At 42.5% G+C, this 52,287-nt stretch carries 45 protein-coding genes, 1 tRNA gene, 1 rRNA gene and 1 riboswitch; of the genes, 17 read left to right on the forward strand and 30 right to left on the reverse strand.

Going from position 1 to position 52,287, the window contains the following annotated elements:
* Positions 1–52: 52 nt before the first annotated feature.
* Positions 53–1,589, reverse strand: a 16S ribosomal RNA gene (locus AC2SLM_RS09615).
* 614 nt (positions 1,590–2,203) lie between these two features.
* Between AC2SLM_RS09615 and AC2SLM_RS09620 the strand changes: the two genes are divergently transcribed.
* Positions 2,204–3,022 (forward strand): hypothetical protein, encoded by an 819-nt coding sequence (locus AC2SLM_RS09620; protein ID WP_486553509.1) that lies wholly within the window; start codon positions 2,204–2,206, stop codon positions 3,020–3,022.
* Between the two features lie 22 nt (positions 3,023–3,044).
* Here the strand turns inward: AC2SLM_RS09620 and AC2SLM_RS09625 are convergent, their stop codons facing one another.
* From AC2SLM_RS09625 to AC2SLM_RS09645, 5 genes are all read right to left on the reverse strand, one after another.
* Entirely contained in the window at positions 3,045–4,118 is a 1,074-nt protein-coding gene (locus AC2SLM_RS09625) for a glycosyltransferase family 2 protein (protein WP_486553511.1), read from the reverse strand.
* A 67-nt stretch (positions 4,119–4,185) separates the two neighbouring features.
* Entirely contained in the window at positions 4,186–5,355 is a 1,170-nt protein-coding gene (locus AC2SLM_RS09630) for a hypothetical protein (protein WP_486553512.1), read from the reverse strand.
* Complete coding sequence (locus tag AC2SLM_RS09635) at positions 5,352–6,563, reverse strand: glycosyltransferase (RefSeq protein ID WP_486553513.1); 1,212 nt, start codon at positions 6,561–6,563, stop codon at positions 5,352–5,354. The genes AC2SLM_RS09630 and AC2SLM_RS09635 overlap by 4 nt, the downstream gene beginning before the upstream one ends.
* A gap of 91 nt (positions 6,564–6,654) precedes the next feature.
* Positions 6,655–8,265, reverse strand: a complete 1,611-nt coding sequence (locus tag AC2SLM_RS09640) for a glycosyltransferase family 2 protein (protein ID WP_486553515.1) — start codon at positions 8,263–8,265, stop codon at positions 6,655–6,657.
* A gap of 471 nt (positions 8,266–8,736) precedes the next feature.
* Entirely contained in the window at positions 8,737–9,369 is a 633-nt protein-coding gene (locus tag AC2SLM_RS09645; protein ID WP_486553563.1) for a DNA glycosylase, read from the reverse strand.
* A 311-nt stretch (positions 9,370–9,680) separates the two neighbouring features.
* Here AC2SLM_RS09645 and upp point away from each other — a divergent pair, with 311 nt between their 5' ends.
* Positions 9,681–10,316, forward strand: a complete 636-nt coding sequence (gene upp / locus AC2SLM_RS09650; RefSeq protein ID WP_486543817.1) for a uracil phosphoribosyltransferase — start codon at positions 9,681–9,683, stop codon at positions 10,314–10,316.
* Positions 10,317–10,351: 35 nt separating this feature from the next.
* Here upp and AC2SLM_RS09655 read toward each other — a convergent pair whose 3' ends face one another.
* The 6 genes from AC2SLM_RS09655 to AC2SLM_RS09680 all read right to left on the reverse strand — a co-directional run bounded on the left by AC2SLM_RS09655 (position 10,352) and on the right by AC2SLM_RS09680 (position 15,657).
* On the reverse strand, positions 10,352–11,092 hold the full coding sequence (locus AC2SLM_RS09655; RefSeq protein WP_486543818.1) for a hypothetical protein: 741 nt from the start codon (positions 11,090–11,092) through the stop codon (positions 10,352–10,354).
* Entirely contained in the window at positions 11,092–11,574 is a 483-nt protein-coding gene (locus AC2SLM_RS09660) for an acyl-CoA thioesterase (RefSeq protein ID WP_486543819.1), read from the reverse strand. Before AC2SLM_RS09660 ends, AC2SLM_RS09655 begins: the two co-directional genes overlap by 1 nt.
* Before the next feature lie 20 nt (positions 11,575–11,594).
* The gene (locus tag AC2SLM_RS09665; protein WP_486553516.1) at positions 11,595–12,416 is read right to left on the reverse strand and encodes a uroporphyrinogen-III synthase; all 822 of its coding nucleotides are present in this window, start codon (positions 12,414–12,416) and stop codon (positions 11,595–11,597) included.
* Positions 12,417–12,480: 64 nt separating this feature from the next.
* On the reverse strand, positions 12,481–13,497 hold the full coding sequence (gene hemC, locus AC2SLM_RS09670) for a hydroxymethylbilane synthase (RefSeq protein ID WP_486543821.1): 1,017 nt from the start codon (positions 13,495–13,497) through the stop codon (positions 12,481–12,483).
* A 129-nt stretch (positions 13,498–13,626) separates the two neighbouring features.
* Positions 13,627–14,367 carry a LytR/AlgR family response regulator transcription factor gene (locus AC2SLM_RS09675; RefSeq protein ID WP_486553518.1) on the reverse strand — a complete coding sequence of 247 codons (741 nt, stop codon included), beginning with the start codon at positions 14,365–14,367 and terminating at the stop codon, positions 13,627–13,629.
* Positions 14,368–14,496: 129 nt separating this feature from the next.
* Positions 14,497–15,657, reverse strand: coding sequence for a sensor histidine kinase (locus AC2SLM_RS09680; RefSeq protein WP_486553519.1), 1,161 nt, complete (start codon positions 15,655–15,657; stop codon positions 14,497–14,499).
* Positions 15,658–15,752: 95 nt separating this feature from the next.
* On the opposite strand from AC2SLM_RS09680, the gene argH reads away from it, so the two are divergent.
* The gene (gene argH, locus AC2SLM_RS09685) at positions 15,753–17,138 is read left to right on the forward strand and encodes an argininosuccinate lyase (protein ID WP_486553565.1); all 1,386 of its coding nucleotides are present in this window, start codon (positions 15,753–15,755) and stop codon (positions 17,136–17,138) included.
* 26 nt (positions 17,139–17,164) lie between these two features.
* Entirely contained in the window at positions 17,165–17,464 is a 300-nt protein-coding gene (locus tag AC2SLM_RS09690) for an oxidative damage protection protein (RefSeq protein WP_486553520.1), read from the forward strand.
* 103 nt (positions 17,465–17,567) lie between these two features.
* Here AC2SLM_RS09690 and phoU read toward each other — a convergent pair whose 3' ends face one another.
* The 5 genes from phoU to pstS form a co-directional block, all read right to left on the reverse strand.
* On the reverse strand, positions 17,568–18,341 hold the full coding sequence (gene phoU / locus AC2SLM_RS09695; RefSeq protein WP_486553522.1) for a phosphate signaling complex protein PhoU: 774 nt from the start codon (positions 18,339–18,341) through the stop codon (positions 17,568–17,570).
* Positions 18,342–18,559: 218 nt separating this feature from the next.
* Positions 18,560–19,486, reverse strand: coding sequence for a phosphate ABC transporter ATP-binding protein PstB (gene pstB / locus AC2SLM_RS09700; RefSeq protein WP_486553567.1), 927 nt, complete (start codon positions 19,484–19,486; stop codon positions 18,560–18,562).
* A 49-nt stretch (positions 19,487–19,535) separates the two neighbouring features.
* The gene (gene pstA, locus AC2SLM_RS09705; RefSeq protein ID WP_486553568.1) at positions 19,536–20,429 is read right to left on the reverse strand and encodes a phosphate ABC transporter permease PstA; all 894 of its coding nucleotides are present in this window, start codon (positions 20,427–20,429) and stop codon (positions 19,536–19,538) included.
* Positions 20,430–20,500: 71 nt separating this feature from the next.
* The gene (gene pstC, locus AC2SLM_RS09710) at positions 20,501–21,451 is read right to left on the reverse strand and encodes a phosphate ABC transporter permease subunit PstC (RefSeq protein WP_486553524.1); all 951 of its coding nucleotides are present in this window, start codon (positions 21,449–21,451) and stop codon (positions 20,501–20,503) included.
* A gap of 138 nt (positions 21,452–21,589) precedes the next feature.
* On the reverse strand, positions 21,590–22,759 hold the full coding sequence (pstS, locus tag AC2SLM_RS09715) for a phosphate ABC transporter substrate-binding protein PstS (protein ID WP_486543828.1): 1,170 nt from the start codon (positions 22,757–22,759) through the stop codon (positions 21,590–21,592).
* A 465-nt stretch (positions 22,760–23,224) separates the two neighbouring features.
* Between pstS and AC2SLM_RS09720 the strand changes: the two genes are divergently transcribed.
* Positions 23,225–23,587 (forward strand): septal ring lytic transglycosylase RlpA family protein, encoded by a 363-nt coding sequence (locus AC2SLM_RS09720; protein ID WP_486543829.1) that lies wholly within the window; start codon positions 23,225–23,227, stop codon positions 23,585–23,587.
* Between the two features lie 148 nt (positions 23,588–23,735).
* A riboswitch (TPP riboswitch) is annotated at positions 23,736–23,869 on the forward strand.
* A 290-nt stretch (positions 23,870–24,159) separates the two neighbouring features.
* Positions 24,160–26,160 carry a phosphomethylpyrimidine synthase ThiC gene (gene thiC / locus AC2SLM_RS09725; protein WP_486553526.1) on the forward strand — a complete coding sequence of 667 codons (2,001 nt, stop codon included), beginning with the start codon at positions 24,160–24,162 and terminating at the stop codon, positions 26,158–26,160.
* Between the two features lie 147 nt (positions 26,161–26,307).
* Here the strand turns inward: thiC and AC2SLM_RS09730 are convergent, their stop codons facing one another.
* Positions 26,308–27,198 carry a fructose bisphosphate aldolase gene (locus AC2SLM_RS09730; protein WP_486553528.1) on the reverse strand — a complete coding sequence of 297 codons (891 nt, stop codon included), beginning with the start codon at positions 27,196–27,198 and terminating at the stop codon, positions 26,308–26,310.
* 435 nt (positions 27,199–27,633) lie between these two features.
* On the opposite strand from AC2SLM_RS09730, the gene AC2SLM_RS09735 reads away from it, so the two are divergent.
* The 5 genes from AC2SLM_RS09735 (at position 27,634) to AC2SLM_RS09755 (ending at position 32,353) form a co-directional block, all read left to right on the forward strand.
* Positions 27,634–28,152 (forward strand): META domain-containing protein, encoded by a 519-nt coding sequence (locus tag AC2SLM_RS09735; RefSeq protein WP_486553530.1) that lies wholly within the window; start codon positions 27,634–27,636, stop codon positions 28,150–28,152.
* Between the two features lie 495 nt (positions 28,153–28,647).
* Complete coding sequence (locus tag AC2SLM_RS09740; protein WP_486553532.1) at positions 28,648–29,643, forward strand: DUF1852 domain-containing protein; 996 nt, start codon at positions 28,648–28,650, stop codon at positions 29,641–29,643.
* Positions 29,644–29,748: 105 nt separating this feature from the next.
* Complete coding sequence (locus AC2SLM_RS09745; protein ID WP_486553534.1) at positions 29,749–30,777, forward strand: methionine synthase; 1,029 nt, start codon at positions 29,749–29,751, stop codon at positions 30,775–30,777.
* 79 nt (positions 30,778–30,856) lie between these two features.
* Positions 30,857–31,369, forward strand: coding sequence for a flavin reductase (locus AC2SLM_RS09750; RefSeq protein WP_486553536.1), 513 nt, complete (start codon positions 30,857–30,859; stop codon positions 31,367–31,369).
* A gap of 150 nt (positions 31,370–31,519) precedes the next feature.
* Positions 31,520–32,353 carry a sulfite exporter TauE/SafE family protein gene (locus tag AC2SLM_RS09755; RefSeq protein WP_486553538.1) on the forward strand — a complete coding sequence of 278 codons (834 nt, stop codon included), beginning with the start codon at positions 31,520–31,522 and terminating at the stop codon, positions 32,351–32,353.
* Positions 32,354–32,576: 223 nt separating this feature from the next.
* Here AC2SLM_RS09755 and glmS read toward each other — a convergent pair whose 3' ends face one another.
* The 8 genes from glmS to AC2SLM_RS09795 all read right to left on the reverse strand — a co-directional run bounded on the left by glmS (position 32,577) and on the right by AC2SLM_RS09795 (position 41,629).
* A complete protein-coding gene (glmS, locus tag AC2SLM_RS09760) occupies positions 32,577–34,424 on the reverse strand; it encodes a glutamine--fructose-6-phosphate transaminase (isomerizing) (RefSeq protein ID WP_486553540.1) in 1,848 nt (615 codons plus the stop codon).
* Positions 34,425–34,637: 213 nt separating this feature from the next.
* The gene (gene glmU, locus AC2SLM_RS09765) at positions 34,638–36,026 is read right to left on the reverse strand and encodes a bifunctional UDP-N-acetylglucosamine diphosphorylase/glucosamine-1-phosphate N-acetyltransferase GlmU (protein ID WP_486553542.1); all 1,389 of its coding nucleotides are present in this window, start codon (positions 36,024–36,026) and stop codon (positions 34,638–34,640) included.
* Between the two features lie 24 nt (positions 36,027–36,050).
* On the reverse strand, positions 36,051–36,653 hold the full coding sequence (locus AC2SLM_RS09770; protein WP_486553544.1) for a phosphatidylglycerophosphatase A family protein: 603 nt from the start codon (positions 36,651–36,653) through the stop codon (positions 36,051–36,053).
* A gap of 2 nt (positions 36,654–36,655) precedes the next feature.
* Complete coding sequence (gene thiL / locus AC2SLM_RS09775) at positions 36,656–37,678, reverse strand: thiamine-phosphate kinase (protein ID WP_486553546.1); 1,023 nt, start codon at positions 37,676–37,678, stop codon at positions 36,656–36,658.
* A gap of 56 nt (positions 37,679–37,734) precedes the next feature.
* Positions 37,735–38,493, reverse strand: a complete 759-nt coding sequence (nusB, locus tag AC2SLM_RS09780) for a transcription antitermination factor NusB (protein WP_486553548.1) — start codon at positions 38,491–38,493, stop codon at positions 37,735–37,737.
* 299 nt (positions 38,494–38,792) lie between these two features.
* Positions 38,793–39,305, reverse strand: coding sequence for a 6,7-dimethyl-8-ribityllumazine synthase (ribH, locus tag AC2SLM_RS09785; protein ID WP_486542487.1), 513 nt, complete (start codon positions 39,303–39,305; stop codon positions 38,793–38,795).
* 171 nt (positions 39,306–39,476) lie between these two features.
* Positions 39,477–40,247 (reverse strand): imidazole glycerol phosphate synthase subunit HisF, encoded by a 771-nt coding sequence (gene hisF / locus AC2SLM_RS09790; RefSeq protein ID WP_486553550.1) that lies wholly within the window; start codon positions 40,245–40,247, stop codon positions 39,477–39,479.
* An 83-nt stretch (positions 40,248–40,330) separates the two neighbouring features.
* Complete coding sequence (locus AC2SLM_RS09795) at positions 40,331–41,629, reverse strand: MFS transporter (protein WP_486542491.1); 1,299 nt, start codon at positions 41,627–41,629, stop codon at positions 40,331–40,333.
* Between the two features lie 398 nt (positions 41,630–42,027).
* On the opposite strand from AC2SLM_RS09795, the gene AC2SLM_RS09800 reads away from it, so the two are divergent.
* The 3 genes from AC2SLM_RS09800 to AC2SLM_RS09810 all read left to right on the forward strand — a co-directional run bounded on the left by AC2SLM_RS09800 (position 42,028) and on the right by AC2SLM_RS09810 (position 44,523).
* Complete coding sequence (locus AC2SLM_RS09800; protein WP_486553551.1) at positions 42,028–43,263, forward strand: homoserine kinase; 1,236 nt, start codon at positions 42,028–42,030, stop codon at positions 43,261–43,263.
* A gap of 99 nt (positions 43,264–43,362) precedes the next feature.
* Positions 43,363–43,602, forward strand: coding sequence for a hypothetical protein (locus AC2SLM_RS09805; protein ID WP_486553552.1), 240 nt, complete (start codon positions 43,363–43,365; stop codon positions 43,600–43,602).
* 15 nt (positions 43,603–43,617) lie between these two features.
* The gene (locus AC2SLM_RS09810; RefSeq protein ID WP_486553553.1) at positions 43,618–44,523 is read left to right on the forward strand and encodes a class II glutamine amidotransferase; all 906 of its coding nucleotides are present in this window, start codon (positions 43,618–43,620) and stop codon (positions 44,521–44,523) included.
* Positions 44,524–44,581: 58 nt separating this feature from the next.
* Here AC2SLM_RS09810 and AC2SLM_RS09815 read toward each other — a convergent pair whose 3' ends face one another.
* On the reverse strand, positions 44,582–45,130 hold the full coding sequence (locus AC2SLM_RS09815; protein ID WP_486553554.1) for a YchJ family protein: 549 nt from the start codon (positions 45,128–45,130) through the stop codon (positions 44,582–44,584).
* A 305-nt stretch (positions 45,131–45,435) separates the two neighbouring features.
* Between AC2SLM_RS09815 and AC2SLM_RS09820 the strand changes: the two genes are divergently transcribed.
* Complete coding sequence (locus AC2SLM_RS09820; RefSeq protein ID WP_486553556.1) at positions 45,436–47,688, forward strand: neutral/alkaline non-lysosomal ceramidase N-terminal domain-containing protein; 2,253 nt, start codon at positions 45,436–45,438, stop codon at positions 47,686–47,688.
* A 226-nt stretch (positions 47,689–47,914) separates the two neighbouring features.
* Here AC2SLM_RS09820 and AC2SLM_RS09825 read toward each other — a convergent pair whose 3' ends face one another.
* The 3 genes from AC2SLM_RS09825 to AC2SLM_RS09835 form a co-directional block, all read right to left on the reverse strand.
* Positions 47,915–48,298, reverse strand: a complete 384-nt coding sequence (locus AC2SLM_RS09825) for a DUF2147 domain-containing protein (RefSeq protein WP_486542505.1) — start codon at positions 48,296–48,298, stop codon at positions 47,915–47,917.
* Positions 48,299–48,601: 303 nt separating this feature from the next.
* A complete protein-coding gene (locus tag AC2SLM_RS09830; protein WP_486553558.1) occupies positions 48,602–48,916 on the reverse strand; it encodes a hypothetical protein in 315 nt (104 codons plus the stop codon).
* A 336-nt stretch (positions 48,917–49,252) separates the two neighbouring features.
* On the reverse strand, positions 49,253–50,251 hold the full coding sequence (locus AC2SLM_RS09835; RefSeq protein WP_486553560.1) for a DNA/RNA non-specific endonuclease: 999 nt from the start codon (positions 50,249–50,251) through the stop codon (positions 49,253–49,255).
* Positions 50,252–50,523: 272 nt separating this feature from the next.
* On the opposite strand from AC2SLM_RS09835, the gene AC2SLM_RS09840 reads away from it, so the two are divergent.
* A tRNA-Ser gene (locus AC2SLM_RS09840) sits at positions 50,524–50,614 on the forward strand.
* Positions 50,615–50,835: 221 nt separating this feature from the next.
* A complete protein-coding gene (locus AC2SLM_RS09845; RefSeq protein WP_486553562.1) occupies positions 50,836–52,140 on the forward strand; it encodes an iron-containing alcohol dehydrogenase in 1,305 nt (434 codons plus the stop codon).
* Positions 52,141–52,287: the final 147 nt, after the last annotated feature.

Raw genomic sequence — 52,287 nt, forward strand, 5'->3', positions numbered from 1 at the left:
ACTAAAACCAAAGAACAACTTGTTGTGAATTCTTGCTGACCGGATGCGTCAATAAGGAGGTGATCCAGCCGCAGGTTCCCCTACGGCTACCTTGTTACGACTTCACCCCAGTCATCAACCACACCGTGGTGAGCGCCATCCTAAAAGGTTAGGCTACCCACTTCTGGTGCAATCAACTCCCATGGTGTGACGGGCGGTGTGTACAAGGCCCGGGAACGTATTCACCGCGGCATTCTGATCCGCGATTACTAGCGATTCCGACTTCATGGAGTCGAGTTGCAGACTCCAATCTGGACTACGATAGGCTTTTTGAGATTCGCATCACATCGCTGTGTAGCAGCCCTCTGTACCTACCATTGTAGCACGTGTGTAGCCCTGGTCGTAAGGGCCATGATGACTTGACGTCGTCCCCGCCTTCCTCCAGTTTGTCACTGGCAGTATCCTTAGAGTCCCCGGCCGAACCGCTGGTAACTAAGGAAAAGGGTTGCGCTCGTTGCGGGACTTAACCCAACATCTCACGACACGAGCTGACGACAGCCATGCAGCACCTGTATTCTAATTCCCGAAGGCACTCCCGCATCTCTGCAGGATTCTAGATATGTCAAGACCAGGTAAGGTTCTTCGCGTTGCATCGAATTAAACCACATGCTCCACCGCTTGTGCGGGCCCCCGTCAATTCATTTGAGTTTTAACCTTGCGGCCGTACTCCCCAGGCGGTCTACTTATTGCGTTAGCTGCGTCACTAAGGGATCAAGTCCCCCAACGACTAGTAGACATCGTTTACGGCGTGGACTACCAGGGTATCTAATCCTGTTTGCTACCCACGCTTTCGAACCTCAGTGTCAGTATGATGCCAGGAGGCTGCCTTCGCCATCGGTATTCCTTCAGATCTCTACGCATTTCACCGCTACACCTGAAATTCTACCTCCCTCTCACCTACTCTAGCTCACCAGTATCAGATGCAGTTCCCAGGTTAAGCCCGGGGATTTCACATCTGACTTAATAAGCCACCTACGCTCGCTTTACGCCCAGTAATTCCGATTAACGCTTGCACCCTCTGTATTACCGCGGCTGCTGGCACAGAGTTAGCCGGTGCTTATTCTGCAGCTAATGTCATCGCTTATGGGTATTAACCATAAGGTCTTCTTCACTGCTTAAAGTGCTTTACAACCAAAAGGCCTTCTTCACACACGCGGCATGGCTGGATCAGGGTTGCCCCCATTGTCCAATATTCCCCACTGCTGCCTCCCGTAGGAGTCCGGACCGTGTCTCAGTTCCGGTGTGGCTGATCATCCTCTCAGACCAGCTACAGATCGTCGCCTTGGTAGGCCTTTACCCCACCAACTAGCTAATCCGACTTAGGCTCATCCAATAGCGAGAGCGCAAGCGCCCCCTTTTCCCCGTAGGGTGTATGCGGTATTAATACGAGTTTCCCCGTGCTATCCCCCACTACTGGGCAGATTCCTAAGTATTACTCACCCGTCCGCCGCTCGACGCCTGATAGCAAGCTATCATCGTTTCCGCTCGACTTGCATGTGTTAAGCCTGCCGCCAGCGTTCAATCTGAGCCATGATCAAACTCTTCAGTTTAATCTTGCTATGAAGTCCTTTAAAGAGACTTCTAAACTTGGCTCATCCTATTACTAGCAAATTTGCTTTCCGTATGTTCATATAATGAATTAACTTCGAGTTTCTTTACTAATTAAAGAATGATAATTTTTATAGTTAGTCACTACCCCGATAAGAGATAGCCCCAACTTTAATTTTTAGCATCCTAAATCAGCAAAAATCCACACAAGTTGTTCTTTGATTTTAGCTTTTAAATAGTTTCTTAGCTTGTCGTCCAAGCCTAAGTTAAATCTTTTGCTACACTCAGTTATTATTAATAACGTTGTTGCTTAGCAGGCTGACAATTATATAGATTTCGATATCGTTGTCAACACTTAATTTTAATTCTTTCTAAGTGAACTCGCTTCTAATCTCTCGATTAATTCGCTGTTGTCCGTCTTAGTGAGGGCGTATTATAGAGGGTTTAATTCTAGTGTCAACCCTTGATTTAAAAGTATTTATTTTTAGTGAAGATTAAAGTCTTTTTTGATTGATAACTGAATTCTTGTTTACATCAAACCTTATATTAGTTAATTACCTCTGCTCTACTAAACTTTATAATACAGACACCATATCACTATAAAAGTGCTTCGTTTATGACCTATAAGACAGAACTTAAATCAGAGTTACCTTCTAACTCTCAAATACTTAACCAGACTGACCTTTTTGAAAAGGATATCCTTCAAGAGGCTTATCTAACCCTACCCCGTTTTTTCATTGAACACTTATTAGATAGCCAAAGAGTCGTTCTTATCGCCAACAATCCTGCTATTAGCACAGAAATTTTGGATAGCACCTTACAACAAGACGATATTCTGGTGTTGTTCAATCATTTTATTCAAGCCGATTACTTCACGAGCAGCCCATTGGCTCAACCATTGCTTAAATTATTATTTTTTAGGCAAATAGGTGACAGTCTTCTACATTTCGGCTTACCACCACGTCGCAACAATCTACCCGCTATCGAGCAAATACTGAAAGATGGTAAAGTTGGTTTTCTTTTTGGCAATGAGGGCTATCACTTTCCTACTGTAGAAGATGACCCTAATCCTGATGACGATCCTATTGATGGCAGTGTGACGCTCGTAATTAGCAATTTGTTACGTCAGGCAATAAGCGATGACTACTACACTAGAATCTTAAACGATATGCACCCAGTGGTCGCTGATTATCCTGTTTATGAAAACATTCATTCATCAGCCCCCTCATCAGGTTTTTTAATGTATCGATTAATGCTCGCAGTGCAAGCTTATTTAAAAGACCTGTATCAACACCCACTAGAGATTGTGTTACTTGGCTTTAATCATAATAAGAGCACAGAATATTTTTGGCATGGACATAACTGGGATTTTGAAAGACAGGAAATGTCTAATCTACCTGATAACGTCACAAGAATTAAAACAACTGAGTCGTAACCTCATTGATATCATATTTAGTTTATACGAATGGCGCATCAGGACAGTGCGCCTTATCGACTTCTTGCGAAGTAGGTTGTCTTAATATTTCAATTGGCTTGGCTTGATTATTATCCCATTTAATCAGTCCCATATCTACAAACTCGGTTAGCCAACCTGACATCGGCCAATGTTGCCACTTATCAAAAAACTGATTGGCATTAATAACGATACTGTTTAAGTGGTTAAGCGGTGGCCGATATACCGAATGCTGTTGATGATAAACAACATCACTGGTGAGGTAGAAATCTATATCTAGCTTGCGAGCAGTAAAGGCAAAATCTGTATCCTCAGCACCGTAGCCTACATAGCTGGTATCAAATCCGCCTATATGCTCAAATTGTGATTTATAAATTGCGAAACACAAACTCCAAAACGAGCCATAATCATCAGTTTGCTCTATTTTAGTATCGTCTTTGTCTATCAGATATTTGTCTGTAGAACCACTCGATGTTTGAGCCTCAATTAATACCTTTGATACCAGATTATGTCGATAAGGATTTGGCACTGACAAAGAATCTAACCACTTTGTAGACAATATACTTTCTTTATTATTCTCATCTTCAGCTTCACTATAAAAACTTAATCGTTGAGTCTCTTCTTCCGTCAAAGAACGCGTTAAATAAAGAGGTTGTCCCATGATTAGGCTTTGTGGGTACTGCTTAATTTTGTTCGTTATTCCTGCAATAAAATCCGCTGAGGCGATACAATCAACATCTAAAAAAATAAGAATATCATAGCTTGCCCGCCTCGCACCTAAATTACGATTACGACCAATATCAAACCCTGCTGACAGTTTGTTTTCAGAGTCGTCTTCTATGGTCTGACTGGCTGTGGTAGGAACTTGAATGATATTTAAATCAAAAGTATTCAGTCTATTTTTATCCGCATCATCATTAACAATAATTACCTCAGCAGGCTGCATAGCCCCTGATTGCAAGCTTGCCAGCAAATTATATAAATGATTATTACGCCCATAGCAGGTCGTAATCACACTGACAGGTAAGATATTGTCTGAATTGTTATCTGCAGATCGAGCGTGGGAGACAAGAGGCATGACTGTGGATATTCCTTGATTTTGATGGTGCTGCTTAGAGATTAGACTTGGCTTTTAAAGTCCAAACTCAATTCTGACGCTTGGGCTGGATACTAAGTTGCGGCAGTAACCACTTATAAAACCAGTGTTTAACACTTTTGTGTTTAACGAGGCTTTGACTAAAGTCAGCTGTCGCAGATTGAGAAAGCATGTCCCGCAATGAGCGATTGGTATTCGGAATGGTTGCCATATTGCTATCAACTAACTGCTCGAATGCAATGGCTCGACCACACGAGATGAGTGCTTGCGCCATTTGCTGCTGTTCATCATGTGGACGTTCATCCGGAATAACAACCAAAGGCGTATCGTATTGGCAAACCTCCCCCACGGCATTGAGGCCACAGGCCATCATCAATAAATCGCTATACTGTAAAAAAGGAGTGACACTGTCTACTTGGGCCGCTAAATCAACAGACGATTTTGCTTCGGTAGTGATAGGACCAAGCGAAATAATATAAGCATCAGGTAGTAACTCTCTTAGCGTGGGCAATAAAGTATCCACTGTTTCATGCCCACCGAACCCTTTTATAACCGTTACTATAGTAGACGGCCGTCTTGGATCGAGCAGGTTCTCTTGCTGATTGGCTAAATCAGCGACCATTGCCTTAAACTGTTCTTTTGAAAGATTTTGCTTAGAAAGGGATTGATTTGCAAAACCCAAATATAAGGTTTTGTCACGTACCCACTGCGGCACACTGGCAGATTCTACTGCTTTTGGATACGGCGCTAACAATCCAATAGCACCAGCAAACGCATTTAGATGCGGTGAATCATTGCGCTCACCTGGCAGGCGTACATATAAATAAGGGATGCTGGCAGTTCGGCATAACAAAGCGACTTCAACACTTAAATCAACAATCATCAAGTCGATTTTGCGGCTTTGTACTTCTGACAGTAAGATGTGACTGCGCTGCCGAATATTATTATTCCCAACCGGTGAGTAGTGCAAGCAATCAGGCTGCCAATAAACACCTGCTCTACCCGGCAAAACATCTGAATTCATTTCATGTTCATCTGGTAGGCGTATGATATTTCTGAGGTCTACATGTCGAAAGATATAATCATCTTCAGGCAAACTGGTAAATACCGTCAAATTGTCTGATGAGGCCTTATCGAGTAACTGCAATTGAGCCGCTAATTTATCTGCTTGACGGCAGTGCCCTGTACCATGATGGTGCGCATAATACCCGATATTCATAGATTATACGTCTCATCTATAGATTGATAACCAGCAGCTAGCTGTGCTGATACACCATCACAACCTTTCTCTGCTAGGTTATTAATCGTCTTAAAATAACAAGATAAGTATCCATCTACCATCGCCTGTACAGAGCAAAACGCCTCTGCTCGAGCACGGCACGCTTGTCGTGAGATATTCTTAATATCACTGAAAGCGGCGATAAATTTCTGCTCGTTATGCTTCGGTACAATAATACCGCTGTCTGCTGTAATAATATCCTTACTGGCACCAGCATCGAAACCAATAACAGGGCATCCGGCCGCCAGACTTTCAGCCAGAGTTAGTCCATAAGGTTCATCCCATGTACTGGTAAACAGCATGGCTGTCGACTGCGTTAGATAGCCGTTTATTTCATTCTTAGTCAGATGCCCAACATAATTAAACAAGCCTTGACCCCCATTTTCTGGCTTATCTTGTTTTAAAATCGGAGCTACTTTTTCATTAAAGTAGTCAAGATTGCTTTTGGGCCCTGCAATGGTTAGTTTTTTATTGGCTTTTAGGCAATACTGCATCGCAAGGTGGGTGCCTTTTTCTGGACAAATCCTGCCAAACCAAAAATAAGACTCTTCCTCAACCTCATCGATATTGCACACAAATGATTGAACATCGACACCATTATAGACAACGGTAGAGGCAACAAATTCCTCAAATAGGTGTTGTTGAAAATTGCTGACACTCGTGAACTGGGTGTCTGTACCTTTACTTAGCGTCAGTAACGCCAAACGTAGCTGTGGAAAAATAGGCGTGTGAAAGGTGGTTATCAATCTTGGTCCAAGCGCTTGACCAACCAGCATCGGTACATAATGTAAGCTGTGGTTGTGGACCATATCAAATTGACCTCGATTGGTCGCTTCAATAATCTCTCGCATGGCATCTTGGTATAAGTGATACTGGTACAGCTCATCACGCGTCATACCCAGTGAAGTGTGTTCATTGGGGTATATTTGCTCATCGAATGCCTCACGTGTCATCAGTGGTCTTAATATTGCACCTGTTTGACTATCTTTGTGCGCATAAAGGGTTACCTCATGCCCACGCTTAACCAGCTCATCACACAGTAAATGAGTAATCAACTCCAACCCGCCAGCATAAGGCTCAGCGATGGGATATAAAGAATGCGCGATAATGGCAATTTTAAGAGGCCGGTTCACTCCCTCTGTAAACATAGAGCGTCCTTAATTTGTATTCGTTATAAACGATTTATTATTGTTATTTCGAGACTTTTTACGTTATATAAAGCAGTTAAATATTTTCAAGCTAGGCAATACTTTTAAATACATCGGCACTGAACTCTGTGCTATTTAACCTCTCTAGACTGTTACTAGCAGGTTGACTGAAGCCAACATTTGACTCTGAATAATTAGACATAAGCACCGCAGCTGCGGCTAATTTTAAGCCTATTATTGATAAAGCACAGACCGTCAACGCTTTTGAATGCGGCCATACCATGACAACTGTCCCAATATTGAGGCCGGTTAAAAGCTTAGGAAGCACTCTTGCTGCTTGCCACTGATTTTTCAATGTTTTTTGTGGATGGGTATTGACCTTTGGCGTACATATAAACGGCTTTTGCTGTCCCCACAACACAGGAAGCCATGACAAGGCGCCAATTTCCCAAAAATTTAGGTGCACAACCCAAGCACGTAATCTATGAATAATAGAGGTTTTATAAGTAAGGGTTTTTCTATCAGCCTTTGTTCCTCTTAGCTTAGTCATCAAAGATTTAAAGGGATTAGTCTTAATAGAAGAAGATGCTGAAATATCTGTCTGAATTGGATCTGGCACGGTTAGCGGTTTTGAGTCACTTAAATACGCCCATAATCTACGACTAATAAAAACAGCGTATCCTGCAAAACTAAATTGCAGCGCTGTTAATGAGATAGATAATAAAGACTCTTGGTCAACGTAGTTATTAACAATCAGACCGCTAATACCCAATGCTTGCAGCAGTATAAAGACGCCTGTTAAATTTATCCAAGCATTCAATTGAGAGACATGTGCCCGAAGATAACGAACACTCTTAAAGTCAAGAGCCTGCGAGAATCTAAAGGGAAGACGCTTATTTACAGGGTGCTTATCCTGTATCTTATTAGATGAATTAGCCTCAAGCTCCATTTTATTGTCTGTCTCTGCGATATTCGATAGCCCTAATTGCTTAGATCTGCGTAGAATCTTGCCGTAATTTCGTAGCACTTGCACGTTGCCATATACCCAGCGTCGGCGCTGTGCTATGAGATCAACTATATTCAGAGGCAACATGCCTGTAGCAATCACCTCATTAACATACTGAGTGCGTTCCCCATTAAGATGCAGTAACACACCCATCTGCGCATCTTCTGTTATCGAGTCACTACACCACCCTCCCACTCTTACTAACGCATCTTTTTTAATAACGGCACAGGTACCCGTCGATAATGCCCGCTGCCGATTATTGGGTTTATTTAAATGATAGCTAAAATAATGATTGAGCTCGGCATGTATATCCGCTCTACCTCTATCCCGATAATATTGAGGAAACTGTAGCAGCGCATGATCAGGAAAGCGCTTAACTGCTTGCTTAATTCTCTCACGTGCCCAAGGAAGAAGCTGATAATCACTGTCAACGACAACAATGTAATCACACGCCTTATCCATCATCTGCAATGCTAGATTTAAGGCGCCAGCCTTATAGCCTACAACGTCATCAATATGATGAAAGCGTACTTTTAGTGACTTAGGCAAACTATTACAGTACTGCTCTAAAGGCTTATAAAGAGCTTCATTGGTATGGTTATTATCGATAATGAGTATCTCATCAGCATGAGATTTAACCACCAACAATGCCTCAATCGTTTGCTGCACGACAGCAGGTGGCTCAGCACGAGTCATCAGTTGAAAGCTTATATTAATGGCAACACCTCAAATAGGATTAATTAGAAATAATTAAAGCAGAAAGCATACGTCTTATCAGCTTTCTTATTAAATACACTGTTAAAATTTTTATTAACTAAATCAAAGCAGTAACCCCATTAGACCACTAATAGACGAGTGGATTATGTGCTTTTTTTGTCCTATCCTTTGACCTATCTGTAAATGAAAGACTAGCTGTGTAACCAAATGCATAAACTGTAACTTTATATAATAGATATAGCTTATCTATGTGACAGATAGATGTATTAAATCTAGGTCAATAGTGCAAATTAAACTAGAAAAATATAAAAATAGCATCAACGACCTTAGCCTTTTCACTAATATATAGCACAAGGTTAAGGCCGTATTGACAGTCTGATAGGATTAAGAATAAATACGCTGGAAAATCGGAATAATAGCCAGATAATCTCTAACCCAATTTGAAGAGAACTAGACTTTCCCTACCTGCTCAAAGAAGTCTCGATAAGCGGCCACTTTCTTATCTAATGACAAAGGATAAGCTCGAGACGTAGAGGGTAGTCGATATAAGGTTAAGTCTCGGCCTGCATAAAGGTAATCTATCTGCTGATTGGTCTTGGGCATTTTTGATTTAGGAATGGGCGCGCCTTGCTCTTCTTCTAACAATTGCATCAATATCTCAGTCGCTTTACCACCGGTGGTAAAAATGGTCTTAAGCTGTGGCAGCTGCGACAATATCTCATGTAAATCTACCGTTTCGACAATAGTCAAAAAGCGATCCGCAGCATTACCCTGCTCTCGTATGGCCTTTTTAACCGTCGGGCAAGAGGCGATACCTCGATCATATAAAAAAGCATTGATACGCTCAGGGTCAAAACCTTTTTCTGTTCCATTACGGAAATAATCGGCATTATTAAAGAATACACGCCCATAAATACGCCACATATCATTATTAAAGTTCGGGTAATGAAAAGACATCCCCCATTTATCTGGCGTGGGCGGCAGGGTTCCCATCATCATGACAGTCGCATTTTCAGGTAGCACCGGCTCGAAAGGGTGACTTTCTACAGGTAAGTTGCTATTAGTGTTATCGTTATTAATGATTCATTCTCCTCATTATTATTAGCGGGTATAGCTTTATATAAGATTAAAACTATTCATATGATATCTAGCCTATCTAAACTGGCAGGTTTGTCAGTTGCTTTTGTTTTATTGGTATAATTGTTTTGGTAATTTTTTGGCACATATATTAGGGCGTATTCGTTGATACACCCTATTTTATTGCGCTATTTTATGTACACTATAGATAGACTCAAGCGCTATTCAAAATAACATCAGGGTCAGCAAATATCTCTTTATAATACTGTAACTTCATTCTATTCGCCCGCATCCCCCAGACGCTTAACAGAGGTTTTATGAACAATCTGAACATAGAAATCATCGACCATCCCCTAGTCCGTCATAAGCTAAGCTTAATACGACAAAAATGCAGTACTTATAAATTTCGTACTTTGACCAGTGAGCTTGCTCGATTAATGGCTTATGAGGCGTGTCGTGACTTTGAAATTGAAGAGTTTCCGATGGAAGGCTGGGATGGTAGTGAAATTAAAGGTGAGCAGATTATAGGTAAAACGGTGACCGTCGTACCTATTCTACGCGCTGGATTGGGTATGTTAGATGGGGTTTTAGATTTGATTCCAACTGCTAAAATCTCAATGGTTGGCTTACAGCGTGATGAAGAGACGCTACAGCCCGTACCTTTTTTCGAAAAGTTGGTTGCTGATGTTGATAAGCGCCCTGCTCTAATCATTGACCCTATGTTAGCGACTGGCGGCTCAATGTTAGCAACCATTGAGATGCTAAAGAAGAAAGGCTGCTGTTCAATTAAAGCGCTAGTCTTGGTTGCTGCACCTGAGGGCGTGCGTTTGATTAATGAGCATCATCCAGATGTTAAGATTTATACCGCCTCGTTGGACAGTCATCTAAATGACGATGGCTATATTATCCCCGGTCTTGGCGATGCTGGTGACAAAATCTTTGGTACTAAATAAAAGCAAACCTAAACTCTAGGTTCGCTCTATTCGCTTTAACGCATCGTATAATGCCTAATCAGATATTGACTATCAAGTTGGGCATTATTTTTATTTGTATGTGACTCTTCTTTGGTCAGAATTAACTGATTGAAATCTAGAATCATCACTTCATTACGCAGACCATCACTGGTACGCTTATTGTGCTTTACTGCAAAGGCTTTGACGTATTCTGAGGCTGCGGTAATGATATTTAAAACAATCACAGGATTTGTATTAACAGTTGATTTAGACGTAGAAGGCTTTCGCTGATTATTATTAATATGAGAATGGCGCACAGCATCATTCAATGCCTTAAACGGATTGAGAGTGCTAATTAATAACTTCTCTTGCCTAACGATACTTGGAAGTTTTCCGCCAACCAATACAACTTGACCGGCTGGCAGGCGCTGAGTATGCCGCATCAGCTCGTGCCTTAATAAGTCAGGCATATCGGCGTTAAAGATATCTTCGTTTTGACTATAAAACGCTCTAAAACTGCGCTGAACATAGCCACCAAAGACCGTAAAGTTAATCCAATCTTGATACATCGGCTCTTGTTGCAGCAACTGACTAAACTGCTTTTGCAGCTCGGCATCCTCTTGATAACCCTGTTGAATAACCGATAACAGCAACTCGTAAGCAGAATCATAATGGTGACCCTGCCATAACAATGGATACAGCGTGCTATCAAGACTCGGTAATAAAGGCGTTAATTCACCGGCAGCAGGGGCCTTTTTGAATAATAAGGAGAACATTAAGTTTGCGGGGTATGACCGACACGCAGCTCAAACGATAAGATGATGCTGCGCTCTGTGTCTGTCCAAGCGACTTTAGCATTGCCCTCTTTATTGAGTCTGACTAAGGCGGAGCTACCGGTTGCCACCACAGCTTGCTGCGCGGTACTAAAATAGCAATACTCCATCACGATGCTGGTATTGCCCAGTTTTTTTGTGCGTACGCCAATCAATAGTGTATCTGGATAAACCACCGGCTTCAAATATTGGCAGCTAGACTCTGCCAACACTGTGGTCACTTCATCATTAAAACAATTAACATCAGACAGATAATTAATCCGCGCTGACTCTGCATAACGATAATAGACCACATTATTAACATGATTAAAGGCATCCATATCGTTCCAAACGACAGGCTGCGCGTAGACACTAGCAAATTTAGTTAAAGCTTCGGGCTTCTCAAATGTTTCTGATACTTTAATAGTCTGCTGACTGCTGCTCATAGTTTATCTCTTATTAATTATTATTCAGGATATCGACTTAAACGCTCAATACCACGCCAAACCTCATTCACATCCAAGTGTTCAATACGCGCACAAGACAACTGCAGATCTTGCAAGGTCTGAGTCAGGCGCTTTCCAAAGGTTAGATAGCTGAAGTCTATCAATTTCAGTGTTGCGTCTTTACTGTCTAGCAATAAACGCCAATTGGTAAATGCCTCACCACTGCTGACCAGTGCAATCGGCTTTTGATGTGATAATTGGCTATCTTTAGGCTCTTTATTAGTATCAATATCCGCTTGCTTTAGACTATCTAACTGTTGCTGCATGGCCTTAAAATTTTGCTCGGCATCGACGGGGATATGACGCTGATACCAAGCAATGGCATCGACCACTATCTCTTTATCTTGTAAATGATTAACGAGTAGCCGTCTACCGCCACGTCCTCGCCAAATCAGCACCTTATCTCCGGCTTGTAAAGAAGACAGCTCCGCCATTCGCATCATGCCCTCATTACTGTATTCATCTGGGCATTGCACCGGCCAACCGGCCTGCCGCAGTACTTCAGCGGTGGTATGACCCACGGCAATAACCGCGCAGCTTGGCACAAATCCATCGGGACAAGCTGCCAAACCCATGCGTGCTGCGGTAGGACTCACCACTACTAATGCATGGTAGGCGTTAGGCTTCTGATAAAAGTCTTGTTGATACTGACACTCGCACTCACTGATATTGATGGGCGTTAATGTCAGTAGCGGCAGCTCTAGCACCGTCAACCCTCTATCCTGCAAAGCATTGCTTAACAGTTTGGCACGGTTAGCAGGACGAGTATTAATAAATATCATGACAATCGTTACGCGCGTCAGGGTTTAGGTTAATAAGAGAGCTTATAAAATAAATAGAAAGTTATTAACTCTTATTATCAGAATATATGGCCGCTAGGATACTGTCTGCACCTGAACTTAGTAGCTGTTCGGCAACATCAATACCCAATTGCTCGGCTTGTGCTTCACGGTCTGCTTGGTTGCCTGTCATTGCGATACGCTTATCCGCTTTTAGCAATGTCGTTCCATCTTCTGAGCCGACACGGCCACGCAGCCATAAGGTTTTGTTATGCGAATTGGCTTCCTCTTTTTCAATAACTGCAAACGCTGCAATCGGTACCTGACAACCACCTTCTAAACGGCGATTTAAAGCGCGCTCTGCGATAAGACGGATACGCGCCTGACCATCATTTAATGGCTTAAGCAAATTGAGCACTGCCTCATCATCACTACGACATTCGATAGCAAGTGCCCCTTGCCCTACTGCTGGCAGGCTGATGTCAATATCAATTTCTTCACGGATACGGTCGCTTAGCTCAACTCGTTTCAGACCACTGGTCGCTAAAATAATCGCATCATACTCGCCAGCGTCTAGTTTACCCAAACGGGTCTGCACATTACCGCGTAACGACTTAATAACCAAATCAGGGCGATAAGCTTTGATCTGACATTGACGGCGTAAACTGGCAGTACCCACGACCGCACCTTGAGGTAGGTCATCTAATTTGCTGTAGTTATTAGACACAAAGGCATCGGTTGGGGTTTCACGTTTGCAGTAGGTCCCTAATATGAGCCCCTCAGGCAATTCCATCGGCACATCTTTTAGCGAGTGAACCGCAATATCTGCGCGTTTGTCATAAAGTGCTTGCTCAAGCTCTTTGACGAACAGCCCTTTACCGCCAATTTTGGCCAAAGGTGTATCCAAAATCTTGTCGCCCTTAGTTACCATGGTCACTAAGTTCACCGTTAAATTGGGATATAAAGACTCTAATCGCTGCTTAATATGCTCAGCTTGCCACATTGCCAATGGGCTTTTGCGCGTGGCAATATTCAAAGTATCTAATGCAATGTCTACGGTTGTGTTATTCGCTGATGTGGTCATAAATATCTTTTTATCAATGTGGTCAATGTGTGGTGTATTAAAATACGTTAAAAAACACCCCTATTTAATCATAAACACAGGGGTGTTGCAGTGTGGTTATGTTGGCAATACTTTAAAAAACAGGCGTATTTAGTTATTCTTCATACGCTCGCGTAGTGTAGGAACATGACGGCGACTGACAGCCAATGTATCCTCTATCTCCTGAAAGCCTACCTGATACTGACCGGCATCTACCATCTCTAAATACTTCAAATAATCTACATTAATCAGTGCGTTACGGTGAATTCGGAATAATTTGCCATCAAATTCCTGCTCAATCTCTTTTAGAGTGTCATCAATCAAAACCACGCCTTTTTTATGACGTACTTTGACGTACTTTTGATCGGCAGTAAAATAATAGATATCTTCTAATTGGATAATTTCAATGCCTTTATGAGTACGTGCAGAAATAGAATTGCGCTCTGTCGTCTCTTCAATATTATTATTTAACTTGGCAAGCTCATTCATTTGAGCCGCATTCAAATGACTGGCTTGATCCAATGCATTAAGCAAATCTTGTTTTTTAGCCGGTTTGAGCAAATACGCAATTGCATTGGTCTGAAACGCAGTAATGGCGTACTCATCAAAAGCAGTCACAAAAATAATCGCTGGCGGGTGCGCCATTTTATTTAGCTCAGTAGCGCACTCAATACCGTCCATCTCAGGCATACGTATGTCGAGTAACAAAACATCGGGGTGATATTCTGCAACCGCCTTTAAAGCTTCGCGCCCTGACTTTGCTTGTGCCACCACAGTATGCCCTGACTGCTCGATAATCCGTACCAAAAGTGCTCTGGCTAAATTCTCGTCATCACAAACGACTATTTTCATTCACTTATCCTAAGACTGTTTAAAGCGTGTGACTCTCTTCCTTGTTGCCGCTATCTCTTCAATGACTCTAATAATTATCCATCACTCTCACATTCACATTATTCTACTTACTTTCTACCCTAACTGATTTTAAAACTGAGCATCATGTAAAGGATAATCGATTCGAGTGATAATCTGTTTATTCTCTGCTGACATGATTATTTTTGCACTGTCACCAAAATTCTTACGCAGGTAATTCTCCTGCACACTAAAATCAAGATATCGGTTTAAGTCGTATTTATTGATATCACTACCCTCTGGAATATTCGAGGTCACGATAACATAGACTGTATTATTCTGCCATTGTACAGTTATGGTTATAAATACCACGTCTGTGCTTAGTCCTGCAACATATAATATCGTTTTTTCTAATACCTGCTGAATACTAAAAGAGGGGATACTCATATCATAAATCAAATCAGCATCAGGCAGATTCCAAGTGACTACCAGCCTATCCTGCAAGCGGTAATGCTCAATAGCAAGGTAATGCTCGCATAGTTCAATCTCATCTTCAAAATTCACCTCATCAGGCTCGTTAAAGCTCATCCGAAATAAATAGGACAAATGCTGCAGCATATCCGTGGCATCTTGCTTTTTGTCATCCACCTCGATGAGTGAAATAAGGGTATTAATAGTATTAAATAAGAAGTGTGGCTCTAATCGCGCCTTAATATATTCGTTTTGGGTGGCCAATCTATATTCAAAGGACTTCTGCAGGTTTATTAAATCACGGTGACGACGTAGATAGTAAATCATCATCACCAACATAAATCCGCCAGTATTCACCGCATGCAGCGCCGTCACCCTGACAATACGTTCAAGAGTTATATCAGTAATACCAAAATAACCAACCAGATATAAGACACTAAAGGCTGCAAATATAGCGACCAATACCCCCGTCAGCAGCATTTTAGTACACACTGTCATCACTTGAGCATCTTTGAGAGATGGGCGTTGTATTTCTATTAAAAAGACAATGGTAAAAATAGTAATAAATAGGACAATAAAGCTGAGCACATAATAGTTGACAGCGTCTTGCCAACCATTAAACCCCTCTAACTGAAGTCCGGTAATGAATAATGCCCAGACCGCAATATAGGCAAGTCCCTCTAATAATGAAAATGAGCGAGAAAACACGGGTACAAAAAACTCCAAGCGCTCAGCTAGCAAGGTCGACTCGTCCTTTGCTATACTGGGGACTCTGTGCTTTTTACTGGATTTAGACTGATATGACTGCCACCAACGACTCACCAAATAATACCCTTACATCATCGACTCAAACGTCAACTGCTGCCAACGCCTCTCCCCCTGATTCTAACACAGCCGGTAAAGGACAAGGCCAACAAATGTGGGGGGGTCGCTTTAGCGAGGCCACAGACAGTTTTGTTGCCGCATTTACCGCATCGGTTGGCTTTGACCAACGTTTTGCCAGACATGACATTCAAGGCTCTATCGCCCATGCCACCATGCTTGGCAAGTGTGACATCTTAACTCAAGAAGAAGTAGACACCATTATTAATGGGCTACATCAAGTTCAGCAAGAGATTGATGCTGGTGAGTTTAACTGGTCTATCGCCCTTGAAGATGTACATATGAATGTCGAATCGCGTTTGACAGACATCATTGGCACAGTTGGTAAAAAACTGCACACTGGTCGTAGCCGTAACGATCAGGTTGCCACTGACATTCGTCTTTGGCTACGTGAAGAAGTAGACAACATTGTTGTGCTATTGATGAAATTGCAAGCTGGTCTATTGGGTCTGGCAGAGAAACACACTAATACCATCATGCCAGGCTTTACCCATCTGCAAACCGCACAGCCTGTGAGCTTTGGCCATCACGTGATGGCTTGGTTTGAGATGTTAAACCGTGATACTGATCGTCTAATTGATGCGCGTCGCCGTATTAATCAAATGCCATTGGGCAGTGCCGCACTTGCCGGTACCACCTTTCCTATCGACCGCACAATTACTGCTGAGCTATTAGGTTTTGAAGGTATTTGTGAAAACTCATTGGATGCTGTTTCTGATAGAGACTTTGCGATTGAGTTTACCGCAGCGGCGTCTATCTTAATGATGCATTTATCACGTATGAGTGAAGAGATTATCTTATGGATGTCTGCACAGTTTGGCTTTGTGCAAATTCCTGACCGCTTCTGTACCGGCTCATCGATTATGCCGCAGAAGAAAAACCCAGATGTACCAGAATTGGTACGTGGTAAAGCAGCACGTGTATTCGGTCAGCTGACTACCTTATTAACCTTGATGAAAAACCAACCATTGGCGTACAACAAAGACAACCAAGAAGACAAAGAGCCTTTATTCGACTGCGTTGATACTCTAACCGGCTCGTTACTTGCATTTGTGGATATGCTGCCTAATATAGTACCTAACAAAGAAAATATGCGTGCTGCAACGATGAAAGGCTACGCCACTGCAACTGACTTGGCAGATTACTTAGTACGCCGCGGCGTAGCATTCCGTGATGCGCACGAAGTCGTCGGCAATGCCGTTGCCTTAGCCATTGGAGAAGGCGTCGATTTAAGCGAGCTTGAGCTTGGACAATTGCAGCAGTTTAGTGATGCTATTGGTGAGGATGTGTTTGACTATCTCACCTTAGAAGGCTCGCTTGCTGCTCGTGACCATTTAGGCGGTACTGCGCCGAATCAAGTTATTAAAGCGGTGGCTCGTGGTCGTGAACGCTTGGCTAAATACAATATCGACACTCAATAAACCACTGATATTAATAGGATAAAATAATGACAGCTACTTTTGATCCAAAAGCGAATACCGTATTTTGCCGCAAATATAAACAAGATTTACCAAAAATGCCAAAGCCACCTTTTCCTAACAAAAAAGGTGAGGAGCTTCAAAATAGCGTATCTAAAAAAGCATGGGATGAGTGGCTAGAATTACAGACCATGCTGATTAATGAAAACCATTTAAGCATGATTAATCCTGATGCCAAAAAGTTCATTAATGAGCAACGTGAGAAATTCTTCGATAATGAAGACTACGAGCGTCCTTCAGGATATACGCCTGAAACTGACAGCAAGTAAAACGCTTCACTAAACCACTTGAGTGAATACGTAAAAGTTTGAAGCAATAAAAAAGGAGCAGCCCTAGGGTTGCTCCTTTTTAGGTCAGTAATTAACGGATCTGTTATAAATTACCGTTACCGTTACCGTTACCGTTATTGTTATTATTACGTGCAGCTATATGATTAGACGCCTCTTGAACCGCTTGTTCTACGGTCACAAAGTCAGTATGTCGCACATCTTTACCACTGGTGCAATAAATAACCAATTCAGCAATATTACGCGCATGATCACCGACACGCTCTAACGCACGCAGTACCCACAAAATATTAATGACTTTAGACACATGACGGCTGTCTTCCATAATATAAGTCATTAAAGATCGTGTCGCTGTTTGATATTCAGCATTCACCACATCATCACTTTGTAATACGGTAAGGGCTTGCTCAGGATCCATACGGGCAAAGGCATCAAGTGAATCGAGTAGCATTAGTCGAACTTGATTGGATAAATGCTGAACTTCGGAATAGCCTCTTGGTGACTCGCCCTCTTTTGCTAGCTGAACGGCCATACGGGCAATTTTACTGGCTTCATCACCCACTCGTTCTAAGTCAACCACGCCTTTACTTAATGCCATGACGAGACGTAGGTCATTGGCTGCTAATTGACGCTTGGCGACCAGCAAAATAATCTGTTCATCGACCTTAATCTCCATCTGGTTGACGTTAGTATCATCTTCGATAACTTTTATGGCGGTTTCAGAATTACCATCAACCAGTGAGTGCGTGGCTAAGGTCACTTGTTCTGCTACTAACCGTCCCATCTCCATAAATAGCTCAACACTTTGTCTTAAATCTTGATCAAAGCTTTTAGACAGATGTTTTTCAGATGTGGGCATAAGGATATCCTACTCTTTTTGTGAAATGTTTCCGTACACAACATGTCCATGAACAAACAAGCCAAATAACAGACAATACCTTTAAGTTGTGCTCAGGATTTGTCGCTATTTGGCTTGGCTATCTAAAATTGAGTCGGTATAACTTAGCGTAACACTTACACTTTATATTAGATAAACATCAACTAACAATGCTTATTTTTATAAAGAATCGTTTAGCGTTAGCCATAACGACCTGTAATATAGTCTTCAGTCGCTTTTTGTGCTGGGTTAGTGAAGACTTGATTGGTCTCACCCATCTCAACCATATCACCTAGGTACATATAACAGGTATAGTCAGAAACACGAGCCGCTTGTTGCATGTTATGGGTTACGATAGCAATGGTATAGTCGTGTTTTAAATCTTCGATAAGATCTTCAATCGCACCAGTTGAAATTGGGTCAAGTGCTGACGTTGGCTCATCTAATAACAATACTTCAGGCTTAGTTGCTACACCGCGAGCGATACATAGACGCTGCTGCTGACCACCTGATAAAGACAGACCGGATGCTTTTAGCTTATCTTTTACTTCTGGCCATAATGCTGACTTTTTAAGCGCCCACTCAACGCGCTCATCCAGATCGGCTTTGCTTAGCTTTTCATACAAGCGCACACCAAATGCCACGTTGTCATAAATAGACATTGGGAATGGCGTTGGCTTCTGGAATACCATACCGACGCGGGCACGTAGTAAGTTCACATCAACATCTTTATCTAAGATATTTTTGCCGTCAAGAATGATTTTACCGTCAGCACGCATGCCTGGGTACAAATCATACATTCGGTTAAAGGTACGTAGCAGCGTAGATTTACCACAGCCGGATGGGCCGATAAATGCCGTCACATTCTTTTCAGGAATGTCGATGTTGATTTGCTTTAGGGCCTTAAAATCACCGTAATAAAAGTCCAAATCACGGATTTTCATTTTTGGATTTGGCATATTGTCTGGCAAATCAGCAACGGTTTGTTTGGTAAAAGAGGCCGTATCTGGCTGCTCTTGTTGATTACCCGTCTGAATTGGCTGCTCTAACATACTTTCACCACTGTTGTTTGTGGTGTTAACGACTGCTTTTTTCTCTACTGTATCTGACATAATCATACCTTCTATATCACTTAAAAATGAGTAACGGTTGTGTGTGCTTGTTTATTTAATCAGCTTAATTTTTCTCGCGGCCAACAATACGAGCAAGGATGTTAAGGCCTAATACAGAGAAGGTAACTAACAAAGCACCACCCCATGCAATCATATTCTGTGTGTCATCTGGTGCTGCAGCAAATTGGTAAATGGTCATGGGTAAGTTGGCCATAGCACTGCCCATGTCCCAACTAAAGAATCGGTTATTTAGTGCCGTAAATAGTAATGGTGCGGTCTCACCGGTAATACGGGCAAAGCCTAAAAGAACACCGGTAATCAAACCTGATTTTGCGGCACTCATTGTTACTGAAGTCACTACTTTCCACTTCGGTGCGCCTAGCGCATAAGAGGCTTCGCGCAATTGGTTAGGTACTAAGTTCAACATGGTTTCGGTGCTACGTACCACAACTGGGATAATAATCAGTGCCAGTGCAATAGCGCCTGCCCAACCTGAGAAGCTACGGTTATTTACCATTAAGGTAAACACGAATAGACCAATAACAATAGAGGGCGCTGATAACAAAATGTCATTTAAGAAACGTGTTGCTTTACCAAGCCATGAGCCTTGAGAGAACTCTGCAAGATACACACCTGCCATTAGGCCAATAGGTGCGCCGATGAAAAGTCCGGTACCTGCAATCATGATCGAACCCACAATCGCATTTCGCAAACCACCCATGGTATTAGGCGGCGGCGTATCCACGGTAAAGATAGGCATGGTAAGCATCGCCTCCATCCCTTTACGCAGTAGATCAAATAAGATCCAGCCCAGCCAAATCAAACCAAAACTCATAGCCAATACGGCAAAGATAAGACCCAGTACGTTATAAAACTTACGCTTTGAGTACAGCGACTTATTCATGCGCTGCTCAAAACTGCTTGGGCTACTAGAGGCTGATGTTACACTTGAATTCATTGTCATAATATTTTTCCTGCCAAATACCTTACATATCTATGATTAAGTCGTCTAAAAATAGCTGCCTAAAATTAGTTACCAGCTCTCTTATCAATACGTGACAACATGATTTTAGATATGGATAAAACAACAAAAGTTATAACAAATAGAATTAAGCCTAGATGTAATAAGGTGGCGACGTGCATTTCACTAGAGGCTTCCGCAAATTCATTGGCAATTGACGAGGTAATAGTCACACCTGAGCCGAATAAATTTGAATTAATGTTATAAGTGTTACCGACTAAGAAAGTTACCGCCATGGTTTCACCCAGTGCACGGCCAAGACCAAGAATCACACCACCAACAACACCCGCTTTGGTATAAGGTAGGATAATCTTATACATGACTTCCCAAGTAGTCGCCCCTGCGCCATAAGCCGATTCTTTTAATAACTCTGGAACCACCGAGAACACATCTCGCATGGTGGCAGCAATAAAAGGAATGATCATAATGGCTAAGATTAACGAGGCAGTGAAAACACCGATCCCCAGCGGCGGCCCGCCAAAAAAGCTACCGATAATCGGTATTGGACCAAAGTTATCAATAATGAAAGGTTGGACATATTTGGCAAATAAAGGCGCTAATATAAAAAAGCCCCACATGCCATAAATAATAGACGGAATACCCGCTAATAATTCAATGGCCATACCCAGTGGACGACGTAACGTCTTAGGGCAAAGCTCTGTTAAGAAGATTGCAATACCAAAACTAACCGGAACGGCAATCAAAATAGCGATAATAGACGTCACAATGGTACCGTAAATCGGGGCTAAAGCACCGTATTCATCATTAACGGTACTCCAATTTGAACTGGTATAAAAACCAAAACCAAATTCTTTAATGCTTGGCCATGCTCCGATAATTAGCGACAGCATGATTCCGCCTAAAGAAACCAATACTAATAAAGCAAAGAACTTGGTCATATTGACAAATATGACGTCGTTTCTTCGCTGCTTTGCTAGCTGAGCCTGTAAGTCAGACATGGTAACCCCAACATGAGTAGAAATTTAACTTTCTTAAAATTTATAAATCGAAATATAATTAGTAAAAGGCAAGTAAATGAATTGTCATTTACTTGCCAATTGTTTTAACGTTCATTAACAGTGACAAGTTAATGACTGTTATTTAGGGGTATATACTGGCTGACCGTCAGCACCAACTACTTGCTTCCACTCTTCTTTGAATAGAGCAACGGCTTCGTCTGGGAATGGAACATAATCAAGGTCTAATGCCGCTTGATCACCTTCGTTATATGCCCAGTTAAAGAAGTTCAATACACCAGCAACTTTTTCAGGGTTCTTAGGCTGTTTGTGTACTAAGATGAAGGTTGCTGCAGCGATAGGCCATGCATCGGCAGTATCTGAGTTTGCGATAACTTTGTAGAAGCCTTCCGCTTTTGACCAATCAACGTTACCAGAGGCGGCGAATGATTCAGCAGATGGCTCAACTTTGTTACCCGCAGCGTTAATCATAGCGGTATGAGACATGTTGTTCTGCTTAGCGTAAGCATACTCAACATAACCGATTGAGTTAGGTGCTTGAGTTACCATACCAGCAACGCCTTCGTTACCTTTACCACCAACGCCAGTACCGGTTTGGTCAGTTGGCCATTCAACGCTTTTATCAACGCCGATGTTAGCCCAGTCGCTTGATACTTCATTTAGATAATAAGTGAAGTTAAACGTAGTACCAGAACCGTCAGAACGGTGAACCGTAGTGATATTGGCATCAGGAAGCTCAACGCCTTCGTTTAATGCAGTGATTGCTGGATCGTTCCACTTAGTGATTTTACCTAGGTAGATATCAGCCAATACTTCGCCGCTTAATACCAATTCACCAGGCTCAATACCTTCGATATTAACGATAGGTACAACGCCGCCGATAACGGTTGGGAACTGGATAAGACCGGCTTCTGCTAGCTCTTCTGGCTTAAGCGGCTTATCTGATGCACCGAAATCAACTGTGTTTGCTTTAATCTGCTTAACGCCACCTGAAGAACCGATAGAGTTATAGTTGACTTGACCTTTGGTAGCGTTTTGGAAGTCAGCAGACCATTTTTGATAGATAGGTGCTGGGAAAGATGCACCGGCACCACTGATGTTCATTTCAACGCCTTCAATGTCTGTGTAGCTATCAGCACTACCAGCAGTTGAATTGGTTGATTCAGAAGCGGTTGTGCCTTCAGTAGTGGTGGCTGTCTCACCATTTGTAGCGGTGTCGTCCGTTTTCTTGTCACAAGCGGCTAAACTTAAAACACTTGCTACTGCTACGGCTAATAGTGAATAACGCATATTCTCTCCTAAAGAGTCATTGATAAATATTTTTATATAGGTAGGTAAAAATAGAGTTGCCACATAATGATGAATCCTTTTATCAGCTCCTCTATCGGATTGAGCACATTTTGCCCTCTAAGTATGACAGTTTGATGAAATAATTATTTATTGTAAAAAATAGTAACTTTTAGAAAGCAATCTTTTTAAAAACTTACATTGCGTATGCTTTAACACGACTCCCACAGAGCTATCTATCTCACCATTAAGTATTCTTTACATTGACTTTACCTATTAGCAAGGTAAACTAAACCGTAGTCCTGTACACTACGCATTCAATGTTTTGGTGCAGACAATTTAATTTTGCTACCCGTCAGGGCTCTTAATAGAGTAATACTTAGGACTAACAGCCTAAGATTAACGGTAACGCCAAGATTCTATTGTAACAATGTGTCCCAACCATTAATGAAAAAACAGGTACAACCTATGAAAAAACTTTTTATGCCATTTGCTCTGCTGTTAACTATGTTATTAACAGTACCTGCCAACGCTGGCCTCGCCTCGTGGTATGGTCCAGGGTTCCATGGTAAAAGAACGGCATCAGGCGCCATTTATAATATGTACGCCATGACAGCCGCTCATAAATCACTGCCTTTCGGTTCTAAAGTAAAAGTAACCAATCTTAAGAACAACAAATCGGTTGTGGTTAAAATTACTGACCGTGGTCCATTCACCCCAGGTCGTATTATTGATTTATCTAAAAAAGCAAACCAGTCGCTAAACTGCAACTTATGTAAAGTGGACGTCGAAGTACTGAGTAGAGGCGACGGCAAGTACCGTAAACAGTAAGCCTTACTGACATTATTATGTGCAAAAAGCCAATGGATTAATCCATTGGCTTTTTTTGTGTTATAAAGGAAATGGCATATAAGATTTAAATGCAATTGAAGACTGTTATTGGACTCAAAGTTTGATAAGATATCTGTATTATCAAAATCATTAAGACTCGGGGTGCAGGCCATCTGTTCGCTAATAGTTTAGTTGCTATTATTGGACAAAGCGTTTGCTGAGACATCACCCGTTGAACCTGATGCGGTTAATACCGCCGTAGGAAAGTCATTGCAACTCCCCTATCCTTTATAAAGACCTGTTCATTATCATGACTCTTTAGAGCCAGACTCACGCTTATGTTAATCCTTTAAAATTAGCATGCTTATTTATCAATATATAAGCGCATAATATTTAAAGAGACATCTCAAGCTACCGTCTGCTGATACAGGGTTTATTTATAAACAAATAGGGTACTGTCAAAACGACAAAATCTGCACTTACCGAGTCTTTATTTTTACCTCCGGTTTTTTAGCCTTTTATTCTAGAAGCCAACATGGCAATTGCCATTAGCAAAAAATAAGGAAATTCCCATGAGTAATGCAGAAAATAGCATCAAAACCCCCGCTCACCGCAACGCCAAAGACGAGCGCTTTGACGAAGAAGCCCGCGACTTAACGCGTAGCCTGCCCGCCTCACGCAAAGTATATATCGAAGGCTCACGTCCTGATATCCAAGTGCCGATGCGTGAAATTACTCTAACCGATACCCCAACTGGCGGTTTTGGTCTCGAAAATGGCGAAAAGAACCCGCCTTTTTATGTCTATGACACCTCGGGCGTGTATACCGACCCCAATGTTAATATCGATTTGACTAAAGGCTTGCCAAAACTGCGTGAAAAGTGGATTGAAGAACGTGGTGATACTGAAATTCTAGACGGCCTATCAAGCAACTACGGTAATGAGCGTGCGCGTGACATCAAAACTGCTAATATTCGCTTTGCTCATATCGACAAGCCACGTCGTGCCAAAGCAGGTAACAACGTTACCCAAATGCATTATGCACGCCAAGGTATTATTACTCCTGAAATGGAATACATCGCCATTCGCGAAACTCAAAAGCAGCATGAACGGACCGATATGCGTCAACATGCTGGCGAAAGCTTCGGTGCCAATACCCCAAAAATTATCACCCCTGAATTTGTGCGTGATGAAGTAGCCGCCGGCCGAGCCATTATCCCAAACAACATCAACCACCCTGAATCTGAGCCAATGATTATCGGTCGTAATTTCCTAGTGAAAATTAACGCCAATATCGGTAATTCAGCGCTGGGCTCAAGCATTGATGAAGAAGTGTCGAAGATGACGTGGGCTACCCGTTGGGGTGCGGACACCATCATGGACTTATCAACTGGTAAGAATATCCATGAAACCCGTGAATGGATTATCCGTAACTCGCCAGTGCCAATCGGTACCGTGCCTATCTATCAAGCGCTAGAAAAAGTCGATGGCGTAGCAGAAGACCTAACTTGGGAGATATTTCGCGATACCTTAATTGAACAAGCCGAACAAGGCGTGGACTACTTTACTATTCATGCCGGCGTACTACTGCGCTATGTGCCATTAACTGCTAAACGTCTGACCGGTATCGTCTCTCGTGGCGGCTCTATCATGGCCCAGTGGTGTTTAGCGCATCATAAAGAAAGCTTTTTATATACCCACTTTGAAGAAATCTGCGAAATCATGAAGCAGTATGACGTGGCCTTTAGTTTAGGCGATGGTTTGCGTCCGGGCTGTTTGCAAGATGCCAACGATGAAGCTCAATTTGGTGAACTGCGTACTTTAGGCGAGCTGACTCAAGTGGCTTGGAAACATGATGTACAAGTTATGATTGAAGGTCCAGGTCATGTTGCCATGAACCGTATTAAAGAGAACATGGATCTTCAACTTGAGATGTGTCATGAAGCGCCTTTTTATACCCTTGGCCCATTAACCACAGATATCGCTCCAGGTTACGATCATATTACCAGTGCTATCGGTGCGGCTATGATTGGCTGGTATGGTACGGCGATGCTATGTTATGTGACCCCAAAAGAGCATTTGGGCTTACCGAATAAAAAAGACGTAAAAGATGGCATTATCACTTATAAGATAGCTGCCCATGCTGCTGACCTTGCCAAAGGTCACCCTGGCGCTCAAGCCCGAGATAATGCCCTATCTAAAGCTCGCTTTGAATTCCGCTGGGATGATCAGTTTAACCTAGCCTTAGACCCAGATACCGCACGTGAATATCATGATGAGACGCTGCCGAAAGATGCGCACAAGTCTGCCCACTTCTGCTCTATGTGTGGGCCTAAATTCTGCTCAATGAAGATCACTCAAAATGTGCGCGAATATGCAGCAGGCCTGCCTACCGGTAGCGAGGTAACCCCAAGTAGTGGCGAGCTGTCTGATGATGTACATCTAATCAAAGAAGTGGATACTGAGCTTGTTGGTCAAGTCGGTGAAGCCAGCTTTGAGGAAGTACAAAAAGGCATGGAGCAGATGAGTGAAAAGTATAATGCAGAAGGACGTCAGCTGTATAAAGAGGTTTAATAAAAAGGTCTATGATCTAGATCTTTAGTGCTAAAATAATAAAAAGGCTTGAATCTCTAGAGATTCAAGCCTTTTGCTTTTGTATAGGTTTAAAATAGTAGCATTAAGAATAAATAACCTAAAAACTGCGCTTTTAAGATGAACTATCTATACTTTAGATGCGGTATAGATTTTGTCGATTGATGCATCGATAGTCGCTGAGAATTCTTCGTCTGTTTGAGACTTAGATAAACCTTCAGTGAAAGCACGCGAGAAGCTAGCAATCATACCTGGGTTTTGTTTTAAACGCTCACAAGCTTCATCACGACTATAGCCACCTGATAAGGCAACTACTTTAAGCACTTTTGGATGGTTAACTAACTCTTTATAGAAGCCTTGCTCTTCTGGCAGTGTCAGCTTCAACATCACTTGATGGTCATCATCTAAGCTGTCTAAGTTACGTAGAATCTCTTCTTTTAGTAACACTTCGCTTTCAAGCTTATCTTTGCTTTCGATGTTAACTTCAGGCTCAACGATTGGCATAAAGCCTTCAGATAAAATCTGCTTCGCCACGTCAAACTGCTGCTGTACCACAACTTCGATACCGTGTTGGCTCGCTTGATGGATAACCGAGCGCATTTTGGTACCAAAGATAGGATAGTTTTTTGCCTTCTCTAGTAATGCGGCCAGATTTGGAATTGGCTTCATCACTTGTACACCATCCATCTCTTCTGCCAGACCTTTATCTACTTTTAAGAAAGGAACGATATTTTTATCTTCCCATAAGTAGTTAGCGGTTGGCTTACCATTCACTTCGCGGTCCATCGTGTCTTCAAACAAGATAGCGCCCAATACACGACCACTGTCAAAGCAATCACAAGTCATGATACGGGTACGCATTTCATGCACTTTAGCAAACATCTCATCATCATTTGAGTATTCGCTTTCTTCTATGCCATACATACGTAGCGCTTTTGGTGTACTGCCTCCACTTTGATCAAGGGCTGCGATAAATCCAGTGTCATTTTTGATACGTTCTAGCTGTTGCTGATAGCTCATGATTTTTCCTATTTCTATGCTAAAAGTGAATGAAAGAGTGATAAAAGGAGTAACTTAATTTTTGTTATAAAGGTAACATAGCTTAGCAAAAAAATCCGCATTGTTCATGTTTAATAGCGAGGCAAACCATTACCCTAAAGCTTACTATATAACTGTCACTGCTTGGATAATTTCTGTTGGTATTATACGCTACTGAGCCCGAAAAATAAGCCTAGATAGCAGCAAAAATACAAGAGTATTACGCCTCTATTGACTCAATTCTACTCGATTAGTACTCTGTTGAATTTTAATTACGGGTTAACGATGAAGACAGTTAATAGTTAATACTTTTAGTATTCGAATGGTTATTATATCTTGTATGTAAAAATAGGCTCTGTGATAATGGGGCTTAAAATAACAAATAACCCTAATTTTTTCACTTTTAAAGAGAGTATTATGAAAGCATTAAATGTACTGATAATGGCCACTACCCTTACTATAGGTGCTCTTGCTGCTGGGTGTCAAACCACCAACGGCGTACAAACTACCAATCCGCATGCTCATTCTAAAATCACTACCCAACCGATTACTAATGATGTGTTACAAGCCTACAATTGGCAGCTTATTGATGCAGTTGATGCTGATAACCAAAAGGTAGATGAGCTGTTTATTAATCCGTCTAAGCCATTGACCTTAAACTTTATGGCAACTGACAGTGGCAATCTCGTTAACTTTAAAAACACCTGTAATAATATTTCAGCGCCTTATAGTATTAATAACGGTAACGTACAAATTGGCAATATCATGAGTACCATGATGGCCTGTCCAGATACCGAAGCAAAATTCGATGCCGCCACAGTAAAAACAGTGATGGGCACATATACTTTGAGCAAAAATAGTGGCAATGTGCCTGTGTTAGTTATTTCAAATGACAACCAAGTGTCTCATTTTAAAGCAGTTGCTAAAAATAAATAACCGTCATCCATATCTTATTATCTCATTACGAAGGAGTGCTTATCTCTAGGCGCTCCTTTTTTTATACCTCTCACATCTCTTATATCTCCCCGTTTTGGCTAGCTTTATAGTTATACCAGTTGATACTTTCTAATAGTAGGATGAATAGAATTCATTTATAGAAAAATCTGTCTATTCTTTAATCAATTTCTATCCACGACACCTGGGTAACTATTCTTCTATATAATTGACATTCACTAATCACGCTGATATCAAGCCAACCCTATATACCCCTTATAAAATATAGCCTTAGCTATTAAAAACCTTTAAATTACTCTGATTTTTAATCCTTTAAATCACCTTTAAATAGTATTCCTTTATTTAAAGCACCCATAAACATGAATTAAATTCATCTTATTTTTAGTTTATATCGTTTTTATTCATGTTATATATTGAGTATGATTCATCACATACAGACATTTGGTCGATTTAAAAATTAGGATAGAGGGTAATCCGATGAGCAAGCAGTTAACCTATTCAATCTCGAAAATTCGTTTTGATGAAAACTACAAACCGGCAGACAGCACGCGTCTGACCACCAACTTTGCGAATTTAGCCCGTGGCAATAGCCGCCAAGAAAACCTACGCAAAACGCTAACCATGATCAATAACCGCTTTAACGCGTTAGCCAACTGGGACAATCCAAATGCAGACCGCTACTCAGTTGAAGTAGATATTATTTCTGCAGATTTAGACGTCGAAGGAGATGGTAATACTTTTCCAGCGATTGAAATGCTACAAACCACTATCGTTGATCATAAAGAGAACAAGCGTATTGAGGGCATTATCGGTAACAGTTTCTCCTCTTATGTGCGCGATTACGACTTTAGCGTGGTATTGCTCGATCATTTTGATAAGAATCCAAACACACCACCACCTGCAAGCTTCGGTGCACTGCACGGCAAACTGTTCCAGCACTTATTAAATTCAGACGCTTACAGAGCCAACTTTAATAAGCAGCCTGTTATTTGCTTGAGTGTGTCGACCAGCAAAACCTATCACCGCACCACCAATCAACATCCCGTATTGGGCGTGGAATACAGACAAGATGAATACTCGTTAACTGATGAGTATTTTCATAAAATGGGCTTAAGAGTGCGTTACTTTAAGCCTAAAGGCAGCGTGGCACCACTGGCATTTTACTTCTCTGGTGACCTGTTGGCCGATTATACTGATCTCGAATTAATCAGTGCAATCAGTACGATGGAGACTTTCCAGAAGATTTACCGTCCGGAGATTTACAATGCCAATTCAGCAGCCGGTCAGGTTTATCAGCCAAGCTTAGAGTATCAAGATTACTCACTGACTCAAATTGTCTATGACCGTGAAGAGCGCAGTCAGTTAGCAGTGAAACAAGGTAGATTTACTGAAGAGCAATTTATTAAGCCGCATCAAGAATTACTTAATGAGTGGGCAGCAAGTTTAGATGACTCGAGCACTACATCTAGTTAAAATGATGCACATACTAAAAACGTGGCTTAAGCGTTTGCTTACTGATTAAAACCGACCGCTCCCAAATATATCAAACATCAAACCAGATTAGAGAAGATAAATAACATGGCACTATTATTACCAACGTCAACCGCAGGCAGCTTACCAAAACCTTCGTGGCTGGCAGAGCCTGAAAAATTATGGTCTCCTTGGAAATTAGAGGGTGACGCGCTTATCGAAGCCAAACAAGATGCGCTACGTGTGTCATTGCAAGAACAAGTCAATGCAGGCATCGATATTGTCAGTGACGGCGAGCAGACTCGTCAGCATTTCGTGACAACCTTTATCGAGCATCTCGATGGTGTTGATTTTGAAAAGCGTGAAACGGTTAAAATCCGTAATCGCTATGAAGCGAGCGTTCCTTCAGTAGTCGGTGCGGTTAGCCGTCAAAAGCCAGTGTTTGTTGAGGATGCTGCTTTTTTACGGGCACAAACCGATCAACCTATTAAATGGGCGCTGCCTGGTCCAATGACCATGGTGGATACTTTATATGATGGTCATTATAAGAGCCGTGAAAAATTAGCTTGGGAATTTGCCAAAATATTAAACCAAGAAGCCAAAGATTTGGAGGCTGCTGGCGTAGATATTATCCAGTTTGATGAGCCTGCCTTTAATGTCTTCTTCGATGAGGTCAGTGACTGGGGTGTTGCCACGTTAGAGCGTGCTATTGAAGGCTTAAAATGTGAAACGGCAGTACATATCTGTTATGGCTATGGTATTAAAGCCAATACCGACTGGAAAAAGACGCTGGGTTCAGAATGGCGTCAGTACGAAGAGATATTCCCTAAGCTTCAGCAGTCTCAGATTGATATCGTATCGCTAGAATGTATCAATTCACGTGTACCAATGGACTTGATTGAATTGATTCGCGGTAAGAAAGTGATGGTTGGTGCCATCGATGTGGCAACCAATGAGATTGAAACACCGGAAGAAGTAGCCGATGTGCTACGTAAAGCCTTGCAATTCGTCGATGCAGACAAGCTATACCCATCGACCAACTGCGGTATGGCGCCTCTATCACGTCAAATCGCTCGAGATAAGTTACTTGCGTTAAGTACAGGCTCAGCCATTGTTCGTAATGAGCTAACTCGCTAGTTTTGCTAATAAGCAATAACAGGCGTGATATAAATAAGGTATTTAGTACTCTATCAAAACCAACCTTAGGATGACAGTCATGATTGAAGCAACCGATTTTAGAGATGCCATGTCTTTGTTAACGACTGCTGTCAATGTCGTCACCACCAAAGGCGCCACTGGCATTCATGGATTTACAGCCTCTGCGGTGTGCAGCGTCACCGACACACCGCCGACGTTATTGGTCTGTATGAATACCACTTCTCGTTCCCATGCGCATTTCGTTGATAATAAAGTGTTAAGCGTCAATGTGCTGGGTGCCCATCATGAACAAATCTCGAATGCTTTTGCATCTAGACTAGATTCTGAAGCGCGCTTTAAACAGGCTAATTGGACTGAGCTTAAAACAGGCGCGCCTATTTTGGAAGATGCTTTAGTGAGTTTTGATTGTGAAATTGACCAAATCCAAGAGGTAGGAACACACAGCGTATTTATGTGCCGCGTTGTCGCTATTAAACAAGCCGAGCAGCACGGAGGAAATGGTGAGAGCTTAGTCTATTTTAATAGATCTTATCATCAGCTTGGTCAAAGTGCTCAAGCACAAATTGCTTAGCTACAGACTAAAATAAAGAGGGTCTATGTATTATTCGATAGACCTTAACTCTAAGCACTACTCACTTATCTCTAATAAAAATCGTAATCTGGCCAACCAACGTTTGATAAACTATCAAACCAAATAAACTTGACTGAGATATAAAATCCCGTGGAATTAATCATCTTTTTAATTATTGGCGCTCTAGCAGGATTTGCTGCGGGGCTTTTTGGTGTGGGCGGTGGCACGATAATCGTACCCCTGCTATTTATTGTGTTTACCCAAATGGACTACCCTGCTGACGCAATTATGCATTTAGCGTTAGGGACATCACTGGCGACCATTATTGTAACCTCTATTAGCTCGTTAATGGCGCACAATAAAAAAGGCTCAGTGATGTGGCCTGTGTTTAAAAATCTAGCACCTGGCATGGCAATCGGCTGCTTTTTGGGCGCAGGATTGGCAGGACAAATCTCTGGAATTCACTTACAAATTATCGTTGGTGTGTTCTTGCTTTGGGTTGCTTATAAAATGTTCGCTAAAGCCAAGAATCAGGCAACACCGACAAATGCTAACAGTCAAAACGTCGGTTATACAGAGGCTCACCTACCGTCAACACCTAAGCAATTAGCTGCTGGCGGCGTGATTGGTATCGCCTCGGCCATCTTCGGTATTGGCGGCGGCAGTTTAACCGTGCCCTACCTCACCCGTTATGGGGTGGTCATGCAAAAAGCAGTGGGCACTTCAGCAGCTTGCGGCTTGCCGATTGCGATTGCTGGCGCGTTAGGCTTTATGCTGTTTGGTATGCAGCAAAAATTAGATGTACCAAATACCATTGGCTTTGTGCATATTTATGCCTTTTTAGGTATTAGCGTCATGAGCTTTTTTACAGCCAAACTAGGTGCAAAAGTCGCTCATATTCTATCTCCGGCGATGCTAAAGAGATGCTTTGCTGTGCTACTGACTGTTGTCGGCTGTTATTTCTTATACAAAGGTCTGCGTTAGGCCTGACAATTATAGTCAGCGAACTACTCAACGGTTACAGTGTTAACCTCGCTAAGCCTACATTTGTAGGACTGACACTCGGTTGCTTTGTAACCATGTTAGACCTCTTTGACTATATATTACGCCTAGTGATTAAACCAATCAGATAACAAAAGCCCCTGCTAATCTTAGAATTAGCAGGGGCTTTACGTGTAACAAAGTTAGAATCTGTCGAAGATTAAATCTATTCGACCGTCACTGATTTTGCCAAGTTACGTGGCTGATCCACATCCGTGCCGCGCATAACAGCTACATGATACGATAAGAACTGAATGGGAATGCTATAGACGATTGGCGCTAGATGCTCATTCACATCTGGTACATTAATCACGTGCAGTCTGTCATCGCTCACAAGCTCGCTTGAATCACTAGCAAACACAAACAGCTCACCATGGCGCGCATGCACTTCTTGCATATTGGCTTTTAATTTATCAAGCATGCTGTCTTTTGGCGCAAGCACTACAATCGGCATATCTTTATCAACCAAGGCCAATGGACCATGCTTAAGCTCACCGGCTGCATACCCTTCGGCATGAATATAAGAGATTTCTTTAAGCTTTAATGCACCTTCTAAAGCGATAGGATACTGCACACCGCGGCCTAAGAATAACGTACTCTTTTTGTCTTCGAACTTCTCACTCATCTTTTCAATCGACTGGTCAAGCGTTAAGCTCTTATCTAGCTGACCTTTTAGGTTGTGCATCTCGGTGACAATGGTTTTGAGCTCATTGGCATCAATACGCTGCTGAACTTTACCCACTTTCAACACCAGTAACATTAAAGCGGCCAATTGAGTAGTAAACGCTTTGGTCGATGCAACACCAATCTCCACGCCAGCTAATGTCGGCACAAAAATATCAGTTTCACGTACCAAAGACGAGGTCGCTACGTTACACACGCTCAGGCTGACTAGGCCATTGATATCGTTTCTTTTAGCCAAGCGCTGAGTTTCACGTAAGGCAGATAAGGTATCCGCTGTCTCACCCGATTGTGATAAGCAAACCACTAAGGTGTTGTCCACCACCACAGGATTACGATATCTAAATTCGCTGGCCACTTCTACCGAGCAAGGCAGGCGGGTTAAATTCTCAAACCAATACTTAGCGACCATACCGGCATGATAACTAGTACCACAGGCCAAGACCTGAATATGACGAACACCTGCCAATGATTCTTCATGACGCTGCAAAAAGTCTGCTTTCAAATCATCGGCATCGATACCCATCTCAAGAGTACGCGCCACCGCATCTGGCTGCTCGTAAATCTCTTTGAGCATATAATGCTTAAACTCGCCTTTATCTGCGTTATGCTGCTCGGCATCTAACTCTTTAATCGCGCGTTCAACCGGCTTACCATCAGCAAATACTTGGATACCATCACGTTTGATAATCGCAATGTCACCTTCCTCTAGATACATAAAGCGGTTGGTTACAGGCAATAGTGCCAATTGGTCAGAAGCAATAAAGTTCTCTCCAATGCCCACGCCGATTACCAATGGAGAGCCTAGACGTACAGTGATTAATTCATCAGGGTTATCGACGTGTACCACGCCTAGTGCAAACGCACCCTGTAAACGTGGCACAATCTGCTTAACCGCTTTAAATAAATTACCGGTCTCTTTATAGGCGTCTGCTACTAAATGAGCCACTACTTCCGTATCGGTCTGAGAGGTAAAAGCATAACCTTTTTTAATCAACTCTTCTTTTAGCGGTCCGTAGTTCTCTACAATGCCGTTGTGTACCACGGCTACTTTACCAGATACGTGCGGATGCGCATTATGCTGTGCAGGCTCACCATGGGTCGCCCAACGGGTGTGGGCAATACCAATATGACCTTTAAAAGTATTGGCGTTACCGTCTACAGCATTGACGAGCTCTTGGACTTTACCGACCTGACGCTCACGATATAACTCGCCGTCACGGATAACAGTAAGACCCGCTGAATCATAGCCTCTATACTCTAAGCGCTTTAGACCCTCCAATAAAATATTAGAGATATTACGCTCAGCGATGGCACCGACTATTCCACACATATCTTGTCCTTAATTGATCATTCTTAATAGCTGCTGATGAGGTTATCTAGCCAGCTTCTTATTTGTTATTCACCCGCACATCACCTTATCCGCGGCCGACGATATCTTCCTATAATGGCTTTTCTATAACAGCTTTCTATGAGCTAAGGTCGCATCGACTGGTTCAGAGGCTAAAGGGTTATTGTTACGGGATAATACTGTGTCATCCTGAGCTTACTTCTTCTTTTCAGGACGCTGATAATTGTCTTTTTGTACTTGACGACCACGGGCAATCGCTAGCGCATTGTCGTCTACATTTTTAGTAACCACAGAGCCTGCACCAATGGTTGCCGTACTGCCGATAGTCACAGGCGCTACCAGACTTGAGTTCGAACCAATAAAGGCGTTATCACCAATGGTCGTTTGATGCTTATTAACCCCATCATAATTACAGGTAATCACGCCGGCGCCCACATTCACATGACGGCCAATTTGTGAGTCGCCCACATAACTTAGATGATTTACTTTACTGCCTTCACCAATGTTCGACTTTTTGATTTCAACAAAGTTACCTAGACGAGTGCTATCGGCCAATACCGATTGTGGACGCAGGTGCGCAAATGGGCCAATGCTGGCTGACTCACCAACAGTTGCCTCATCAAAGACACAATAAGGCTTCACGTGGCTACCGCTACCAATATGACTGTCTTTAATAACACAGCCTGCCTCAATAGTCACGTTATCGCCTAACGTCACTTGACCTTTAAACACCACATTCACATCAACAAAGACATCTTGACCGACCGTGACTTGACCACGGATATCAACGCGACTTGGGTCAGCAAACTGTACGCCTTGTACTTGTAACTCTTCTACTAGCTTTGCTTGCAAACTGCGTTCAAGTTTGGCAAGTTGCTGGCGGTTATTAACGCCCTCAATCTCAAATTCATAATCAGGCTCAATTGCTTCAATGGCAAGACCATCGGCGACGGCCATTTTTACGATATCGGTCAGATAATATTCTTGTTGCGCATTATCGTTAGATAATTTAGGCAAATATTTGTGCAATAGCGCATTATCAACACAATAGATACCGCTGTTGATTTCACGAATCAATTGCTCTTCTTCAGTCGCATCTTTTTGTTCAACAATCGCTGTAATCAGACCTTGCGCATCACGTTTAATACGGCCTAGTCCAAACGGATTATCGACTGTTAACGTCAGCATCGACATGCCTTCGACATTGGCCTCTTTTAAGCGCGTCAGCGTGTCAGCGCTAACCAGTGGTACATCACCATATAGAATTAAGCTTTTGCCCTCACTCGGCAAATCCTCTAATGTTACTTTGACCGCATGACCGGTGCCGAGCTGCTCGGCCTGCTCAACCCAAGTCAACTTGTAATCTGCCATTGCATTTTTGACTTGATCGCCACCAAAGCCATACACCACAATCGTCTTATCTACATTGATTGACTGGCAAGTATCTAAAACATGCGCCAACAATGGCTTGTCCGCCAAGGTTTGTAATACTTTTGGTTTTGCTGACTGCATGCGCGTGCCTTTGCCAGCAGCAAGGATAATGACAGATAAGGCAGAAGAATTTGATACAGAAAGTTTTGTCATAGTTTATATCGTTATTTAAATAAGTTAAAAAAGAATAGTGACCGCTATAAAACTTGCAATTGCCATTAATAATATTGCCATCGCTGCGGCAATAACATCATCGAGCATAATACCCAGCCCACCCTTTACTTTACTATCAATCCATCCTATAGGATAAGGCTTTACAATATCAAAAAATCTAAATGCTAAAAAAGAGGTGATTAAAACAATCCAATCTAAAGGCACTTCATCTATATGGGTTAATTGACCCAAACCTATATAAGATAATGGTAGCATGGTAATCCACATGCCTGCCCATTCATCCCAAACAATATGCGGGTCATCATGCACGTCCATAAGGATTGAAGTACGGTCGCAGATCCAAATGCCGACGACACTAGCAATTATGGTTATGGTCAAAAAGGGGATGAACCCTAACATCATAAGTGGTATGCCAATCAAGAAACCAGCAAGTGTGCCCCATGTACCTGGTGCCCGTTTAGGCAGTCCACTACCAAGCCCAATACCTAGCCAATAAACTAGCTTGTCAAGACCGTTTGAATTATGCGGTAAAGGAGGACATATATTAGCCTTTCTAATATCAGGCTTATGATCATGATGAGGTGAGACAGATGGGTCAGACGACATTGCTATTCCTTGCTAAAGTGCTGATAGCCGCTTAAGTTAGGATATTCAGTAAACGGATAGGGGCTTTGATGGGTCACTGAAGTACCTTGATAAACTAGATTAATATGTGACGTCTCTTGTAGTGATGTTTCTGGTTCAACGACCTCACCAATACAAGTCACTTGAGTATGCACTGTGGGCACAGACACATCAGCAGGTAAGGTAAATGCCAGCTCGTAATCATCTCCGCCGGTTAACTGGCACAATAGTCGCTGCGCCAAATCAATGCGCTGTAATGGGTCGCTGGCAGGCAGATTCTCTAACTCTAAACGCATGCCTACACCGCTTTGCTCACAAATATGGCTTAAATCTTGAGTCAGTCCATCCGAGACATCAATCATAGCAGTAACCTTTCCTTGCTGAGACAGTGCTTCACCTAGGCTAATACGGGGGGTCGGCATATGCAAGCGATGCGCCAACTGCTGACCAATCTTAGTTTCTGGATGATACAGCGCATAACAAGCATCGCCTATACTACCAGAGACATAGACCTTATCACCAACTTGTGCGCCGCTGCGATAAATAGCCTGTGTTGTACCATCCAGAATACCATTAGCCGTTATACTCAGCACAAGCTTATCATTGCGCGTGGTATCACCGCCAATAAGACGCACTCCAAATTGGGTGCAAGCGTGAAACAGCCCTTTTGCAAAGTCGCTAAGCCAAGCTTCATTAGCTAACCGCTTTGGTAGCGCTAATGCCAGCAAAATACTATGTGGTTTTGCACCCATTGCGGCAATATCGGATACGTTTACTGCAACAGCCTTAAATCCAATCGCAAACGCCAACTCATTTACTTTTGTCCAGTCTTCACTAAAATGCCGACCTTGCACCAGTGTATCAACACAGGTCACCCATTGACTAGTAGCAGGTAATCTAATGACTGCCGCATCATCCCCTAAGCCTTTAATAATAGGAGCGGCACTTTCCACTTGGCTATGGGACAGTTGTTCAAAATAACGGTAAATAAGCTCAAATTCAGTCATTAAATATCGTCCTGAGTTGGACAAAGGGTAAAAAGCTTATGCTATAAACACGTGGTTTACTTTGAAGATTTACGTCCAATTCGAGGTTTTGGCTCACGTTTAGGCTCACTCTCGCTGCTCGAATCCTCAATCGTATTTTTGTTTGCCTTGTCTACATCTAAGGTATCAGTATCTAATCTATTAGCATCGTTTAAAGTTTCTGAACCATGCTTATCCGTCTTTTCTGACATTGCATTTAAAGCTCGTTTCTCTTTTGACTTCTTCTCTTTATAACCACTGCCTGTATCCGCAGCAACTTCTACTTCGCGAAGCTCGGCTGCTAACTTGTCCATTACCGCGTTGATAAGCTTATGCGCATCTGTTGCGCCAAAGTGTGTATTCAGCTTCATCGCTTCATCTAATACCACTTTATAAGGAATATGCAGACTGTGTTTTAATTCATAAGCACCAATTAGCAGTACGGCATGCTCAACCATATCAATCTTATCGATTTCACGGTCTAGATGCTGCGAGATTAGCGCCTCTAGCTCTTCAATTTGCTCAGGAATATCACGCATCATATCGTGATAATAGCCCAAATGCACGGTATGCATGGCATTGGTCGCACGGGTACGCGCCGCGATATCATGGGGCGGGTTTGACTTCCAAGCACCATGGCCAGTTTGCTCAAAGCGGTGATCAGTCATTAGCCACTCGTATAGCCCTTGTAACGCAAAACGGCGTGCTTTACGTACCGCAGTATGGCTGGTTTTGTAGCTGGATTCGTTGATATCGAACTGGGTGTTTTCAGCTTGTATCGGGGTGTTGTCGCTCATATAGTCAGATACCTATCGCCAGAGGGGATGCTCTGACATTTCTTTAATTACATTCAATAAAAATATTTAATAAAAAACTTTAATAAATAAGGTCACAGCCAACAGGTTAATTTGGAGGGCTGCTTTATATATAGTGGTGCACCTGTTGTGAGTATCACAAATAGGCACAACATCATTCAAATTAACGATAATAATAAATTGTGTTGGCTAAGTAGAATGGCTATGTTCATAATAACAGAGCCACTCTCCTGCCAGTTCTGCTTATCTAATATAAAAAATTAGACTTAGAATATTGCAACTTACTCGTCGTCTTCAACATCAAGTTGAGACAATACTGCGATCATCTCAAGCGCAACTAAAGCGGCTTCTGAGCCTTTATTACCGGCTTTTGTACCAGAGCGCTCAATGGCTTGCTCGATGCTGTCAGTGGTCAAGATGCCATTAATTACAGGAATATTATAATCCATAGATACACTAGCAAGACCATTGGCCGAGCTGCCGGCAACGATATCAAAATGAGGCGTGCTACCACGGATAACCGCGCCTAACGCAACAATCGCGTCAAAACGATCAGACTCTGCAGCACGCTGTGCTGCTAGTGGTAATTCAAAGGCACCCGGTACACGAATCACACTGATGTTTTTGCCAGAAACGCCATGACGTAATAAGGCATCAATTGCGCCATCGACTAATGATTCAACAACAAAGGCATTAAAACGGCCAACCACGATACCGATACGGGCATCGGTGTTTTGATGTAAATTGCCTTCAAGATGGGTGATATCGTTACGCTCTTTTTGTAAATCTTGCATTGCCATGTCCTAATATAAAGAAGTAGCTCATTAAAGTGACGGCCTGCAGCTTGCGCCCGATTACTGACAACAAAGCTATCATAGACCAAAAGTAAAATAAATTAGGCTTATAATAGCATTTTTTGCCATCAATTTTCGTTGTGATTCGTTGTTATCTGCACAGAGTATATGCTACAAACGCATCTCAATACCGCGCTCGGCCATATACTGCTTTGCCTCACCAACGGTATATTCGCCAAAATGGAAAATACTGGCTGCCAATACCGCATCAGCACCGCCTTCTAATACGCCTTCTGCTAAATGCTGCAGATTACCCACACCACCAGAGGCAATAACAGGTATATTGACGCGCTGAGTAATAGTTTTCATTAATGCCAAATCATAGCCCTTTTTGGTGCCATCGCCATCCATTGAAGTAACCAATAACTCGCCAGCGCCAAGCTCCGCCATTTTAACTGACCAAGCTACTGCATCGATACCCGTTGGTTTGCGGCCGCCATGAGTGAATATCTCCCAGCGCGGCTCTCCATCAACATCATCCACTCGTTTGGCATCAATTGCCACAACAATACACTGACTACCAAATCTCGCTGCTGCTTCTGCAACAAACTCTGGCGTAAATACCGCTGCTGAGTTAATTGCCACTTTATCGGCACCGGCATTAAGTAGATTACGGATATCTTCAATTTTACGCACGCCGCCGCCTACTGTTAGCGGAACAAAAACCGTTTCAGCGATACGCTCTACCATCTCATACGTGGTATCGCGCCCATGATGAGTGGCGGTAATATCCAGAAAAGTAATCTCGTCAGCGCCTTGCTCGTTATAGCGCTTGGCTACTTCTACTGGGTCGCCTGCATCTTTGATATCAACAAATTGAACACCCTTTACCACACGGCCATTATCGACATCTAAACACGGAATAATTCGTTTTGCTAACATGCACTCTGCCCTATAATTGTCATTTCTATGTTTGGTATCTATTACTAAAATTAGCCACTACGCTTATCATAGTCAAATTTATATCAAATGTCTTGCAGTGGTCTAAAGGTCGGCAAACGATAAATATAAAACCCAGTGATAAAGCCTATAAAGCCCAAGAACGCCATATAAAGCGCGGGCGTGAAGCTGACCTGAGTGGTTGCATAGACCAGCAGTGCTGGTAATACACCGCCGACAATGGCATAAACGCCATTATAAATAACAGATATCGAGGTCAATCGGTTTTGTGTTGGGAATAGTTGCAGCATAATAATCGGGCATAAACTAACCACACCCGCGGTAAAGCCAAGTAAGGCGTACATAATCAGCACGTAATCGGCGCCACCATATTGCAGACTATAATAAAAGGCAAACATCTGGATAACAGGGATTACCGAGCCTATCATCAGCACTCTGCCTAGATTACCTTTATCCGATAACAGGCCATAAAACAGCGTGCCAAGGATAAAGAAAAATACGCCTATTACATTGGCAGCCATCAGCATACTGGCATCGACACTAAAGCGCATTAATACCAATTGCGGTAATGCCAAGGCCACCATAATAAACATACTGGCCAAATAAAAGCTAAGCAACGAGGATAAAAATATGGCATGGAAGCGATTGGTGGTTGCCGCGCCTGATGATTCAGCCACTATCTCTGTAGAGCCCCGTTCAGCATTTTGTAATTGCTCTTGTTTAAATATCGGTGTTTCTCTTAAATAGCTGATTAAGATAACTGCGATAAAGCAAAAGGCTGATGAGCTGATAAATACGCTGCGCCAAGTGCTATTCCCTAAGTCTTCGATAGAGAACCTGTCAAACAGTCCTTTAAAGACAAAAACAGTGACCAGCACGCCAAGCAAAAAGCTTGCTGACACCGCACCCAAATACAGTCCGCGCTTAGTACTAGGTGCATGCTCACCAATAAACACCCAGCTTAATGCACTGTGTGCACCAAAGCCCATGCCTTGCACTATTCTGATGATTAAAAATAAAATAGGCGCTAGGATACCAACTTGCGCATAGGTCGGCAGGCAAGCGGTAATCAAAGAGGTAGTGGCTATAAATGAGGCGCTGACCATAAATGCCGGCTTGCGCCCCTTGCCATCACCATAGCGTCCTAATACATACCCGCCAAGCGGGCGTGCTAAATAACCGGCTGCGAAAATACCAAAGGTCTGCAGCTGAATTAATAGCGTGTTTTGGGTGCTCGGAAAGAAGGTATCGCTTAGTGTATCCGCTAAATAGAAGTAGATTAAAAAGTCAAAAAAGATAACAATATTACTGTATAGAATAATACTGAACTGTTTAAGCGGGAAATTCTTGGCAGTCATAGGCATAATAAGTGAATCCAAGAATTCATATCATTGGTGTCGTCATAATTAAAATATTGATATCTGCTAAAAAAAACGTTTAGAGTGTATCGACTATTTTTTGTATAGATAATTGGGTATATATATGAAACATATTATACCTACTACCTGATTAACAATGTTATTTTTTCCAATAGATTCGTGCTGTCAGATGTTCAAAGGCTGCTTTGATTCTAATAGATAGTATTAAAAATTGATAAAGCCGTCATAAATGATAGCAGTATTTAGGCGAATTCTATCGGCCTTTATCCTATAATCATTGACTAATGCGTATCCAAATAGAATCATACTATTTAATAGTCATTATTTACACCTGTGGTCTACGTCACATTAACAAACCAACCTCAACCGATTAAGAGAGCGTCATGTCTGTATATACTCATTTGTCAGAAGACCAATTCACCGCCTTTTGTCATGCCTTTGGCATCTCATTTGATAAAGCCATTCCCATTACCCAAGGGGTGAAAAACTCTAACTGGTTTATTCAGACCACCGAAGATATCGAAGGTGAATACTCGTATGTGTTTACCTTATTTGAGGAGCGCCCACCTGCTGATATCGAAAAAATGGCGACCATCTTAAACAGTTTAAAAGGTCAATTACCAGTTGCGGCACCGCTACCGAAAATCGCCCGTAAGCCCAATGGCGCACCGGATTACTTAATCCAATATGAAAACAAAGCCATTACCTTGGTGCCTTGCCTATCAGGTACGCATCCCAAGCAGACCACTGCCAGTATGTGCCATACTATGGGACAAGCACTGGCCAAGCTGCACAACACTTTGCAAGATTTAACACCGGCTGAAAACTATGGTGTTCCGCTTTATCCTTGGGATAAAGTCCGTGATCGCGAGATTCAGTTTATGCCCTCAGATGAGGCGCAGCTGATGCGAGATATCTGGCAGGACTATGAGGCACTGCCACTTGCCAGCCTACCGAAAGGCTTATGTCATTTAGATATGTTTGCCGATAATACTTTGTGGGATTTGAAAAATGGCAATGAGCAATTAACTGGTCTGCTAGATTTTACTGAGGTCAGTGTTGAGCATTATGTGATGGATATTGCCATTACTATTAATGACTTCTGTACCACTTGGGGTGATGCCGGTGACGGTGAGTCTGTGAATTTTAATCGGCAGAAAATGCAGGCATTTATTAGCGGTTATCAAAGTGTGCGTCCTTTAACCGCTGACGAGGAACACGCTCTACCGGTGATGCTTGCCATGGCAGCTGTTACCTTTTGGCTATTGCGCTTAAATGTGATTTTCTATAATCGTGAGCAAGGGCGTACTGGCGACAATATTATGGTCAAAAACCCTGACCTAATGAAACGTCTAGCGGCATATCACTGGAGCCAAGTTGAGAAGCTACGCAATGAACAACAAACCGTTTACGTATTAGAGCATGTCCGTTTCGATAATGACGATCGAGACAATGATCATACTGATTTTAAACTTATTGGTGTATTCGCTAGCGAGAAGGATGCGCAGAATGCCATTGAACAACTTAAAGATAAGCCTGGCTTTAAAGACTATCCAAATGGATTCCATATAGATGCCTATCCGCTTGGTCAGATTAATTGGTCATCAGGGTTCGACTAACCAATTGAGCGATAAATTATCTTTAATTATGGTTTAATTAAGGCTCTGTTTGATACCTATTAAAGCGATTAATTTTTGAATACTCAACAAGGAGCAGTTATGAGCGAGCACGTGGATAACTGGCACAAGTTGGCAAGTTACGATACCAATATTCAAGGCGAGCTGCATGCTAACCTATTGAAAAACAATGGTATTGAAGTCTCTACCCAAAGCCTAAGCGCCATCCCTGGTATGAACTCTGGCGCGGTACTTTGGGTAAAAAAAGATGATTTAAGTGCCGCAAAACAAATTTTAGAGGACATTGATGTTCTTGACGTCGATGATCCTAGCAACGAATAACGTAGTGAGTAAACCATGTGTCAATTATTAGGTATGAACGCCAATACACCCACGGATATAGGATTTAGCTTTGCTGGATTTCGTGCCCGCGGCGGTAATACCGACCACCACAGCGATGGCTTTGGTATTGCTTTTTTTGAGCCTAATGCCTGTTCACCCGACGAGGATAATCCAGCCGCGCGTGGATTAAGACTGTTCCATGATGACAAGCCAAGCTTTGAGTCACCGGTTGCAGAGCTGGTAAAGAATTACCCGATTAAAGCGCTCAATGTTGTGGCTCATATCCGTAAAGCCACTCAGGGGCATAATTGTCTTGCCAATACTCACCCCTTTGTGCGTGAAGTGTGGGGTGAGCAGTGGGTATTCGCTCATAATGGTCAGATGAGGGATGGCTTTATTAAACGCTGCCAACGCCTGCAAAGTAATGGTAATAGTGAATACTGCCGTCCGGTGGGATCAACGGACTCTGAAGCGGCGTTTTGTTATTTGATTAATCGCTTAAAATCGACCTTTAAACAGCGACCTTCAGATGAGGCTTTATTTGCCTTTTTAACCACCCAGTGCCGTTATCTTGCGGCAAATGGACTGTTTAACTGTCTGATTTCTAACGGTGATTGGCAACTCGCTTATGCCAATACCCTACTGTTTTATTTAACCCGTAAAGCACCGTTTGGAGAAGCCAAGCTTGCCGATGATGATTTGTCGATTAACTTTGGGGATGTGACCACAGACAAGGACAAGGTCACCATTTTAGTGACCGTGCCTTTGACTGAAAATGAAGACTGGCAACAGCTTGCGATTAACGAGTGTCTTGTCTTTCGAGATGGCGACATTGTGTTTCAAGACACACCAAGCCAGCGTAAGTACCTCAGTATCGAGGAAGGTATCGCTATTGCCCGTGAGGTTGGGGCAAGTGTTTAGTAGACACTAACCATTAAAACAAAACTTTGAAATGCCCTATATGACATATAGGGCATTTTTACGCAACAAACTGTCCACAACAGCGTTTAAACTTCTCGCCAGAGCCGCAAATACACGGCTGCTTTTGAGTCACCTTCAAACGAACTGTTGGGTCTAAAAAATACCATTGCTCGGATTTCGAGCCTGCTTTATCTCTGGCTTTGGCTTTGACGAAGGCAGATAACTCTGGATGAAAGCCCAATTTAAGACTGCCTTCCTCCAAAGTATGATAATAAGCATTGAACGCCACCTGCGCATGCCGTTTACCTAGTTTCGGCGTATGTTGCTTTATCTCAAGCCCTGCCCAGTTTGTCTCCTCTGCCCACATCTGTATGGCCTGTTTGTCCAAAGATGACTGCTGCGCTGGCAATGTGGTCGCCACAATATACTCAGGCAGTACTTTTACAAAAGCGCTATAACGCGAGCGCATTAACATCTCTGCATTCTCGGCCTGTTTATCACCTTGATGCAGTGGCTGACAACACTCGGCATAAGAGGGCTGTGTGACGGGCGTTTCTACCGCTGTTTGGGTAAGTAATACTCTACAAGGACAAGTCGTAGTTGGCATAATAGACCTCAGAATAATAACAACCAAAGCAGATTCAAGCTTGGTCAATAGATGGATAAATAACTGATACAAAGTGTAGCACTATATGAATCAAAACTCGCTTTTGCTCAAAAATGCTTAAAGAAGTGTTATCCCATCCATTTTTCACGTATATTAAGTGAACAGTCGTTACAGGGAACCCAACGACTTAGAGAAAAGGTGCGCGCCTATTTTGCTATAAATCATGCGTGCGCCGTTTACTGTTAACAAAATACAGGCCAATATCACATTGCGTCTCGTATTTTATTGTATGTTAAGGATAACCAATGAAAACCTCTTTTTCACCCACGTCACTACTTCGGCCACCTATGTTACTTGCAATCATATCTACCGCCGCCTTCGGCATGGCACTCACCACTTGGGGTAACTCCTCGTCAGAGGATAGTCAGAAGCCTGAAAAGACTAGCGTTAATCCCTCAGCTCAAGTTGATTCAACAGCGATGCCGTCTTTATTGGCAACCAATGCAAATCCATCAACACTAAATCTACTTTCCTCAAACAATTCGAGCAATGGATACGCCCAAGCTGCCGCACCTGCCAGCCCTTATTTGGTAGGTGTTGGTAAAGCCGATATCACTGGTGCTGCCGCAGAGACCGGTATGTTCGGTTATGCCGATGGTCAAGTGGTAGAAGGTATTAACGATCGCCTATATTCACACGCCTTTATTATTGGTGACCCAAACAGTGACAGCCGTGTTGTCTATGTGTCCGCCGATATGGGCGCCATGTTTACTTCCGTGAAGCTTGAAGTCATTAAACGATTGGCCAGCAAATTTGGTAGTGAATATAACGATGACAATGTGATGCTAACAGCGACCCACACCCATGTGGGTAACGCCGGCTATTCACATCAGCAGCTGTATCAAATCGCCAGTAATGATGACACCACCGCCGGCTATAGCACTCAAAACTTCAATGCCATCGTCGACGGTATTGTTACCTCCATTGAGCGTGCGCATAAAACTTTGACCCTAGGACGCTTGTCGTTAGCACAAGACGAGTTAAAAGGCGCAACCATTAACCGATCTATCCCTGCTTATAATAATAATCATGATGCGCATGATTATGACAGCAATGTGAACGAGACCATGACGCAGCTTCGCCTTGATACCGCTGATGGTACACCACTAGGATTGATTAACTGGTTTGCGGTGCATCCCACCAGCTTTAGTAACCAGTTTATGCATCTAAGTGCCGACAATAAGGGGTATGCCCAGTTAGAAGCTGAGAAAAAACTGGCGCCAAATTCAGACAAGCCTTTTGTCGCCGCCTTCGCCAATGCCGATGAAGGTGACGTCATTACCCGCGGTGGTAATGCCAATTCTAAACCCGGCTATCAAGGCAGTGATAATGAATGGGAAAATGTGATCCGTGATGGAGAGCTACAAGTCAACAAAGCCATTGAGCTTTGGAATCAAGGCACTCCTGTCGCAGGTCCGGTTGATTATCGAGCACGCTGGATTAATCTGAAAGGCTATCAGGTCGATGCCAAGTTCACCGATGGCGCAGGCAACAAAACCTTATGTTTGCCAGCACGCGGTTACTCTTTTGCCGCTGGTGGTGAGAATGGCCCCTCCAATATTCCTGGGATGTATGAGGGGATGACCCGTGAAAACTTCCGTATCAATGATGATATTAATAAAGTTGACCCTTCATTTTTGGGCAGTTTAACCCGAAGCATTTTTGGTATTGTCTCAACCGTGAACCAAGACGACTGTCAGGCTGAGAAGCAAGTACTATTACCGACGGGCAGCTGGGGCTGGATTAATACCGAACAACCGGTACAGTTGATGCGTATTGGTAATTTAGCCATCGTCGCTATTCCTGGTGAACCCACGACCATGGTCGGTCGCCGCCTACGTGCAGTGGTATTAGAGCAGCTAAAAGACTCAGGGGTTGATACTGTGATTATTAATGGTCTAGCGAATAATTACAGCGGCTATCTGAGCACTCGTGAAGAGTTTGCTATGCAGCATTACGAGGGCGCCTCTACCGAATATGGTCCATATCAAACCAATGCTTACCTGCAAGAATACACGCTACTTGCTCAAGCCATGCGGGATAATACCGACATCTATGACACCACTAGCCCGCCTGATTTCTCTAACAAGAGCTTTACAGAGCGTCCAGGCGTTGTCTTTGATGACAAACCTCTACAAGAAAAGTGGGGGCAAGTTCTTATTCAGCCTAATAGCAGCTACCAAGTAGGCGAGACTGCTACAGCCATCTTCCGTGGTGCACATCCTAAGAACAACTTACGCACTGAAGATACCTTCTTAAAAGTTCAGCAGCTAAAAGAGGGTCAATGGGTAGATTACTTAACCGATAGCGATTTTGAGACCATGTATACTTGGAAACGTGATGGTATCAGCTATAGCAAGGTTATGATTGGTTGGCGTATTGGAGAGCAAACGCCACCGGGCACGTATCGTCTGGTACATCAAGGCGACTGGAAGAATGGTTGGAACCAAAAGATTTCGCCATATACGGGTTACTCTAACGCCTTTACGGTGCAATAAATACTGTTCCATATAGTTTATCAATATAAAACGGATTGGAACAAAGGACTTACTGGTTATAGACAAAATAGTCAGTAAGTCCCTCTTTCTCACTATCCCTTTATATAAACGATAGACGCAAAAAAGCCAGACACTGAAGTGTCTGGCTTTTGTTGTTATAACCCGTCTTTATAAGGGTAGGGTTATAAAAGAGTTGCTTATTTAGCGACTCAAATTGAAGAGTAACTTATTTCTTTTTCCACGTTTGGCTACGTGAGAATGGACCTAAATGACCTTTCAGTTTTAAGTCGCTACCGCTTAATTGTGCGGTTAGACGATAGGTTTTACCATTTTCTGGATCAGTGATTTTACCACCGCTGTATTTACCGCCGCCATCAGCTTTTAAGCCTTGGATAACAGTACGACCAACGAACTTCTGACCTTCAGGACGCTTAGTTGAAATGATTTTACCGCTTAGCGTGCCATTAGATTCAACGATTTTAACAACTGCTTTTGGTTCGCCGTCATCATAAGTCTGCCAAGTGGTGTTAGCTAATGGATCAGCCGCCATAGCGACAGTGGCAAGACCTAGAGCTGATAATGCAAGAACTGATTGGTTGAATAATTTCATATTACGATTCCTTTCGATAGACGAGGGTTTACTTAGTTAAATTCATAAAGTAATGAATTATATTAAACAAATAACTTATCAACATGCCTTTTCTTGTATGTTGTGCAATATCTTTGCAAAGTTATTGTTTTAATTACTACTTCTTGATTCATGGTTCGTTGTATCTTATGCCAGTGTCTATAGTCTGGTCAAGACATTTTTATTCGTGAACCATGAATGACTGTATTAATTATAGAGATAAAAACCAAAAAATAAAGTTTTAAATGACCTGTTTATTGCAAACTTATATTTCAACGGTAAGAGTTATGAAAAGGGATTGTCTACTTCGTTACCAGATTGCGTCTGTCCGCTTACAATCGACTCTTTTGTTGCTGTTATGTTGTCTGTTGCATTAAGCGTACCTTCAGCATCTGCTTGCTGCAATGCGCTTACCACATCATTAAACACTTGCTTTAATTTAAGCGCCTGCTCAAGGCCTTTCTTGGATTTGGTAATATCAATATCACCATACACAATCACTTTATCGGTTTGATTCTCAAAGATAAGCTCACCGATTTGCATACTTTGATGATCATTTTCAAAAGGAGCAAATAGCTTTTTTGGGCTTGTCTCGTTCATTACGGCATTCCTTTATTGGCTAACAGAGGCTGATGATTTGACCACGCTATGGGTTATTATTGAAGAGGGAGTGTCCTCAATTCGTACGATTACATTTAAATGGGCTAAAAATAGCTGAATCTTGTCATACTGCCTCAAATAATGGGGAAATATCTCGATATTTACAGTATTATTTTCCTTGTCTGACTGCGATTTATCTTATTTTCATCACCATTTTCAAAATGAGGACACGCCCTATTATAATTAACGGTAATCAAAGCCGTTATAAAAATCTTGATGGTCTTAGTGAAAACCATTCAAGCTTATTATAAGTAGATTGGATGACAGCATCTGACATTATTTGGTTAAAAAATTATCCACAAACCAGCGTAAAATCTCAACCAATATAAGATACCACAACGGCTCATCTTCATCCTGCTCATTGGTATGCCGAGCATCGTAATCACTACGGTCGTCTATATCACTGAGCATAGTTGGTAATGACATGGGATTGGCTCTAGACTGCGGCGAAATACCTGGGAACACATCGATACCTGAACGCAGCGCCAGCTCATCAATACTAATCACCTCTACCCGTTTGGTATCGTCATTTGGCGCATAATAGGCACCGGCCTCCCCTGTCGATGGCACGTACAATGCTTTGAAGGTATGCGTTGGTACAATCACCCGCTTATTAAGCTGGGTGACTTTATTACCTCTAAAAGCCACACCGGTTACCACGTAAACGTCGCCATGCTTTTTGGTCAGATAACGGGTCACTGACTCCAAGTTTTTCCACACATAACGGTTATTTTCAGGAGTTTGCGGGATAATATTGGCTAGACTAAAACTGTCATATTGCTGACTTTCATTAGCCATATCGGCATTGGGTGCAAGATGCCCGCGGTCATAGCCTGAGCCCTTATAATCAGATAACTGCGCTCGCATACGACTTGGCAATCTGCTTTCACTATGGAAGCTGTCATCCCTAGGAATCTCTTCTGCTTGTAGCAGGCGCTCGCGGGTCAAATACTCAGCTGACCATAACGGTGTGAGTGATAAGCCAGAATATAAGGTAGCAAATCCATCAAAGCACAAAGGGACACTGTCTTTGACTAATTTATTTTGCAGTAAATCTGGCGCTATGCCGTCATAGAAATTTTGTCCACAACTTCTAAAATCAGCACTCCATGCTGTGATAGAGAAGAACAAACTTGTTATCACTACCAACAATGAGCGCAAGATAACTTGAACTGCGTTGGAACCCTGTCGTGCTTTATTGGCTATAGTATTGTGTCTACATCTTTCATTCACCACGTTTTTTACCGCCCCATACCTTGCTAAATTATCGTTCATTGCCCTACCTTTAAGCCAACAATACTACTCACTCATGCTAACCCAAAAAAGAGCATCATCCTAACAATGCATATCTTAAGAGTAAAGCGGTGCCGACGTTTAAACGTCGTTATATGACGTGTATTTATTAAGCTTTATCTCATAAGCCCATATAGTTTACTGAATTCATGATTAAACAGCACTAATTGCCGGTTATATTAGAAAATAAAGCGAAAGTGACAGCTTATGATGACAACGGGGCCGCCTTTCGGTATACTATGCGGCTATCAAATGGTGAAGTGGCCGAGTGGCTGAAGGCGCACGCCTGGAAAGTGTGTATACGTTAATAGCGTATCGAGGGTTCGAATCCCTCCTTCACCGCCAATTTGATTAACTACTCTCCTTTTATATCTTCAATATTTACCAAGCCATTTCTTTTGAAATATCATTTAAGCACCTACTCAACACCCCTTTCTCACTGATGCAAAACCTTTTTTGCTATCGGCCGTTATAATAAATACCCCTCTAATAATCCCTATCTTGCTGATATTCTGCTATTATTTCCACATTAATAGACTATTTCATGCTTTAAAAAAGGATTTTTTATGCTTGCCAAAACCTCTCTTGACACTCTAAGCTCACTACATCCAAAATCAATCAGCCGTAATGGTATCCTAGGCACCCTGACTCATTCAGGTTATGTCGCCGTGGCCAAAACTCGTGCTACCGCATTACAAGCCTTTGCTATGGTGGTGACCATTCCACGTCCTCAGTTATTCGTTGGGGAACAATCTTGCTACGAGCTTTGCGATTTGATGATTAACGAAGGTGCTACTAATATCCTTATTGTTACCGATGCGGTATTAAATAAGTTAGGCGTTCCTGAAAAAGTTACTACTTATCTTGAAAGTAAAAACATCAGCTATCACCTCTTTGATGGTATCACTCCAGACCCTACTTTTAGTGTGGTTGAAGCGGGACTAAAGGCATCTGTTGATAATAACTGTGATGCCATTCTTGCCGTAGGTGGCGGCTCAGTAATCGATGCCTCAAAAATTATTGCTATAGCTCAAGCAACCAAACGTAAGCCGCAAAAGCTAATGGGCATCTTAAAAGCCTCCAAGTGTATGCCACTATATTGCATCCCGACCACGGCGGGCACTGGCTCAGAAGCCACATTGGGTGCTGTTATTTCGGATGATAAAACCCATCAGAAGTCATTGTCGATTGACCCGCGTATGGTGCCCTTAGCATCAGCCGTAGACCCGAAGATTATGCAAGGTATGCCGCCGCATATCACTGCCGATACCGGTATCGATGTATTGACCCATGCGCTGGAGGCATGGATGAGCGCCAATGCCAGTAGCGAGACTGATTATTACGCAGCCTCTGCAGCCCGAACCGTAATGCGGTATTTACCCATTGCTTATGAAAATGGGGAAGACTTAAAAGCGCGTGAACAGATGGGCATCGCCGCTCATTACGGCGGTATTGCCTTTAACAAAGCCGGTTTAGGATATGTTCACGCTATCGCTCACCAATTAGGCGCGGTGTACGGTATTCCACATGGCCGTGCTAATGCCATTGTTTTACCTTATATTCTTGATGTAAATTGCAATGTGTCTAAAACCAGATTGGCGCTGCTCGCTAAGAAGACAGGCCTTGTAGACCCTTCAGCTGATGATGCTGAATTGGCTGATTACTTCATTACTCAGGTCAAAGCCCTGATTGAACAGGTCAATATTGACCCTATCATTAAAGGTATGAAAGAAGAAGACTTCAAGAAAATGGCCAAAGGCGCTGCGAAAGAAGTCAGTGATACTTATGCCGTTCCAAGATATTTAACCAGTAAGCAGATTGTTGCTATCTTGAAGAAGATTAAAACGGCTAGCGAAACGGATAGTCAATAAACCAAGCCAGATTTAGCTTAAGCCTTGTCTCGTCCTAAAATAGGTTGATGATTTAAAACAAGCCAGATACCCCGTGTATCTGGTTTTTTCTATGCAGAACACCCATAACTTTGATGAAACTCGAAAGGCGTTCTCATATTCAAACTC

Source organism: Psychrobacter sp. CX16, from assembly GCF_057396245.1.

Excerpts from the sequence above, each read along its gene's own strand:
- AC2SLM_RS09620 (WP_486553509.1), top strand. The coding sequence starts at position 2,204 with ATGACCTATAAGACAGAACTTAAATCAGAGTTACCTTCTAACTCTCAA.
- AC2SLM_RS09625 (WP_486553511.1), bottom strand. The coding sequence starts at position 4,118 with ATGCCTCTTGTCTCCCACGCTCGATCTGCAGATAACAATTCAGACAAT.
- AC2SLM_RS09630 (WP_486553512.1), bottom strand. The coding sequence starts at position 5,355 with ATGAATATCGGGTATTATGCGCACCATCATGGTACAGGGCACTGCCGT.
- AC2SLM_RS09635 (WP_486553513.1), bottom strand. The coding sequence starts at position 6,563 with ATGTTTACAGAGGGAGTGAACCGGCCTCTTAAAATTGCCATTATCGCG.
- AC2SLM_RS09640 (WP_486553515.1), bottom strand. The coding sequence starts at position 8,265 with ATGACTCGTGCTGAGCCACCTGCTGTCGTGCAGCAAACGATTGAGGCA.
- upp (WP_486543817.1), top strand. The coding sequence starts at position 9,681 with ATGAACAATCTGAACATAGAAATCATCGACCATCCCCTAGTCCGTCAT.
- AC2SLM_RS09655 (WP_486543818.1), bottom strand. The coding sequence starts at position 11,092 with ATGTTCTCCTTATTATTCAAAAAGGCCCCTGCTGCCGGTGAATTAACG.
- AC2SLM_RS09660 (WP_486543819.1), bottom strand. The coding sequence starts at position 11,574 with ATGAGCAGCAGTCAGCAGACTATTAAAGTATCAGAAACATTTGAGAAG.
- AC2SLM_RS09665 (WP_486553516.1), bottom strand. The coding sequence starts at position 12,416 with ATGATATTTATTAATACTCGTCCTGCTAACCGTGCCAAACTGTTAAGC.
- hemC (WP_486543821.1), bottom strand. The coding sequence starts at position 13,497 with ATGACCACATCAGCGAATAACACAACCGTAGACATTGCATTAGATACT.
- AC2SLM_RS09675 (WP_486553518.1), bottom strand. The coding sequence starts at position 14,367 with ATGAAAATAGTCGTTTGTGATGACGAGAATTTAGCCAGAGCACTTTTG.
- argH (WP_486553565.1), top strand. The coding sequence starts at position 15,753 with ATGTGGGGGGGTCGCTTTAGCGAGGCCACAGACAGTTTTGTTGCCGCA.
- AC2SLM_RS09690 (WP_486553520.1), top strand. The coding sequence starts at position 17,165 with ATGACAGCTACTTTTGATCCAAAAGCGAATACCGTATTTTGCCGCAAA.
- phoU (WP_486553522.1), bottom strand. The coding sequence starts at position 18,341 with ATGCCCACATCTGAAAAACATCTGTCTAAAAGCTTTGATCAAGATTTA.
- pstA (WP_486553568.1), bottom strand. The coding sequence starts at position 20,429 with ATGAATTCAAGTGTAACATCAGCCTCTAGTAGCCCAAGCAGTTTTGAG.
- pstC (WP_486553524.1), bottom strand. The coding sequence starts at position 21,451 with ATGTCTGACTTACAGGCTCAGCTAGCAAAGCAGCGAAGAAACGACGTC.
- pstS (WP_486543828.1), bottom strand. The coding sequence starts at position 22,759 with ATGCGTTATTCACTATTAGCCGTAGCAGTAGCAAGTGTTTTAAGTTTA.
- AC2SLM_RS09720 (WP_486543829.1), top strand. The coding sequence starts at position 23,225 with ATGAAAAAACTTTTTATGCCATTTGCTCTGCTGTTAACTATGTTATTA.
- thiC (WP_486553526.1), top strand. The coding sequence starts at position 24,160 with ATGAGTAATGCAGAAAATAGCATCAAAACCCCCGCTCACCGCAACGCC.
- AC2SLM_RS09730 (WP_486553528.1), bottom strand. The coding sequence starts at position 27,198 with ATGAGCTATCAGCAACAGCTAGAACGTATCAAAAATGACACTGGATTT.
- AC2SLM_RS09735 (WP_486553530.1), top strand. The coding sequence starts at position 27,634 with ATGAAAGCATTAAATGTACTGATAATGGCCACTACCCTTACTATAGGT.
- AC2SLM_RS09740 (WP_486553532.1), top strand. The coding sequence starts at position 28,648 with ATGAGCAAGCAGTTAACCTATTCAATCTCGAAAATTCGTTTTGATGAA.
- AC2SLM_RS09745 (WP_486553534.1), top strand. The coding sequence starts at position 29,749 with ATGGCACTATTATTACCAACGTCAACCGCAGGCAGCTTACCAAAACCT.
- AC2SLM_RS09750 (WP_486553536.1), top strand. The coding sequence starts at position 30,857 with ATGATTGAAGCAACCGATTTTAGAGATGCCATGTCTTTGTTAACGACT.
- glmS (WP_486553540.1), bottom strand. The coding sequence starts at position 34,424 with ATGTGTGGAATAGTCGGTGCCATCGCTGAGCGTAATATCTCTAATATT.
- glmU (WP_486553542.1), bottom strand. The coding sequence starts at position 36,026 with ATGACAAAACTTTCTGTATCAAATTCTTCTGCCTTATCTGTCATTATC.
- AC2SLM_RS09770 (WP_486553544.1), bottom strand. The coding sequence starts at position 36,653 with ATGTCGTCTGACCCATCTGTCTCACCTCATCATGATCATAAGCCTGAT.
- thiL (WP_486553546.1), bottom strand. The coding sequence starts at position 37,678 with ATGACTGAATTTGAGCTTATTTACCGTTATTTTGAACAACTGTCCCAT.
- nusB (WP_486553548.1), bottom strand. The coding sequence starts at position 38,493 with ATGAGCGACAACACCCCGATACAAGCTGAAAACACCCAGTTCGATATC.
- ribH (WP_486542487.1), bottom strand. The coding sequence starts at position 39,305 with ATGCAAGATTTACAAAAAGAGCGTAACGATATCACCCATCTTGAAGGC.
- hisF (WP_486553550.1), bottom strand. The coding sequence starts at position 40,247 with ATGTTAGCAAAACGAATTATTCCGTGTTTAGATGTCGATAATGGCCGT.
- AC2SLM_RS09795 (WP_486542491.1), bottom strand. The coding sequence starts at position 41,629 with ATGCCTATGACTGCCAAGAATTTCCCGCTTAAACAGTTCAGTATTATT.
- AC2SLM_RS09800 (WP_486553551.1), top strand. The coding sequence starts at position 42,028 with ATGTCTGTATATACTCATTTGTCAGAAGACCAATTCACCGCCTTTTGT.
- AC2SLM_RS09805 (WP_486553552.1), top strand. The coding sequence starts at position 43,363 with ATGAGCGAGCACGTGGATAACTGGCACAAGTTGGCAAGTTACGATACC.
- AC2SLM_RS09810 (WP_486553553.1), top strand. The coding sequence starts at position 43,618 with ATGTGTCAATTATTAGGTATGAACGCCAATACACCCACGGATATAGGA.
- AC2SLM_RS09815 (WP_486553554.1), bottom strand. The coding sequence starts at position 45,130 with ATGCCAACTACGACTTGTCCTTGTAGAGTATTACTTACCCAAACAGCG.
- AC2SLM_RS09820 (WP_486553556.1), top strand. The coding sequence starts at position 45,436 with ATGAAAACCTCTTTTTCACCCACGTCACTACTTCGGCCACCTATGTTA.
- AC2SLM_RS09825 (WP_486542505.1), bottom strand. The coding sequence starts at position 48,298 with ATGAAATTATTCAACCAATCAGTTCTTGCATTATCAGCTCTAGGTCTT.
- AC2SLM_RS09830 (WP_486553558.1), bottom strand. The coding sequence starts at position 48,916 with ATGAACGAGACAAGCCCAAAAAAGCTATTTGCTCCTTTTGAAAATGAT.
- AC2SLM_RS09835 (WP_486553560.1), bottom strand. The coding sequence starts at position 50,251 with ATGAACGATAATTTAGCAAGGTATGGGGCGGTAAAAAACGTGGTGAAT.
- AC2SLM_RS09845 (WP_486553562.1), top strand. The coding sequence starts at position 50,836 with ATGCTTGCCAAAACCTCTCTTGACACTCTAAGCTCACTACATCCAAAA.